This window comes from Streptomyces sp. NPDC090022, assembly GCF_044748145.1.
Taxonomy (GTDB): domain Bacteria; phylum Actinomycetota; class Actinomycetes; order Streptomycetales; family Streptomycetaceae; genus Streptomyces.
Genome location: NZ_JBIVFN010000010.1, coordinates 1 through 57671 on the forward strand (window position 1 = coordinate 1; position 57671 = coordinate 57671).

The following is a 57671-nucleotide window of genomic DNA, read 5'->3' on the forward strand; positions in this document are numbered from 1 at the left end:
ACGCGAGGGAGAGGGGTTCGTCCGGCGGGGGGCGGTGTGCCCCGGCCGCCTCGGCGACAACACCAGTTAGCCAGGCCGCCGAAGCCCTGGCAACGAAGCCTCCTACGAAGCGCCATCGCAGAACGGGACCGGGGCCCCGGGGTGGGCGGCGAGCGGATCCGTGCAGGTGGGGGCGGCCTGCGGCGTGGTGAAATCGAACGGTTCATGACTACTACCCCGGTTCGTGTGTGACCTGGGCCCTATGGGGCGGCTCACCTCCAGGGCCCCCGAATCTCACCGAACGTCACCGTTCGTACCCGCGGATGCGCGAAATCCGAGCGGGACACCTCCCGGGTGGACGAGAATGCCCGGCATGACGACGTGAAGAGCAGCCGCCAGGTGGCAGCCCTGGCGCAGGACAGTGACCTGGGAGACCGTTCCCGACGGGGACCGGTGGCGCTGCGCTGCGTGCGGAACGCCTGTGCGTTCGTACCAGCACCGGTTCCATCCGCCCGAGTCCCCCCTGTACGAGCGGTGCCTCGCACTCGCGTGGTGCTCGGCGTGCCGATCTACCGCGCGAACACGGTGCACGTCCCCCGGCAGCGGGCCCTCGTCGACGCCCTCGCTCCGCTTCCGGACGACCAGCGGGAGCGGATCGCCCGTTCCGAGACACGGCTGGTCGACTACCTGGACCGCCGCGCCCGGAAAGGCCGGGAGGACGGCGACCAGTCGCGCTTCCTCAGCTCGTAGCGGTCGTCGTCGTCCCGGTCGCCGATGAAATGGAACAGCTCCAGGCGTGCGGCCGTACCGGACACGCTCCACTCCGGCAGCGCGCACCCCGCCACCTCGACGGCCACCCGCTGGCTCCAGGTGGTTCGGCCGGCCGTGAAGGTCCAGGTGCCCGGGCCCGAGCAGCTGCGCCGTACGGCGCTGGAGCCGCCGCCGGGCCAGAACTCGTCGATGCCCTCCGCGATCACCCGGCCGTCCGTGTCGAAGGTCAGATAGCCGCCCCGGCCGTCGGACCACACCCCCACCACGGCCGCCGCGGTGATCGCGGGCGGCCGGTACCTGGGGACGATGTCCGTCCACAGCGCGAAGACGCCCAGGAGACCGGCCCCCACCACGAACGCCGTGCCGCGCGTCGCCACCAGGCCGGTCAGTCCCTCCCGGCGCAGTCGGCCGACCAGGGCGGCCACGGAGAGGACGGCCGTGGCGACGGCCCAGGTCACCTGCACGGTGGACGTGGTCCAGCCGCCTTCCCGCGCCGCCCACGCGAGGGGTGCGAGCACCACCCCGACCAGTAGCGGCACCGCCGCCCACAGGTCCCGGCCGCCGGTCAGGCGGCCGAGGAGGTCGCCGAGCGCGACGGCCGGGAGCACCACCAGCAGGGACAGCAGCGCCGCCACGAGCGCGAGCACCCCCGAGAGGGACACGAACGCCGCTGCTGCCTGGAGGTAGTCGTCGATGTGCAGCGGCTCCCGGGTCACGGCGACGAGTACGCCGCCCACCAGCGTGAGCGTCGCCTCCAGGCACAGGACCAGCGTCGAGACCACCAGCAGCCGACCGTAGGAACGCTTCGCGTCCACGGGCACTCCCCCTCCCGGCGCGCCGTGCGCGGTGACCATGCGGTCAGCGCACGGCCATACTGCCAGTTGCCCTGAACGTGTTCAATAATCTTTGAGTCGGGGCGGCGGCGCCGATGCGCTCGTCACGGCCGTGCGCTCGGGCGCCGGTCGGCCATGAGCGCCTCGGCGTACCAGCGGCGGTGGACGAAGGGCTCCACGGACAGGACCGCGGCGCCCGCGACCGCGCCGACCAGCAGGGAGCCCGCACCGCCGCACACGAACGCGCCGACGCAGGCGATACCCACGGCGACCGGCCGCAGGAGGGTCAGCGGGCCCAGGCCCACCACCATGGCGAGGGTGCTGGCCCGGAAGGGCAGGACGAAGTACGCCGCGAGCGAGAGCAGGACCGCGGCGGCGTACAGCGCCAGCGGTGCGAGGTAGCCGATCGCACCGTCGGCCAGGACGGCGTACGTGCGGGCCGGGTCGGCGGCGGCCAGCAGGACGCCGGCGGCGGTCAGCGCGGGGGCGAGCAGGAGGACGGCGCCGACGGCCAGGCCCCGCGCCGACGCCCGGGCGACGGCGCGGTGCTTGCGGATCCGGGCGTCGCGCCCGGCGTAGGCCCGGAATCCGCTGAACGCCGCGTCGACGAGGCCGAGCAGACCCAGCGCGAGCGCGAGGAGGACCGGGTTCACCGCGCGGTCCCGGCGAACTGCTCCGGCCCCACCAGACGCCGGGCGGCGCGGTCGCCCATGGCTCGGCGTAGCGGCGCCTCCAGATGGGGGCGGATGCCCAGGATGGGGCGCAAGGTGGTGCAGAAAGGATTCGCCAGACCCCGGGGTTCGTACAGCAGGGGCCGGATGCCCGGGACGGTCGCGGCGCGCAGGAGCGTCTCGTCGGTGTGGGCGCGCAGGGCGGAGGAGACTCCGTCGTGGCGGCCGAGGGGGTGGCGCATCCGGGCCCGGTGGAAGATCCAGGCGCCGACGGGGGCGATCCGGTTGGCGGCGATGTCGAAGTGACAGAAGGCGAGGGCGGGCGAGGCGGCCTGGGCGCGGAAGAACTCGGTGAGGGCGGGGCCGCGGAAGTGGTGCAGGACGCCCGTGGAGATGTAGACGGTGGCGGCTTCCGGCAGGTCGAAGGCGTTGCCGTGGACGAAACGGCAGTCGAGTTCCTCCGCGCGGGCCAGCCGTTCGGCCTCGCCGACCAGTGCCGCGTCGAGGTCGACGCCGACGAGTTCGACGCCGGGGCCGAGGGCGCGGGTGGCCGCCAGCCAGCGGACGAGGTAGCCGAGGCCGGAGCCGATGTCGACCAGGCGCAGCGGCTCCGCGGACCGGCCGTCCCCGGCGGTCGCGCGGACCGCGGCGAGGAGGGGGCTGAGCACGTGGACGAGGCGCTCGCCGAGGCGCAGTTCCTCGCTGAGCCGCTGCAGCTCGGTGTGGACGCCGATCATCAGACGGTCGACGGCGTACGGGTCGAGCACGCCGTCGCTGTCGGCGGGCAGCGTCGCGACGATACGGGCGGCGCGCGGATCGCCCGCCTCACGGAGCCGGCGGATCACGTCGTCCCGGCGGACCGGCAGCCGCGCTCCGTCGACCGGGTCCGTGGCGGTGATCAGGTCGGATATCTCGAGATGAGGCACGGTCGCACACCCTAACCGCAGCCGGTCGGGCACGCCGACACGCGAGACGCCCCACCGGCCGTCGGCGCGGCGGGCGTGGTGCTGGGTCCTGCGGCGTTGCGGGGGCTCAGCCGTGGGCCGCCACCGCCGCCGGCAGGAAGGTCCAGCCGTCGAGTCTCGTTTCCCGTCGCCCGCCGGTTCCCATCCGTGGGCCAGTGCCGAGTCGAGCAGGAACCGTACGGTGCCCGGTTCGTGCAGGTTCAGGGCGCCGGTGCCGGCCGCGCCCACTTCTCCGGATCCCGCGGTGAAGCCCGCGACGTACCGGCCGGGGCCTTCGTCGAAGACGAGGCGGAGCACTCCGCCGGTGCCCGGCGGATGGGCGTGCAGGCTGAGGGTCCGGCGGCAGCCGCCATCCGCCGGCACGCGGTGACCGTGGCGGACCGTCCATATGTAGGTGCGCCCGTCGGCCACGAGCCGGCGGGGCTGCTTCGAAGAGCGGGGTACGGGCCGAGCGTACTCCGGTCGGGACGCGGCGGGCCGGCGGCCACGTCCCGTCCCCGGCCTGCCGGACCGCCGCCGGCCGGTCCTCAGCCCGCCTTCAGACGGCGTCCGATCTCCTCGGTCATCCGGCGTTGGAGGTCGGCCAGTTGCTCGTTGGTGTAGCCGGTCAGATCACCCGGATCTCCTGTCCGCCGCGGACACGTCGAACGCGCAGCGTTCCTTGCTGCGGCTCTCGCCGCCGAGCGGGACGTCCTGTACGAGGCCGACCTCGTACCCGGTCAGCCAGCCGCGCCGCTCGACCAGGGTGGCGAAGCGGTCCGTGTCGGGGAGGTAGGTGATGTCGGCGATCTCACCGGTGACATCGCCCAGGTGCGGGGCGGCCTGGGACTTGCCGACCACGTAGGGCGACCGGGCCGCCAGACCGGGAACGGGTTCGGTCACGATCCGGGCGGTGGCCATGTAGGCGCGGTCCTGGAGGTACGAGCCGTACACCAGCCAGCCGATGGTGAGGCCCAGCCCGACTGCGGCGCCCAGGCATCCGAGCGCGATGGCCGCGTTCCCGGTGCCGGCGTCGCGCCCCGCGCGCCGCCGCAGCCCTGCCACCACCAGCCAGGCCGCCGCGGTGACCGCGACGGCCAGCACGGGCAGGGCGAACCAGGCGAAGAGCTTGCGCAACTCCCAGACGACGATCGTGGTGACGTACGAGGCGTACCACAGGACGAACCCCGCCACCGCTGCCACCAGCACGCCGATCACCACGCGCAGTGTCCGCCCCATCGACGCCCCCGTCCCGCTGCTCACGTCAGCCAGCCTGGCTCGATTCTGTACGGCGGACCGGCGCGTGTCAGCAATTCGGCCGAGTCGGGGGGTTCCTGGGCGGCCGCGGGGTTTCCCGGGGTTTCCCGGGGTTTCCCGTCCCGATGGGCGACACGGGCCTCCTGGACACCAGGGGGCGTCGCGGCCCACTGTCGAAGGGCGGGCCGCGACCGGGCGGCGGGGTGCACGGGGGAGACGCCGCCCGCCACGAGCCGGTGGCCCGCGCACATCCCCATCGGGCTCCTTTCCGGAGCCACTGTCAAGGAGGAACCATGTCCGCACGTACGAAGATCACGCTGGGTGTCGCCGCTGCCGCGCTCACGATGGGGCTGACGACCGTGGCCGGGCCCGCCGCCGCGGTCCAGGCGGCGCCCGGTGCCCCCGCCGCCGAATGCGGCGTGCGCTCCGACGGCAAGCTCTATTGCGGCAACCGGGCCGGGGCCAAGGGCTATGAGCACCGCCGCTACAACTCCGCGGTGCGCGGACCGCTGAACACCAGCTTCAGCTGGTTCCAGTGCTGGGGCCGGGGCGACAACCACGCCGGCGGCAACAACGTCTGGTACTGGACGCAGCTGGACAACGGCCAGTGGGGCAACGTCCCGGCCGTGGACGTCCACACGTCGGTGGACCCCGCGCCGGGCCTGCGCGAGTGCTGATCCACCGGGCCGGATGACGGGCGGGCCGCCTCCACCCCCGAGGGGAGGCGGTCCGCCCGCGCGTGCGGGGTGGGGCTCAGGTCAGCACTCGTCGCCCCACGACGTGTAGTTCACCGTTCCCGCGCCGTAGAGGACGTGGGCGTTGGAGTCCGGCGGGTAGTGCAGGCAACCGGTCGACCACTGGCTGTCGTTCCAGGTGTAGCGCCAGTAGATGTGGTCCGCGCCGGCCCAGGCGGTGCCGTTGTTGATGATCGAGGCACCGTTGGGCGTGTACATGTTGGTCATCTTGCCCTTGGACTTCCAGCGCGGTGCCCCCTGGAAGTTGGTGTTGTCCCACACGCAGACGTACTCGCGCGGGCAGTCGGCCGGAGCGGCCGATGCGGTGGGTGCGGTGAGCAGGCTGATACCGAGCAGGGACGAGACCGCGGCGAGCACGACGCCGGTACAGCGGATGCGCTTCATTCGATCCTCCTGGTCGAACGCCGTGTCCGTCGTCGTGGGACACGGGTCTGTCATGCGGGGACGACGCTAACTCCGGCGGCCGGAACCCTTCGATCCCTGGAAGTGGGGGTTTCACGCCTCGATGCGGTGTGGTAGCAGACCTGAATGACCCGATCGAACTCACATGCGCCGAGCGATGCCGCGTTACGCCGTGCCCGCGCACGAATAGAGGAACTGGGCCGGGGGCTGCCGGACCCGATGACGCTGTTCGCCCGGCTGAACGACGTCCTTCCCGCGGTGACGGGGGCGGACGGCGTGTGCGGGCTGACGCTCGATCCGGCAACGCTCCTGCACACCGGGGGATTTCACGACAAGGGGGTCCCGCACACCCATCTGCCCCGGCTGCTGGAGATCGAGCACGGTGAGGCGGACGTCAACCAGTTCCCGGACCTCGCGCGGGGCGACCGGATCGCGGCCGGTCTGTGGCGGGAAACCGGCGACCGGCCGCTGCGCAGCACCCGTTACCGCGATGTCTACCGGCCGGCCGGGATGGGCGACGAGGTCCGCGTGCTTCTGTGCGGCGGCCGGACCGTGTGGGGGGCGCTGGTCCTGCACCGCGGCGGCGACCGGCCTGCGTTCAGCGACGCCGAGATCGCGGCCGTGTCGTCTCTCGCGCCGCTGATCGCCCCGGCGCTGCGTCGCGCGTACCTCCGCCACGACGTCATCACCGCCGCGACCCCGGATCCGGCCGCGTCCCCGGATCCGGCCGCGTCCCCGGGTCCGGCCGCGTCCCCGGGTCCGGCCGCACCCGGCCTGCTGACCTTCGACCCCGACGGCGAGCTCGACGGAGTGACCGCGACGGGGCACCGATGGCTCGACGAGCTGGGCGGCACCGCGTCCGGGGCGGGCGGGCCGGTGGGCCGGCTCCCTCAACCGGTCCTGCACGCGCGCAGCAAGGCCCGCGCGACGGGCGAGTCCACCGCGCGGGTGCGCGGCCGGACCGGGCAGTGGCTGTCTCTCACCGCCACCCGCATGGACACGGCGGGGCGGACGGCGGTCGTCGTCCAGCCCAGCCGCCCCGAGCACGTCGTCGGGATCATGATGGAGGCCTACGGCCTCACGGCCCGGGAACAGCACATCGCCGCCCTGGTCGTCTACGGCCGGTCCGACTCCGAGATCGCCAACGATCTCGGGATTTCCCCCCACACCGTCAGGGACCATCTGAAGAAGGTGTTCGACAAGACCGGGACGAACAGCCGTGGCCGGCTCCTGCAGCTCCTGTACTTCCGGCACTACCGGCCCGACGTCGAGCGCGGCCGGGGCATGGGCTCGCGCGGCTGGTTGACGACGGCGCCGTGATCCCGGCGGTGCGCGGGGTACGTGAAAGCCGCCGGTGGCGGTCTGGCATGCTGGCCGCGTGCAGCCGCCCTCGACCGTGACCCCCGAGGCGCCCGCCGTCGTGGGCGACCCGCTCCTGACCCAGGAGTGGCTCGACCTCACCTTCATCCACTGGGCCGTGGACCCGGACGTCGTGGCTCCGCTGCTGCCGGCCGGGACGGTGCCCGACACGCACGAGGGGGTCACGTACGTCGGGCTCGTGGCGTTCCGGATGCACCGGGTCGGGTGGCTCCGGCTGCCCGGGATACGGTACTTGGGCTCGTTCCCGGAGACCAACGTGCGCCTGTACTCGGTCGACGCGCAGGGGCGGCGCGGTGTCGTCTTCCGGTCGATGGACGCCTCGCGGCTGATCCCGGTCGTGATGGGACGGGTCGGCTTCCGGCTGCCGTACCTGTGGTCGCGGATGAGCGTCCGTACCGAGGGCGACATCGTCGAGTACGCCAGCTCCCGCCGCTGGCCCGGACCGCGCGGGGCGCACAGCCGCATCACGGTGGCCAGGGGCGAGCGGATCGAGGAGCCCACCGAGCTGGAGCACTTCCTCACCGCCCGGTGGGGCATGCACAACGCCTTCTTCGGCGGGGCGGCGTACCTCCCGAACGATCATCCGCGCTGGCCGCTGTACCGCGCGGAGCTGCTCACGTGCGAGGAGGACCTGCTGGCCAGCGCCGGTCTTCCGACGCCGCGCGAGGCCCCGGTCAGTGTCCTGTACTCGCCCGGAGTCCCGGTGCGGCTCGGCCGCCCGTCCCTCACCTCGGCCTCCGCCGACCCCACCACCGTCCCCCACCCGCGCCCGCGTCCCCAGCTCTGAGGTCTCTCCGGCAGAGGGGGAAGGGCCTACCCGGCGGCGAGTTCGGCGTTCGCCCTGGCGGTGACGTGGGCGAGGGCGCGGCCGGCTATCTCTCGCTCGGCCTCGGGCAGGTCACCGTACAGCCGCTCGGTGAGCCCGGCCACCGCGTCCGTGAGCGCTCGGTGTATCCGCTCCCCCTGGTCGGTGAGGGATGAACCGGCGCTGTCGAGCAGCCCCGCGTCGACGAGTTCGTCCAGGAGGGCGGCTGCCGCTGAGGTGCCGATCTGCAGTGTCGTCGTCATGCGGTCGACGGCTCCGGCGCGGTCGAGTCCGTCCGCGACGGCCTTGAGCGCCACGGACTGGTGGAAGGTCAGGCCCGAGGCGGCGAGGAGCCGGTCCCGCACGGCAGCGATCGCGTGGTACGTGATACCGATCAACTGGCCGTTCAGGAGGGGGGCGGTGGCGGTCATGGGTGCATCTCCCTGTGGTGCGGCGTGGTGGAGCTCCGACCATCAACCGGAGAACTCTCCGGTTGACCTGACGCAAGACTAAACGGAGAGCTCTCCGATTCGCAAGGGGTAACCGGAGACGTCTCCGGTACGTCCGCTAGGCTGCTCCGCATGACCGCCCCCACCGAGCGCGCCGACGCCGCCCGCAACCGCCTCCGCATCCTCGACGCCGCCCGGCGGCTGCTCGCCGTGGACGGCTTCGCCGAGCTGCCCCTGGACGCGGTGGCCAAGGAGGCCGGGGTGGGGGTCGGCACGGTCTACCGGCGGTTCCAGAACCGGGCGGGGCTCGTCTACGCGCTGATCGAGGACAACGAGACCCGCTTCCAGGAGGCGTTCGCGCGCCACGAGGGGGGCGCCGCGCCGGCGTACGACCGACTGCGGGCCTTTCTGCACGGCCTGGCCGAACTCGTCGACGAAAACCGGGAGTTGCTGCTCCTCGCGGAGTCGAGCGCGCCGGCGGGGCGCTATCACAGCGCCCCGTTCCGCCGGCACCACGAGCAGATCACCGGCATGGTCGCCGAACTCGCCCCCGGTGCCGACGCCGCCTACCTGGCGGACCTGCTCCTCATGGCGTACACGCCCGGCCTGTTCGCCTTCCAGCGCACCGAGCGCGGCTGGGACCTCGACCGCATCAAGGCCGGCCTGGACACGGTGATCGCCGGCATCGCGGCCGCCGAAGGGGTGGCGCGCTGAGGGGGTCCCGGCCTGTGGGGGCTACGCGCGCTCCGTGAGGCGGCCGGTCATCACCAGGTCGCCGTCCGGGGTGCGCCGCGCCAGGACGCCGGTACGGAAGTACCCGTCGTCGCTGAAGGAGCCCGTATCGGGGACGGGCGCCCGGTAGTAGCCGCGCAGCGTGTACGGGCCGCGGACGAGGAGTTCGCCGCGCTCCCCCTCGGGCACGTCCTCGCCGCCCGGACCGACGATGCGGATCTCGTCGTCGGGCGAGAGCGGACGGCCATGGGTGCTCAGCTCCGACGCGTCCGGACCGACGGGCGCAGTGAGCGTCACCAGCCCCTCGGCCATGCCGACGTCCTGCTGGAGGCGGCAGCCCCACGTGGCGCCGATCCGTGCGGCCGTCACCCGGTCCGGGGGCGCGCCGCCCAGCTGTACCAGGCGCAGACTGCTCATGTCGGCGCGGACCGCGGGGAACGCGTCGAGCCAGAGCCCGGCGGTGGCCGGCTCCAGGGAGGTGAGGGTGACCCGCTCCCGCTCGACGAGGGCGAGGTGTGCGGCGGCTCCCGGAGCATCCGGGAGGACGACGGTGCCGCCCACCGAGAGGGTGCCGACGGCACCGGGGCGGCCGACGGCGAAGGGGGACTCGGCGGACGGCCCGACCAGGTACACGTCGTCCTCGGTGAGCGACACCGCAGCGGCGGCGGCCCGCGCCTGGTACGCGTAGTCGTTGTGGGTGCGTGGCACGAGCAGCGGCCGCTCGGCCGTGGTCGCGCCGGAGAGCAGGAAGAGGGCCACCTCGTCGGCGCTCTGCGCGAGGGCCGGCTCGGGCGCGGCGTCGATGGTGCCCAGCGGGGAGTACTGGCAGCCGGCCGGATCGGTCGTCAGACCGCCGTACGGGGGAGGGCGCGCCGGGCTCCTCGAAGGTGAAGACCCGGCGCAGGAAGGGCCAGCGGGCCCGCGATGTCCGCGGCCATCGCCGTGTGGTCGAAGCCCTCGTGCGTCGAGGGAGCGACGTACCCGACGGCCTGGGTGAGCCGTACGATCTCCGGCACCTCGGCGGCGCGGTGGGGCGCGAGCGGGCAGAGCACGGGATGCGCGCCGGCGCGCATGAGAGCCCCTCACCAGGAGGAACGGCCGGGGCGCTCAGGCGAACTGCCGCCCCAGGAAGTCCAGCATCGGCCCCGCCGCGACGCTCCAGTACGCCCAGCCGTGGCCGCCCGGCGCCAGCACCACCTCGGCGTCCACGCCGCGGGCCGCGAACGCGGACCGCAGGTCCGCCGTCCCCAGCAGGTGGTGGAAGTCCTCCGTGCCGCAGCCGAGGTGGTAGCGGGTGCGCCGGAGCCGGCCGGGCGGGGTGCGCCGGACGATGCGGGCCAGGTTGTACTCCTGGGCGCGGTCCGTCAGCCGGGCGGATCCGGCCAGGTTCCGGCCGAAGGCGTGGCCGAAGAAGCGGTTCCACTCCGGCATCGGCATCAAGCGGTAGCCCTCGTCGGTGAAGTGGGCCGTGCTCAGGCCGGCGGCGGCACCGAACACGCCCTGGTACCGCAGGGCGTACATCAGCGCGCCGTAACCGCCCATGGAGAGCCCGGCGACGGCGCGCCGCTCCGGCCGGCCGCCCAGCCCGTGGGCCCGTTCGACGGCCGGCACGAACTCCTCGATGAACATGTCCTCGTAGCGCAGGAGGCCGCCTGCGGACCCGATGCCTCCGGTGGCCTCCGTGGGACCGGTGGCATCGGTGGCGCCCAGGTCGTTGATGTAGAAGGTCTCGTCCGCCCCGCCGCCCGGTCTGCCGGGGTCGCGCCGGGCGTCCGGCATGACGAGGGCGCACGGCGGGATCCGGCCCGCCGTGATGGTGCGTTCCAGGGTCGCCACGATGCCGCCCTTGACGGCCCAGTCGGTGTGTTTCCCGCTCGCCCCGTGCAGCAGGAAGAGGACCGGGATCCCGCCGTCCGCCCCGCCGCGGCCGTCGGGTGCGGAATCCACCCCCGCGGGCAGGTAGAGGCTGTACGGGACCTCCCGCCCGAGCAGCCGGCTGTGCACGGTCAGGTCGGTGCGCAGTGAGCCGGCGCCGGGGACGGAGGCGGACGGGGAGGGGGACGGAGCGGGCGGGGCGGCGGACGGTGCCGGTCCCGCCGCTCCGGGGCGGGCCCCGCCCCGGAGCAGGAGGGCCGCGGACACGGCCGCGAGGGATCCGCCCGCACCGGCCGCGAGCAGGGAGCGACGCGCGGGAAGGTTCACCACGCCACCCATGACACGGCCCGCCTCCCCGGCAGGCAAGCGACCACGCCGCGCGGCTGCGCGCCGTGACGCGACGGGTGACGCCGTACCGTCCGGGTGGCGGCTCCGCGGGGACAGCGCGCCGGGTGCGGCGTAGGCTCGTCCGCAGGAGGCCCATGGCACTTCGTGTACGTCGCGGGGCCCGACGGGACCGCGGGAGGACGTATGACCGCGGGAGGACGTATGACCGCGGGAGGACGTATGACCGCGGGAGGACGTATGACTGCGCTCGGCGACCTGATCGGGATCGACGACAGGACCGTGCTGGTCCTCGGGCAGGAGCTGGACGTCGCGCACGGCCGGCCGGACGTCGCCAACGCCCTCGTGCACCGGGCCGGAGAGACCCTCGTCCTCGTCGACACGGGCGTCACCACGGCCTTCCGGGCGGCGCTGCGGGAGGCCGCGGGCCGTGTCGGGCCCTGGTCCCGGGTCCTGCTGCTGACCACGCACGGCCACCCCGACCACGTCGCCAACAACGACCTGGCCGACGCGCTGGACGTACCGGCCGAGCACTACGTCCCCGCGCCCGACGTCGGCCAGATGTGCGACCCGCTGTCGTACTGGGTACGCTCCTTGGCCCGCATCGCCGGGGTGACGCCGCTGCCGGCGCCCGAGCGGGCCGCCGCCGCACTGACGGCGCTCTTCCGGCCGATGCGCCCGTTCGGGGCGACGACCCGCGCCTACGAGGAGCGGCCGCTGGAGCGGATCCGGATCGGCTCCACCCGGTTCACCGGCTGGAGCTTCGCCGGCGGTGCGGTCCGTGTGCTACGCAGCCAGGGCCACTGCGCAGGGCATGTGATCGTGCACCTGCGGGACTGCGGCGTCCTTCACCTGTCCGACGAGGGCAACGGGGCGTGCGGCGCCATGGCCGACGCCGACCAGCTCAAGATCCAGACCGTGCTCGGCTCCGTCGCCCGCCTCTTCGAGGAGGGGGAAGCGGCGGTCCTGACGGACGGACACACCTTCGCCGTGCGGCGCGGCGCCGAGGTGGCGCCGTACCTGGACGGGCTGTTGGATCAGGCGGTCGCCCTGCAGGAGGCGGCACTCGGCCTGACCGCGGCCGGCGGAGGGATCCGGCCGAGCGCCTTCGCCTCCCGGTACGGGGAGGCCTTCGCCGGTCTGGGAGGCGGCGGCGCCAATCCGAACCCGATGTTCACCGCCATGATGGCCGTCAACCAGCTCCGCGAACTGGGCCTGCGCCCGGAGTCCGGCGGCGCCGACGCGCCCTGGTCCCGGCCGGCGTTGCAGTACCCAGACCCCGGCCCCGACGCCGACCCCGAGGCGGACGCGCCGCGCCCCGGATCCGACGGGTGACCCTCCCCGCGGCGGCGCTCAGGCGCGCCGCACCCCGTCGAACATGCCCGGGACGAGGTCGCTCCAGCCGAGGTCGCGGCGGACCTTGCGCAGGTACCGCTTGAAGGTCGTGGCGTCGACGTATCCCTGATGGCGGGCGGTGTCGACGAACCTGATGCCCCCGCCGAGGTCGGGGCGGTCCCGGCGCACGCGGCGCCGGAACGCCTCCGCCCGGGCCGGGGCCCTGCGCTGGTCGTCGAGGTGCTGGGCGATGAGGTTGCCGACGTGGTCGAACAGCGTGTAGGCGCTGGAGTTGGTCTCGAAGCAGCCGAGGCCGAAGAGGTTCGGCCGGGTCCGGCTGAACGCGGTGAGGTAGAGGTCGGGGCGGCCCGCCGGGACGACAGCCGGGTACGGCAGCCCCGCAGGCTTGACCGGGACGCGTCACGGGAGTTCACTCCCCTCACACGCAGGTCTGGACCAGCATGCGAATCGAGGCCCCATGCCCACCCCCACACGCGGCCGCGCCTTACGACGGGTGGCGCTCGTCACCGCCTGCCTGACCCTCGCCCTCGGCTGGGGACCGGCCACCTCCGCCGCCCCGCAGACCACCCGGACCGCAGCGGCCCATGCCGCCGACCAGGTCACCGGGGCGACCGGTTCCCACGGCGTCGGCGCCGTCACCTTCGAGGACTCCTTCGACGGTCCGGCCGGAGCCGCCGTCGATCCCGGCAGATGGCAGATCGAGACCGGCGACAACGTCAACAACCACGAACGCCAGTGGTACACCCCCGGCGCGTCCAACGCCGCGCTCGACGGTCAGGGCAACCTGGTCATCACCGCCCGCCGCGAGAACCCCGGCAACTACCAGTGCTGGTACGGCCGGTGCGAGTACACCTCCGCCCGCCTCAACACCGCCGGCCGGTTCACCCAGACGTACGGGCACGTCGAGGCCCGTATGAAGGTCCCGCGCGGGCAGGGCATGTGGCCCGCCTTCTGGATGCTCGGCCATGACATCGGCCAGGTCGGCTGGCCGGCCAGCGGCGAGATCGACGTGATGGAGAACGTCGGCTACGAGCCGTCGACCGTCCACGGCACCCTCCACGGACCGGGGTACTCCGGCGGCGGCGGTATCGGCGCCGCGTACACCCTGTCCGGCGGACGCGCCTTCGCCGACGACTTCCACACCTTCGCCGTGGACTGGTCGCCGGGCTCGGTCACCTGGTCGGTGGACGGACAGGTCTACCAGCGCCGGACCCCCGCCGACCTCGGCGGCCGCACCTGGGTGTTCGACAAGCCGTTCTTCCTGATCCTCAACCTCGCGGTGGGCGGAGACTGGCCGGGCAACCCGGACGGCACGACGCCGTTCCCGAACCAGCTGGTGGTCGACCACGTACGGGTCAGCACCTCGGACGGCGGCGGGGGCGGGCGCACCGGGACCTTCGTCGGCCTGGCCGGCAAGTGCCTGGACGTGGCGGGCTCGCAGACCGCCAACGGCACCCAGGTGCAGCTCTACACCTGCAACGGCACCGGCGCCCAGCGGTGGACCCTGCCGGGCGACGGCACCGTGCGGGCCCTCGGCAAGTGCCTGGACGTCGACGCGGCCGCGACCGAACCCGGTGCCAAGGTCCAGCTGTGGGACTGCAACGGGACCGGCGCACAGCGGTTCGACCACAACGGCACCACCCGCGACCTGGTGAACGTCCCGGCCGACAAGTGCGTCGACGTGCGGGAACAGAACCCGGCCGACGCGACCCCGGTCCAGACCTGGTGGTGCAGCGGCAACCCGAACCAGAAGTGGACCTTCACCGGCTGACCGGCCCCGCCGTGCCCCGAGAAGAAGATGAAGAAGCCCCCGCGCCCGGACCGCGGCGCGGGGGCTTTACGAACCGTCCCGTCCTACGAGGCCGCCGCCCGGAACGCCGCCGTCAGCCGCCCCACGGCTCCCGTCAGGTCCCCGGTGAGCAGCAGGTGGTCCGCCTCGGCGAACGGCTTGGCCGTACCTTGCGTGAACCGCCCGCCGATCCGGTGGGCCACGATCGACCGGGCCCGGTCCGCCACCGCGCGCCCCGCCTCCGAGTCGGCCCCGGCGGTCCGTTCGACCACCTCCGCGGCGACCGCGAGGGCCCGCAGCGCCGGCTCGCCGCCCTGGGGTGCCGCACCGAGCGTGGTCAGCCCCCAGCCGTACGGGAACTGGGGATCGTACGCCGCGTCCCCGACGTTGATCGGGAGCTGGGCCTGCGACCTGGGCCAGGTCACCGGCAGCCGGCCGGTGAACGCCCGCTTGCCGTAGAGGACGTCGGCGACGCCGTCGCCCTCGGTACCCGGCAGCCACGACGCGACCAGGGCCGTCATCCCCGCCAGCCGGTCGCCGATCAGCTGCGGCCGCCCGGACACGACGAGCACCGCGCACCGCATCGCCGCGCACACCCGGTCCACCGCCGCCTTGTCGGCCGCGGACAGCTCCAGGTCGTGGCCGTTGCCGACGTCCCCGACGCCCTCCGCGTACGGGGTCTCGCCGACCACCACCACGCCCACGTCGTGCCCGGCCGTCGGTGCGGAGGCGTCCTTCGAGTACGTCACCGCGTCCGGCGAGGCGGCGGCCTTGCGCATGCCCTCGAGGATCGTCGTCCCCTGGGTGATCCTCCCGGACGAGCCCTGCCAGCTGACGGTCCAGCCGCCGGCCTGGTTGCCGAGGTCGTCCGCGTTGGAGCCGGCGACGTACACCTTCTGCGCGGGCTTCAGCGGCAGCAGCCCGCCCTCGTTCTTCAGCAGGACCTGCGACTTCGCCGCCGCCTCGCGGGCCACCGCCCGGTGCCCGGCGGAGCCCACCCGGCCGAGTCCGGACCGGTCGGCGTACGGCTTCTCGAAGAGCCCGAGCCGGAACTTCTGCGTCAGGATCCGTGCCACGGCGTCGTCGATCCGCGCCGCCGGGATCCGGCCCGCGGCCGCCTCGCCGACCAGCGTGCGGTGGAAGTCCTGGTACACGGTCGGCACCATGATCATGTCCAGGCCGGCGTTCACCGAGGTCCGCACGTCGCTCGCGTAGTCGCCGGGGATCTGGTCGATGGCCTGCCAGTCGCTGACGACGAAGCCCTCGAAGCCCATCCGGTCCTTGAGCACGCCGTTGATCAGCTCGGCGTGGGCGTGCATCTTGACCGGGCCGGCGTCGTCGCCGGGGAAGTCCACCGAGGAGTACGACGGCATGACCGTCCCCACCCCGCGCTCGACAGCCTCCCGGAACGGCGCCAGGTGCACCGCCTCCAGCTCCTGCCGGGACACCCGGGTGACGCCCTGGTCGATGGTGTACGAGCCGGTGGTGGAGGAGCCGTACGCGGTGCCGCCGTCGCCCACGTAGTGCTTGGCCGTGGCCAGCACCTTGTCGGCGCGGTCCAGGTCGCGTCCGTCCGGCGCGCCCTGCATACCGCGGATCACCGTCTCCATGGCGGTGACCAGCGCGGGGTCCTCGCCGAAGGCTTCGTAGGAGCGGCCCCAGCGCTCGTCGCGGGTCACGCACAGACACGGCGCGAAGTCCCAGGGCACGCCCGTCGCGCGGACCTCGGCGGCGGTCACCGCGCCCGTCCGCTCGGCCAGCCCCGGGTCGCGGGAGGCGCCCAGGCCGATGTTGTGCGGCATGATCGTGGAGCCGACGACGTTGTTGTGGCCGTGCACGGCGTCGACGCCGTAGATCAGCGGGATCTGCAGCCGGGCCGCCCGGGTGCGCAGCTGGTAGCCGTCCACCATGTCCGCCCACGCCGCGGGGGTGTTGGGGTTGGGCACGGAGCCGCCGCCGGACAGCAGCGATCCCAGCCCGTACGCCGCGATGTCGCCCGGGGCCTTGAGGGCGTTGCGCTCGGCCTGCGTCATCTGGCCGGCCTTCTCCTGCGGGGTCATGCGGGCGAGGAGGTCGGCGACCCGCTGGTGCACCGGCAGTTTCGCGTCGAGGTACGGGAGTCCGTGCGCGTCGATGACGACGAGCGGGTCCTCAGCGGGCGGCCGGGCACCGGTCACGGTCAGCTTCACCGGCACGGTCTCGGCGGTCTCGCCGTCGCGGTCCCCGGCGGTGGTGACGGCGATGGTGCGGGAGGTGCCGGAGGGGGTGCCGGCCGGGAAGGTGAGCGTGCCGCTCACCGGCCGGTAGTCGGCGCCGGGTGTCGCGGTGCCGCCCTCGGTGGTGTACGCGACGGTCACCGGCTCGGTGAGCGGTCCGGAGCCGGTCGTGGCCACGGAGACGCGTACGTCGGCGGAGCCGCCTTCCTTCACAGGGTGAACGGTCGTGTCGGTGACGACCTTGGTCTGGACGACCGGGTCGGCGGCGCCGTACACCTCCACTCCGTCGATCATGAACTCGCCGGCCCGCCCGACCGGGAAGGTGAAGGCGTAGCCCCACATCCCGGTCAGGCCGAGCACCTGGTCGATGCCGCCGACCGGCTGGTAGTCGGTGCGGTACTCGAACCGCGAGAACGGGATCTCGACGAGGTGCCAGCCCTGCCAGTCGTCGGTGAAGGAGGTCGTCCACAGCTCGGACGCCTCGCCGTTGGCCCCGCCGTCCTTGAGCTCGAAGTGCACGCGCGGGCCCGAACCGGGCGGCAGCGGCGCGGTGTTCTGGCCGTACCACCAGAAGCGGATGCCGCCCCGGGCGCTCCAGTCGTGGGCGGGCCGGTCGAAGGCGAAGTCATGGCTGAAGCCGCCCCAGCCGCTGATGTCGTACGCGCCGTGCAGCACCTTCGTGCCCTCGGGGGCGTCGGCGCGCTCCCGCAGCTCCAGGCGCGGCTGGTCGTCCGCGTCGCTGCCCCAGGTGAAGATGCCCTCGGCGGGCGGTCCGGCGAAGGGGATCTCGCCCTCGAAGCGGTCGACCGCCGTCGGGGGCGGCGGTTCCCCGGGGGCGGCCGTGGCCCGGGCCTGGGCGAGCGGCAGGAGTCCGGCGAGCACACCGGCCGCGGCCAGCAGGGCGGTTCTGAGCCGGCGCCGGGCCGGTGTCACACGTGCTGTGTTCACGAGGTGCCTCCGAGGTCTATACCACGGGACAGGACATCGCGTGAGTCAACTGAACCGCCCCGTCACCGTCAAGACTTCACGGCACGACTGGCTGAATGCCGCCGTCGAGGGGGGCGTGGGGCAGGCTGCGTTCGACTCCTGAAGCCGTCCGGGGAGGCCGGCCCCGGCGCCGTCCGCCGGCCCGGGCGACGATGCCGCCGGTCGGCCCGGGGTCATCCGCATCGCACTCGCCGCCGTCCTGACGGCCGCGCTCGCGCAGGGGTCGTGGCACTGGTTCGCGCCGTACGTCCGCTGACACTCCTCGCGGTGGTCTTCTCCTTCTACCGGCTGCCGAGGTGGACTCCCGGCGCGCGTTCCGCGTACGCGCGCAATCTCACCGCGTACGCGCTGGTCGTCGGCCTGTGCGTGGCGATCACGCTGGCTCCGATGCTGCAGCGCTGGGCGTGGCTGTTCCCGATGCCGGGCATTTGGGCCGGCTGTCCCGCGCCGGGCAGGTACGAGAGCCTGCGCGCGGAGGCGGCGCTGGGAGACGTGGCCGGCCACGACCCCGCCGCGCCGGCCCGCGCGCAGGAGGCCCGGAGCCAGGAGGCGATCGCCGACTGCCTGTCGGCCACCACGACCCTGTGGCTGCCGCTGTACGCGGCCGGGGCGGCGGTGGCGGTGGCCGTGATCGCGTGGTCAGTCGACCGGGCCCGGGCGACGAACGGGGCCCCTGGGGTCTCCTGACCCCGTGTCGGCTCCTCGGACGACGGGCGGATTCCCGTCCTCATGGGGTGTCAGGGTGGTCCATGGGCGCGGAGGCGGACGGTCTCGGCCCGCGCACACGCACACGCACACGCGTACGTAAGCATGGACACGCACACGCACCCGCACGCCACCCCGAACGGAGCAGCCCGATGAGCCGTACCTTCCAGGTCACGTTCGACGCCCGGGACCCGTGGGCACTGTCGTCCTTCTGGCGCGACGCCCTCGGCTACGTCCACCCCGGCCCGCCCGGGGTCGACCTGCCCGAAGGCGCCGACCCGCTGGCCGCGTGGGACGACTTCCTCGCGCGGGTCGGCGTACCGGAGGAGGAGCGCCGTACGAAATCGGCCATCGAGGATCCGGACGGGCAGGGCCCGCGGCTGTTCTTCCAGCAGGTGCCGGAGGGCAAGACCGCCAAGAACCGCGTGCATCTGGACGTCCGCGCGGCTCCCGGGCTGCGGGGTGAGGAGCGGATGGCGGCACTCGAGGCCGAGTGCGAACGGCTCGTCGGGCTGGGCGCGAAGCGGCTGCGCCGCGACGAGCCCGCTCCCCCGCTGAGCGAGGGCTTCATCGTGATGGCCGACCCCGAGGGCAACGAGTTCTGCCTGGACTGACGCGTGCCGCCGTCCGTCATGCGGAGGGGCGTACCCGCCCCTGCCGCCGCTGTTCGGGGAGGCGGAAGCCGTGGAAGAGGTCGTCCATGCCGCGCAGGGCCAGGCGGTCGGGGATGGCGCGGACCGCGAGGTCGCGGGCGGCCGCGGCGAGCGGGTTGCGGACGGCGCCACCCAGACGGCCGACCCGGCGGGCCCGGGCGCGCACCGCGTCGGTGCGGTCGCGGCGGGCGGCGGTGTACGCCGCGAGGGCGGCCGGCACGCCGTCCGAGTCGGCCGCGCCGTACGAGTCGGCCGCGCCGTCAGTGGTGTCGCCGCCGTCGGCGCCGTCTCCGGCGGGAAGCAGGTGGGCGAGGACCGCCGCGTCCTCGATGGCCTGGCAGCCGCCCTGGCCGAGGTTGGGGGCCATGGCGTGGGCGGCGTCACCCAGCCAGACGATCCGGCCGTGGTGGAGGCGGGGCAGCGGGGCCGCCAGGTCGTAGAGGTCGTTCTGGAGGACGTCGGCGGGGTCGAGACGGCGGACGCGCTCCAGAAGGGCCGGGATCGGGTCGTGCCAGGCACCGAAGCGGTCGCTCAGTTCGGCGCGCGGATCGGCGGACCGGGTGCCCGCCGGGACGACCGCGGTGGCGTAGAGGTAGAGCCGGCCGTCGGAGAGCGGGGTCACGCCGAACCGCTCGCCCCTCCCCCAGGTCTCGCTCATGGCCTGGATCCGCAGGTCCGGGGCCTCCACGAGGGCCCGCCAGGCGGTCTCGCCGATGTAGTGCAGGCCGGGGTGGCCGGGGAAGTACGCGCGGCGCAGCGGGCTGTTGATGCCGTCGGCGGCCACGACCAGATCGGCGGACAGCTCCGGGCCGGCTTCCGTGATGACGACCGGTCGGTCCGCGGCTTCGTCGACGGCGGTCACGGTGGTGCCGTAGCGCAGGGTCCCTGGTGGGAGGGCCGCGGCCAGCGCGGCGGTGAAGGCCGGGCGCGGGACGGCGATCGGCGCGATGCCGTAACGGGCCGCCATGTCCGCGGTGGGGGTCCGTACGAGCCACCGGCCGTCGGTTCGCCGCAGGCCCATCGCCGCGGGTACGGCGCTGCCGACGGCGCGTGCGGCGTCGACGCCGATCACGTCGAGCGCGCGCAGGGCATTGGGGGCGAGGCCGATACCGGCGCCGGTGACCGGGGGTTCGGGGGCGCGCTCGCAGACGGTGACGTGCCAGCCGCGGCGGTGCAGTGCGACGGCCGCCGTGAGACCGCCGATTCCGGCCCCGGCGACCACCGCGTGACGTCTCGGCATGGAACACCTCTCCGATCGGTTCGGGCCTCCGGAACCTGCGCAGGACCCTCACTCTAGGACAGCCGTACGAGGACGGATCCGGCGAGGTACGGAGGCGGCCGGACACGTACGCGTACGCGGCCGGACACGTCCGGCCGGAGGTGCCCACCGGGCGCGTCGCCACCACCCTGGGGGTAACCGGACGTCTCCCCCGGTGGGAGGCGGGGTCACCCCCTGGTGGTACGGGGCGGTCAGCTCCTGGTGGGCCGACACGGACGGTGGCCCGCGGCTACCTTGTCGCCCACCCGGCACCGCCCACGACGGAGGACCGCCCCATGCAGACCCGTTCGGCCGATCACCCTCGCAGGCGCGTGGCATGGGGGATATCCCTGGTCCTGATCTCGGTCACGACGCTCCTCGCGAGCGCGCCCGGGGCCGCCACCGCGGCCGCCCCCGCCGCCGTCACCCCGGTTCCGGTTCCGGTGCTGTCCTGGGGTCCCTGCGACGGCGCGGGCGCCGATGCCCCGCAGGACGGCTTCGAGTGCGCGACCGCCCGGGTTCCCCTGGACCACCGCCGGCCCACCGGACGCACGCTCGACCTCGCGGTCACCCGGCGGCCCGCGGCCGACCGGTCGCACCGTACCGGTGTCCTGGTGCTGCACCCCGGCGGACCCGGAAATTCGGGGGTCGACTTCGCCCGCAACAGTTACGCCGCACTCCCCGCCTCCCTCCGCGACGCCTTCGACGTCGTCGGGTACGACATGCGCGGTGTGGCGCGCAGCGGGCAGGTGGAGTGCTGGAACGACACGGAGTTCGCCGCGGCCGTCGACGCGGCGCGCGGCGCGCCCGGCCCCGATGCCCCGCACACGGCGATCCGGCAGGGCCTCGACTTCGCCACCGCCTGCCGGGAACGCGCCGCGGACCTCGTGCCGTTCATCGGCACCGGGTCGAACGCCAAGGACCTCGACCTGCTGCGCCGGGCGCTCGGCGAGGAGACGCTCTCCTTCTACGGCCGTTCCTTCGGAGCGTACGTCGGCACCGTGTACGCCGCGCAGTTCCCCCGGCGCGTGCGCGCCATGGTGCTGGACGGGGCGTACGATCCGCGGCGCTACGCCGATGTGCCGTACGCGTACGACGCCCCGCAGTTCGTCGCGCTGGACGCGGCGGTCGGCCGGTTCCTGGACTGGTGCGCGGAGAACGCCTCCGCCTGCGGATTCGGCGAGGGCCGGCCGCGGCAGGCGTTCGAGGAACTGAAGCGGGCGCTGGACTCCCACCCCGTCGTCACGCCGAGCGGACGCCCGGCCACCGGTTACACCCTCGCCTATCGCCTCATGTTCAACATCAACGCGGGCCGGGTGATCTGGCCCTACCTGGGGCAGGCCCTGCGGGCGGCCCAGGCGCGCCAGATGTCGTTCCTGCTGTCGCCGCCCTCACCGGGGTCCTTCGACTTCCTCAACGTCAATCTGGCCGTGGAGTGCGCCGACCGCGTCTACCCGCGCAGCCGTCCGCTCCTGAGCGCGGCGGTCAGGGCCGAGGCCGCGGCCGCCCCGCTGCTGGGACCCGCGATCGGGTTCGGGCCGCCGAGCTACGACCACAACCACGCGCCCGCCTGCGCGCAGTGGGCGGTGGAGCGGCCGAGCCGCTACGAGGGCTCCTACCGGGCGGCCGGCTCCGCCCCGATCCTGGTCCTGGGGACGACCGGGGACCCGGACACCCCGTACCAGGACGCCGTGGCCCTCGCCGGGACGCTGGACAACGGGCGTCTGCTGACGTTCGCCGGTGAGGGGCACACCGCCTACAACCGGAGCGCGTGCGTCAGCGCCCTGGTGACGGACTACCTCGCCGGCCTGTCCCTGCCGGCGCGCGGCACGGTCTGCGCGGACGAGGCGCCCCCGGAGGGCATCGGCCGCCGCCTGTCGTCCCTGGAGGTGGACGAGACGCGCGATGTGATCCCCGCCCTCCGCTGAACCGCCGGTGCCCTCGCCCGCGGCCCCGAACTGCCGCCCGGCGAGGGCACCGTCGCGTTCCGGCCCGGTCAGCTCCAGGTGTGCTGACCGCCGATCAGCAGCACGTGCTCCAGTACGTCCTCCAGGGGGTCGTCGATCTGCCCGGTGTTGATCAGGGCGACGGTGGGCCCGTTGTGCGCGTCACGGTGGTACTCGTCGGCGACGGCGGTCCCGGCGGCGGCGACGGCGGTGAGAACGGCGGCCGCACCGGCCGCACAAGCGGTAGTAATGATCTTCCTCATGCCCCGCCCAACGAGCCCGTCCGGCACGGGACACGGGACCCGGGACCCGGACCGGGACCGGGACCGTGACCGGCACCGGCACCGGCACCGGCACCGCTCGCCTTTCCGGAGAGCCACCGGTGCAGGGCGGGGCCGCCCGCCGCGATCGACACGGTCAGGGCGACCGCCGTGATCACGCTCGGCTCGGAGAGCCACAGGCCGAGGACACCGTCCAGGACCAGGGCGGCGACGACCAGCAGGATCTTCGCCAGCAGCAGGCCGGCGTGCAGGCGGTGGTCGGCGGGCCGGCCGAGGCGGACGCGCCGGCGGTGGACGAGGGTCATGGCCGCTCCGGCGCACACGACGAGCGCGACCAGGCGCAGCGCGTGCTCCCAGGCGGGGGTGTCCGAGCCGAGGACCCAGACGGCACCCATGACGATGCCCGCGACTGCGTACACGGCCGGGCGGGGGTGTCCCTGTGCCCGCGCGTCCCTGATGCGGCTACCCGGCATGGCTGCCTCCCGGCTCCCGTGGGTCACACGAAACACAAACAACTTGCACTTCGAGTGTCATAACTTTGGGCGCGGTCGTCAAGGGGGAGCCCGTCCCGGGCGGAGCGTCCCCTGCCGGTGACCGGGTGTGGCGTCGCCGGCATGATCGATCGGATACGGGGATCGTTCCCCGGCCACGAGGTGAACCTCGTCCTCGGGGAGGGGGACGGCTGGACGTGGGCCGTGCACGAGATGGTGACCGCCGAGACGGATTTCGCGCCGGTCGACTGTCACCGGCTCGGCCCGGAGGGGGTCGAGCCGGTGGTGCTCGTGACGGAACCGTGCAGCGCGAAGGCCCGTCCGCCGGAGTTCCGGTACGTCCGCGCTGCTCACACCGTCCTCCGCTTCGGCGTCGACGACCTACAGCAGCGGGTGGGACAGGACCCGGAGCACCTCTCCCCCGCGCTCCTGGCCGCCGGCCTCATCGGCCCCGACGCGTACGGCGAGGCGGCGGACGAGGACGACGGCCACACCTGCTACGACCACCGCGCGGACGACCGCGCCCGGCTGCTGCGCGTGATCACGGACTTCTTCGGCCTCCCCGCGCTGCCGCCCTCCTTCCCGCCGGAGGCGACGGCCCGGTGACCGCCCCCTCGCTCTCCGCGGACGCGTCGGGGGTTTCCGTACGGGCAATCGGTCGTTGGGGGAGGAAAGAGGAGGTTTCCCATGCCGACGGAGCAACCCGCACAGCAGCCCACGGCCGAGCTCGACGCCCGGTACAGCTCCGCGCTCAACCCCCGGCCCGGCGCCGCGGACGTCGTCGCGACCGAGTGGGCCGAGGCCCTGCGACAGCTGCAGGCTGCCGAGATCTTCTGGTTGTCCACGGTGCGGCCCGACGGGCGGCTGCACGTCACTCCGGTGATCGCCGCCTGGCAGGACGGGGTGCTGTACTTCTCGACCGGCCCGACGGAGCAGAAGGCGAAGAACCTCGCCCATGACGCCCACTGCGCACTGACGACCGGCGGGAACGCGCTGACCGAGGGGCTCGACCTCGTGGTGGAGGGCACGGCGGAGCAGGTCGCCGATCCGGCGCGGCTGGAGGAGGTGATCACGGCCTATGAGGCGAAGTACGGGGCGCACATCACCTCGCCCGAGGGCACCTTCCACGGCATCGGGGACGCGTTCCGCAAGGGCGACGCGGTGGTGTTCGCGGTGGCTCCGGGCACGGCGTACGGCTTCGGCCGCGACGACGGCGTCTACACGCACACGCGCTGGACGTTCTGACGACGCCCCGCACCCGGTGGACCGGATGGAGCACGAGCGGATGCCGACCCACCGGGCCGGGACTACGGTCCGCTGGTATGACGCGCAGATCAGCCGGCCCTGAGCCCGGCGGCGGGTCCGGTCCCACCCGGCGCGCCCTCCTCGCCGCCGGCGCGGGGGCGGGGGCGGCGCTCGCCGCGGGCTGCGCGCCCGCGGGCGCGCCCGGGGCGCCGGCGCCCACGCGGACGCCGGGCGGCGCCACCTCGCCCGCCCCGGCCGCGGCCGGCCCCACCCCCGGCGTGATGACCCTCTTCAAGGACCCCGGGTACAACTTCAGCGGCCTCCTCGCGCTCGGCGCCTCGGGCGCCGGGGCCGCCGAGGTCGGCGAGGTCCTCACCGCCGTGAACGCGATCAACACGGCCGGCCTGTCCGCACAGGCGTACGTCGAGACGTTCCGGAGGCTCGGCGACCAGTTGCTGAAGGCGCCCCCGGGCGCGCCCCCGGACGATCGGACGAAGCAGTTCCGGGCCCTGCGGGCCGCGCAGTACTACGGCCAGGCCCTGTTCTTCGTCCTCGGCTCCGACGACCCGGGCAGCGAGGAACGGCTGTACCGGGCGGGCCGCGGCGCCTGGGACACCTTCTGCGGCCTGTGCGAGCCGGCCCCGGTCGAGGCCGCGGTCCCGTACGGCACGACGCCGTTGCCGGTGTGGTTCTTCCGCCCCGACACGTCGGACACCCCCCGCCCCACGGTGATCCTGACCAACGGCAGCGACGGCCAGAACGTCGACATGTGGACGTACGGCGTCCCCGCCGCGCTCGATCGCGGCTGGAACGCCCTCGTCTACGACGGCCCCGGGCAGGGACAGCTGCTCTTCGTCGACCGGGTGGTGTTCACGCCCACCTGGGAGAAGGTGGTCGGTCCCCTGATCGACTGGCTCTCGGCCCGCCCCGACGTGGACACCGCCAGGATCGCCCTGACCGGCCTCAGCATGGCGGGGGACCTCGCGCCGCGGGCGGCGGCGTTCGAGCACCGGATCGCCGCCCTGGTGGCCATGCCGGGCTGCGTCGAGCCGTGGCTGGGCTTCCCGCCCGAGATCCGGCGGATCCTCACGCCCGACAAGGAACAGACGAACACCATCTGGAACGAGGAGGTCGTTCCCGAACTGCCCCCGGACGCGGCCGCCGTGATGAAGAAGCGGTTCGAGCCCTTCTCCATCCCGGCCATGCTCGAAGCGCGCCAGGGCAGGCTGTTCACGGACTTCTACACCCCCGCCACCCGTATCCGCGCGCTGACGATCACCTCCGTCGTCGACCGCATCAAGGCGCCCACCCTGGTCCTGGACTACGACGACGAGCAGTTCTACCCGGGCCAGCCGCGCCGGCTGTACGACCGGCTCACCTCGCCGAAGGACTACGTGAAACTGACGGCGGCCCAGGGCGCCCAGCTCCACTGCTCCCCCATGGCCCCGCAACTGCACTGCGAGGTCGTCTTCGACTGGCTCCAGGCCACGCTCGCGGGCCGCTGAGCCGTGGCGTCGCCGGGACCCGGCGCACCGGGCCGTGTCGGCCGTGATCCGGCCGTGGCGCACGGCACAGTGGAGGCATGAACGCGGACAACAGGAACATTCTGGCCCGGGGGCGCGTCGCGACCCGGCTGCCGGCGCAGGACCTGGACCGGGCGCGGCGCTTCTACGCCGAGAAGCTCGGCCTGGAGCCCGTCGACGAACGGCCCGGCGGGCTGCTGTACCGCTGCGGCGACACGGAGTTCGCCCTGTTCACGTCGACGGGTTCGTCGCCCGGCACCTTCACGCAGATGGGCTGGGTCGTCGACGACATCGACACGCTCGTGGCGCAGCTCCGGGAGCGCGGGGTGACGTTCGAGGACGTCGACGTGCCCGGGATCCGGACGGATGGCGGGATCGCCGAGATCCACGGGCACTATCCGAGCAAGGGCGCCCGCGGGGAGCGGGCCGCCTGGTTCCGCGACAGTGAGGGCAACCTGCTGGGCGTCGGCGAGCCGGTCGTCTGAGGAGCGGCGACCCTACGACGGTCCGGCCGGCGGATCAGGGGCGGGTGGGCCCTGATCCGCCGGGGGTGAAGGTCACCGGGAGGGACAGGGGGCCGCGCAGGCCGCCGGGGCGCCAGTGGAGGTCCTGCGGCGGTACGGCGAGGGCCAGGCCGGGGAGGCGGGCGAGGGCGGTGCCGATGGCGATCTGGCCCTCCAGGCGGGCCAGCGGCGCGCCCAGGCAGTAGTGGATGCCGTGCCCGAAGGCGAGGTGGGCGTTGTCCTCGCGGGTGATGTCCAGGCGGTCGGGGTCGGTGAACCGCGCGGGGTCGCGGTCGGCGATGGCCGAGGCGATCAGGACCGTCGCGCCGCGCGGTACGGTCACGCCCGCGATCTCGACGTCCTCGCGGGCGAACCGGGCGATGCCGGGGCTGACCGGGCCGTCGTAGCGGAGGAGCTCCTCGATCGCGCCCGGCAGCAGTCCGGGCTCGGAGCGCAGCAGCTCGAGCTGGTCGGGGTGGGCGAGCAGCGTGGCGACGCCGCCGCCGATGAGGTTGACGGTGGTGATGTAGCCGGCGGCCAGCAGCAGGAAGACCATGGCGATCAGCTCGTCCTCGGTCAGGCGCTGGTCCTCGTCGCGGGCGGCGATGAGGCCGCTGAGGAGGTCGTCGCCCGGATCCGTCCGCTTGGCCCGGATGAGCTCGGTGACGTAGCCGCGCATGTGCTGCCAGGCCTCGTTGACCACGGCGGGGTCCGGTGGCTCGGCGCCCCGCATGATCATGCGGTCGGTCCAGTGCTGGAAGTCGTGGCGGTCGTCGACCGGTACCCCGAGCAGCTCGCTGATCACCGTGACCGGGAGCGGCAGGGCGAATTCGGCGACGAGGTCGGCGCGGCCGGCCGGGACGATCGCGTCCAGCAGCCCGTCGGTGATGGCCTGGACCCGCGGCCGCATCTCGGCCACGCGGCGGGCGGTGAACGCCTTCGATACCAGGCGGCGCAGCCGGGTGTGGTCGGGCGGGTCGCTGCGCAGCATGTTGCTCAGCATCGACTCGCGCTCCGTCTCGGGCAGCTGTCGCAGCAGCCGGGTGTCGGAGGCGTCGCGGACGTCGCTGCTGAGGCGGGCGTCGGAGAGGGCCGCGAGTCCGTCCTCGTAGCGGGTGACGATCCAGGCGTCCAGGCCGCCCGCGATGACGGCGCGGCGCACGGGGCCGTCCTCGCGCAGTTGCCGGTACAGGGGGAACGGGTCCGCGACGAAGGCGGGGTCGGCGTAGGGCAGGAGGACCGGCCGCTCACTCATACGTCCCAGTATCCCCGGCTGTCCCGCTCGCGCGCCGTGCGACGCGGCGCGCGAGACGGATTCAGCGCGCGGCGGGTACCTCGGCGCGGACGGCGCGCATGACCCGCTCGAGGGTCTCCTCGCGCTCGCCGGCCGGGGCCGCGTAGCCGATGGAGCCGCGGGCGGCCGCCTCGCCGAGCGTGCGGGTCATCACCCAGGCGGCGAGGTACTGCGAGGCCAGGCAGCCGCCGGCCGTGGCGATGTTGCCCTCGGCGTGGAAGGGGGCGTCCAGGGCGGTGACGCCGAAGTCCTCGACGAACGGCCGGCTCGTCAGGTCCGCGCACGCCGGCCGGCCGTCCAGCAGCCCGAGCCGTGCGAGGACCAGGGCACCGGAGCACTGCGAGCCGATCAGCTGCCGCGCGGGGTCCAGGGGCAGCTGGGCGAGCAGCCGGTCGTCGGCGATCACGTCTCGGGTCCGCACCCCGCTGCCGATCAGGACGACGTCGGCGTCGGGGATGGACTCCAGGGGCCGCTGCCCCCGCACCTCGACGCCGTTCATCGAGGTCACCACGGGTGTGGGGGTGGTGATGAACGCCTCCAGGCCGTCCTTGCGGCAGCGGTTGATCAGCGCCGGGGCGATGAAGCTGTCGAGCTCGTTGAATCCGTCGAAGGTGACCACGGCTACCTGCATCGGGGAACTCCTCGTTCGCGGCGTCGGACGCCCCGTCTCGCACCCGGTTCAGCGCAGGTCGCGGCGCATCAGGACTCTGGGGTGGCCCGCGAGGACCGAGGTGGTGTCGGCGGCGTGGACGAAGCCGGCGCGCTCGAAGTTCTTCCGGAGTCCGGCGTACGCCATGGTCATGTCGACCTTGGCGTCCCCGTTGTCCAGGGGGTAGGCCTCGATCGCCGGTGCGCCGTGGGCGCGGGCGAACTCGACCGCGCCGCTGATGAGGGCGTGCGAGATGCCCTGCTTGCGGTGGCCGGGGCGGACGCGGACGCACCACAGCGACCAGACCGGCAGGTCGTCGACGTGCGGGATCTTCCGGCTGCGCGCGAAGGAGGTGTCCGCGCGCGGCGCCACGGCGGCCCAGCCGACCGGTTCGTCCCCGTCGTAGGCGATCACGCCCGGCGGGATCGGCCGATGGCACAGCTCCTCGACGTGACTGCCGCGGGCCGGTCCGCGCAGCTCGTTGTTGAGCGCGGACGGGATCCGGTGGCTCAGGCACCAGCAGACGTTGGCGCCCGGCGACTTCGGGCCGAGCAGCGCGCGGACGTCCTCGAACTCCGTGGCGGGGCGTACCTCTATGGTCATACGACCACACTCGCACGGCGCACCGCGGTGCGGCCCGGTCAGGTCCGGGGTGCCCGGCCCTTGGGCTGGCCGGGCGCGGGGGCGTCGACGAGGGGCGGGACGGGCAGCTCGGCCGGGTCGTCCGGGGTGAGGGGCACGGTCGTGCCGTGGTGGACCACGGTCAGGGGCGCTCCGGCGAGGAGGGTGTAGCGGGTGGTCGTCGCGCCGATGTCGACGCGGAGCCTGCGGTCGGTGACGCGGATCGTGAAGGCCAGCCGGGTCAGGGCGGGCGGCAGGCGCGGGGCGAACCGTACCGGTGCCTCCGCCCGGGCGCCGTGCGGGCCCGGCGCGGCGGCGACGGCATAGTGGCGGCGTACCCCTCCCAGGCCCGCGACCAGGGCGATCCACGTGCCCGCGAGGGAGGCCATGTGGAGACCGTCGCGGGTGTTGTGCTCCAGGTCGTCCAGGTCCATCAGCGCCGCCTCGCGGATGTAGGCCCAGGCGAGGCCGAGGTGGCCGGTCTCGGCGGCGAGCACGGCCTGGCAGCAGGCGGAGAGCGAGGAGTCGCGGACGGTCAGCGGCTCGTAGTAGGCGAAGTTGCGGGCCTTCTCCTCGGCGGTGAACTCGTCCGGGCAGGCCAGCATGGCGAGGACCAGGTCGGCCTGCTTGACGACCTGCTTGCGGTAGAGGTCGAAGTACGGGAAGTGCAGCAGCAGGGGGTATTGGTCCTCGGTGGTGCCCTCGAAGTCCCAGGGCGCCTGGTCGGTGAAGCCGGCGGCCTGCTCGTGCACCTGGAGCCGGTCGTTGTACGGCAGGACGATGCGGGCGGCGGTCTCCCGCCAGTCCGCCGCCTCCGCCCCGTCGGCGTCGAGCTCGCGCGCCCGGTCGGGATAGCACTCGACCACGTCGGCCGCGGCGAGGAGGTTCTTGCGGGCCATGACGTTGGTGTAGAGGTTGTCGCGGGCGATGGCGCTGTACTCGTCGGGGCCGGTGACCCCGTCGATGTGGAAGGCGCCGTCCGCGTCGAAGTGGCCGAGAGAGCGCCACAGCCGGGCGGTGTGCACCAGGAGCTCGAGTCCGGCGCCGCGGTGGAACGCGTGGTCGCCGGTGGTGGCCACGTACCGCTCGGCGGCCGCGGCGATGTCGGCGTTGACGTGGAACGCGACGGTGCCGGCGGGCCAGTACGCCGAGCATTCGGCGCCGTTGATCGTGCGCCAGGGGAAGGCCGCGCCCTTCAGGCCGAGTTGGCGGGCCCGCTCCAGTGCGCTGGGGAGCGTGGCCCGGCGCCATTCCAGGACGGGGGCGACGGTGTGGGGCGCGGTGTGGGTGAGGACGGGCAGGACGAAGGACTCGGTGTCCCAGAAGGCGTGGCCGTCGTAGCCGGTGCCCGTGAGGCCCTTGGCCGCCAGGGCGCGCAGCTCGGCCCGGGCGGCTGCCTGGAAGAGGTGGAAGAGGGCGAAGCGCACCGCCTGCTGGACCTGTTCGTCGCCCTCCACCTCGACGTCGGCGTCGTTCCAGAAGTCGTCCAGGCAGGCGCGCTGGGCCTCCAGCAGCCCGTCCCAGCCTGTGCTGCGGGCCGCGGCGAGCCCGCCCTCCACCTGGTCGCGCAGGGCCGGCAGGGTGCGTTCCGCCGACCAGCCGTAGGTGACGAACTTGACCAGGTTGAGCCGCTGGCCGGGTGCCAGGGTGGCGGTGACGGTCAGGCGGGCGACGTCGGGTTCGCTCTCCGCCGCGTAGGTGGTGCCGGCGGGGCCGTCGATGAAGTGGTCGGCTGCCACGGCGACGCGCTGGCGGCTCCGGGCGGTGCAGTGGACCAGACGCAGCCGGGTGCCGTGCGCGTAGTGCTCCTCGGGGCGCAGCGGGCGGTCGATGGCGGCGGCCACGCGGGGATCGCCCGAGACACCGGGGAGCTGTTCGCCCGCGACGAGCTCGGACTGCACGGCGATGGTGGCCGGTCCGTCGACGGCTTCGACCGTGTAGGCGATCGCTGCGACCGCGCGCTGGGCGAGGGAGACCAGTCGCTGGGAGGTCAGACGGACGGTCCGGCCCGACGGCGTGGTCCACTGCGCGGTCCGGCCGAGGACGCCGGTACGGAAGTCCAGGACGCGTTCGTGGGAGCGGAGTTCGCCGTAGCGCAGGTCGAAGGGGTGGTCGTCGACGAGCAGCCGGATGACCTTGCCGTCGGTGATGTTGATGGTCGTCTGGCCGGCCTCCGGGTAGCCGTAGCCGGCCTCGGCGTAGGGCAGGGGGTGGGTTTCGTGGACGCCGTTGAGATAGGCGCCCGGCAGCCCGCCCGGTTCGCCCTCGTCGAGATTGCCGCGCCAGCCGAGGTGGCCGTTGGACAGGGCGAAGACGGACTCGCTCTGGGCGAGGACGTCCAGGTCGAGGCTGGTTTCCCGCAGCTGCCAGGGCTCGGTGGCGAAGCTCGCGTGTGTGATCATCCGCGGTCCAGGAGGTCGGAGAGGTCGGTGACGACGACGTCGGCGCCGTGCTCGCGCAGTTCGGCGGCCTGCCCGGTGCGGTCGACGCCGACCACGAAGCCGAAGCCGCCGGCCCGGCCGGCCGCGACGCCGGCCAGCGCGTCCTCGAACACGGCGGCCTCCCCGGGAGGTACGCCGAGGAGCCGGGCGGCGGCCAGGTAGCTGTCGGGGGCGGGCTTGCCGCGCAGCCCCTGCTCGGTGACCGTGATGCCGTCGACCCGCTCCTCGAAGAGATCCTCGATGCCGGCCCCGGCCAGCACGTCGCGGCAGTTGGTGCTGGCGGAGACGACGGCGCGGTGCAGACCCGCGTCGCGGGCGGCGCGCACGAAGGCCACCGAGCCCTCGTACGCCTCCACGCCCTGGTCGTGGATGACGCGGAGCATCAGGTCGTTCTTGCGAGTGCCCAGCCCGTGGACCGTCTCCAGGTCGGGGCCGTCCTCGCCGGTGCCCTCGGGCAGGGTGATCCCGCGGGCGGCGAGGAAGGTGCGCACGCCGTCCTCGCGCGGCCGGCCGTCGACGTACTCGTCGTAGTCGCGCACGGGGTCGAAGGGGACGAACGCGCTGCCCTCGCGGTCGGCGCGCCGACGCAGGTAGTCGTCGAACATCTGCCGCCACGCGGCGGCGTGGACCTTGGCGGTCCGGGTGAGCACGCCGTCGAGGTCGAAGAGGCAGGTGGTGACGTGGTCGGGAAGTCCCAGCATGCCGGCAAGGCTAGGAGCCGGTGGGGGCCGGTGCGGACCGCGGCGCCGGTCGGCGGCGCGCGGTCCCCCGTGGGGCTGAGGGGGCGTGTCGTTCGGAGCAACGCGCGCGCCGCCGGTCCTCGGTGGCCGCCCGCGGCCTTCGGCGTCCTGGCCCGGGCCCGGGACCGGGACCGGTCAGCGTCCGGGCCCGCCGGCGGCGCGGTGGAGCGCGCGGGCCCGGTCCAGGTCGAGTGACCCGTCCTCGGGCACGGGCAGGAAGTACTCCCGCTGCCAGGCCTGGGCCCGCTCGGCCTGGCGGTTGGGGGCGGCCGCCCAGGGCGGGTAGACGCGGAAGGCCCGCTTGCCGCCGGTTCCGTCGGCGGAGAGGACGCCGTGCCGGCGCAGGGCGTCCTTGGTCAGGACGAACTGGCCGAAGTGGCCCCGGTCGCGGCTGCTGATGACGAACAGGTCGACGGGGTCCGTGACGTCGAAGGGCCGGATCGGCCCGGCCTCGGACCGCTGCCAGACGGTGACGAACTGGCCGGCCTTGGTGGGTGTCGTCCGCGCCGCGCGGAACCGGACGGCGAGGCCGTCGAGGGTGAACGCGTGGGCGGCGTACTCGGCGCTCTCGGGCTCGGGCACCGGCCGGGAGCAGGTGAACCCGCAGGGGTCGTACACGAGCGCCTTCGCGGCGGCGAGGTCGGCGTGGACGGGAGCGCCCGGTGACCACGGGACGGAAGGGACATCGATATCGGACGGGTGTTCGTGCTGCGTCGCCATCCGTCCACCCTGCCACAGGCCGCGGCGGGGCGGCCGCACGCGCCGGACGGGCCCGGCGGGCGGGCGCGGGCAGGCGTCCCACGGTGGAAGGACGAGCACGCGGGAGGCGACAGGGATCGCAGGATGCGCCGCGCCCTCCTGGCCGCGCCGTGCGCGGGCCTCGATCGCGCTCTCACTCTTCAGCGAGGCCACCTGGCTCACGGGCTGGGACCCCCGGCAGACGGTGTACCTGAGCGCGGGCAAGGCCACGCCGGTCGTGGTGGACGCGAGCGGGCACGGGGACGGGTTCGTGAGGACGCAGAGCGTGCCGTGCGTACCGGGACCCCAGCCGCCGGGCAGAACGGGCGCAGTGACGCCGGCGGCCGGCCACGGTCGCGATCAGCGGACGGATTCGGCCGGGGGGCGCTCGCGCAGGGCGCCGTAGGCGATGAAGTAGGCCGGGACGCGGTTCAGCCAGCGGGAGTCGGTGACCAGTTCGGTCAGGCGTTTGGCGCGCCGCGGGTTGCCGAACGCGGTGCGGCCGGCCAGCAGGGGTTCGATCACCTGGGCGTGGGCCAGCCGCTGCAGGCGCTGGGTGAGCACGGTGGTGGGCCAGCGGCGGTGCTGGACGCGGCGTACGTCGCGCAGGCCGACCGTGCCCGCGCGCAGCGGGCCGACGAGGTAGCGGGCGGCGGCCACCGCGTCCTGGACCGCGAGGTTGATGCCGATGCCGAAGACCGGTGACATGGCGTGGGCGGCGTCGCCGATGCACAGCAGCCCCGGGCGGTGCCAGTGACGCAGCCGGTCGAGCCGTACGTCGAGCAGTTTGACGTCGTCCCAGGAGGTGAGGGCGTGGGTGCGGTCGCCGAGCCAGGGGGCGGCGGCCGCGAACTGGGCCATGAAGTGGTCCAGGCCCTCGGCGCGGCGGGCGGCGTCGGATCCCTTGGGGATCAGGCCCGCGCACTGCCAGTAGTCGCCGCGGTCGATGAGCGCGCTGAAGAACCGCTCCCCCAGGGCCCCCACGAGCCCGCTGGGGTCGTCCTCGTGGCGCGGCAGCCGGAACCACCAGGCGTCCATGGGGCAGGGGAAGGATTCCAGGCCGAGTTCGGGCAGGGTCCTGGCGAAGGATCCGCGGCCGTCGCAGGCCACGGTGAGGGTGGCCCGGAGCTCGCCGGTGGCGCCGTCCGCGGTGCGGTAGCGCACGCCCGTGACCCGTCCGCGGTTCATGAGGAAGGAGGTCGCCTCGGTGTCCATGCGCAGGTGGAAGCCGGGCTCGCGGCGGCCCTCGTCGGCGAGCAGGTCGAGCAGGTCCCACTGGGGCACCATGGCGATGTAGTTGTACTTGCCGTGCAGCGCCCCGATGTTCCCGACGGTGACCAGGGACCGGTCCTGGCCGATGGGCAGCTGCACCGAGGTGACCCGTCGCTGCGGCAGCCGGGCGAAGCGTTCGGCGAGGCCGATGTCGTCCAGCAGCGACAGCGTGGAGGGGTGGACGGTGTCGCCGCGGAAGTCGCGCAGGAAGTCGCCGTGTTTCTCCAGCACGGTCACGTCCACCCCGGCCCGGGCCAGCAGCAGGGCGAGCACCATTCCGGCGGGCCCGCCCCCCACCACACACGCGGTCGTTCGCTCCTCCACGGCAGACCATTCCCTTCGCGGGCATCGGGCGCGCCCCTTTCAGGACGTATACCGCACCGGGGCGGGCCGGGACCGTAGCCGCCGTGACGCGTCGCGTCCGAGCGGCCGTTCCAGGCCGCCGGCTCGCCCGCCTCACGGCCGGTTCAGGCCGCCGGTCTGCCCGCCTCGCGGCCGTCGACGTACGTCGCCACCACCTCGATGGCGCCGATCCGCGAGACGTCCACGCGTCGCGGGTCGTCGCCGAGGACGACGAGGTCGGCGCGCTTGCCCGGGGTGAGGGTGCCCGCGCTGTCCTCCCAGTGGCAGGCGTACGCGCCGGCGACGGTGTACGCGTGCAGGGCCTCGTCGACGGTGATGCGCTCGTCCGGGCCGATCAGCCGGCCGGACTCGGAGGCGCGCTCGGCCATGAACTGGACGGCGCGCAGCGGGGAGCCGTCCGCCACCGGCCGGTCGGAGCTGCCGACCAGGGTGATGCCGTGGTCGAGGAAGCCCCGGCCCCGGTAGAGCCACGGCGCCCGCCGCTCGCCCATGACGGCCGCGTAGTCGTCGCCGAAGGAGCGCAGGAAGTTGGGCTGGACGACCGCGCCGACCCTAAGCCGGGCGAAGCGCGGGAGCTGGTCGGGGCGGATCAGGCCGGCGTGCTCGATGCGGTGCCGGGCGCCGGGGCGGGGCCGCAGCCGCTGGGCGCGTTCCAGGGCGTCCAGGGCCAGGTCGGCCGCACGGTCGCCGATGGCGTGCACGGCGAGCTGCCAGCCCGCGAGGTGGCCGGCGACGATGGTCTCGGTGAGCACGTCGGGGTCGTCCTGCAACTGCCCGCCGTGGTCGAGTCCTTCGTACGGGGCGCTCAGGGCGGCGGTGCGGGCCATCATGCCGCCGTCGGTGTAGATCTTGAGGGCGCCCACGGAGAGCCAGTCGTCGCCGAAGCCGGTGCGCAGGCCGAGGTCGAGGGCCCTGGGGATGCCGTCGGCGGTGTGCGCGGTGACCAGGGAGAGCCGGTCCGCGGAGACCATGAGCTGCACGCGCAGCGGCAGCAGTCCCTTCTCCCGGGCCAGTTGGTAGGCGCCCAGTTCGACCGGGCTGTGGCCGAAGAGGGTGCCGCCGATGCCGGCCTCGGCGCAGGCCGTGACGCCCTCGGCGAGGCAGGTGCGGGCGGCGCGTCCGATCGCCTCGGCCAGCTCCTCCTGGGAGTAGGGCAGGCGCAGCGCGCGGGCGGCGCCCATGGCCCCCTCGGCGAGGAAGCCGTTGTCGTGCGGGACGTCGGCGGGGAGCCGTTCCAGGACGGCGGTGTTGACGACGCAGCCGTGCCCGGACTCGTGCAGGAGGTACAGCAGGCGGCCCTGGCCGACCCGGTCGAGTTCGGCGGCGGTCAGGTGGCGCCCCAGGGCCCGCTGGTCGTAGCCGACGATGCTCACCCAGCTGCCGGGCCCGCCGCTGCGGGCGACGGCGTCCGCGACGGCGGCGAGCACGTCATCGGTCCGGGTGAGGCCGGCGATGCTCGGGGTGTGCTGCTTGAATCCGGTCCAGGGCAGGTGGACGTGGGCGTCGATGAAGCCGGGGAGGACCGTGGCGCCCTGGAGGTCGATCACCTCGCGTGCGGGCAGGGCGGCCACGGCCTCGTCCAGGCCGACGATGCGGCCCCGCCAGATGCCGAGCTCGCGGGCGACCGGGTGGTCCGGGTCCATGGTGAGGAAACGGGCGTTGGTCAGCCTGGTGCAGAGCATCGGCGGGTTCCCTGGGGTGTCGGCCGGTGGCCTGGTGTCGGTGGTGCGTCTCCGGCGGTGACGGCGGGGCCGCCGGGGGGCCGTCAGCCGTCCATCGACCGGGCGAGGGAACGGGGGCGCAGGTCGGTCCAGTTGGCCTCGACGTAGTCCAGGCAGGCCTGGCGGGTGTTCTCGGCGAAGGCGATGCGCCAGCCGCCGGGGACCTCGGCGAAGGAGGGCCACAGGGAGTGCTGGTCCTCGTCGTTGACCAGGACGAGGAAGCGGCCTTCGGGGTCGTCGAAGGGGTTGGTGCTCACGGTCGGCGCCTCCCGGGAACGAAGTAATGAGGTTAGGCTCACCTTATCGCGGCGAGCGTAGTCCTTCGCCGTGCCGCTCACAAGGAGACCTCCATGCGTCCGAGCGAGACCGGCCCCGGTGGCGGAACCGGCGCGGAACGGCCCTTCGCCGCCTACGGGTTGCCGGGCGAGCCGGGGACCGGGGCCTTCTGGACGGCGGCAGCGGCGGCCCGGACGCCCCGGTCGGTGCCCGCCGGGAGCCAGGGCTGGCGGACCCTGTTCCTGTGGCGCGGCGAGGCCGGGGGCCCGCCGCCCGCCGTCGGCTTCGAGAGCTGGTCGGATCCGGTCCCGCTGCACCGCTGGGGGGTGACGGACTGCTGGTACGCCGAGGTCCCGATGCCCCCGCGGCTGCGCGTGACCTACCAGTTCCTGGTGGCCGGCACGGCGTACGCCGACCCGCTCAACCCGGCCGGTGCGGGCGGCGACCGCTCCCTGGCCGCGACCCCGGACGCCCCGGCCCAGCCGCACTGGCCCCTCGTCGGCCCCGCCGACGTGCTGCCCCTGCCCCGTACCAAGGTGCGCTGGGACAGCGCACGGCTGGGTGGACGGCGTACCGTGCGCATCCATCCGGCGGGCGGGGGCGGGCCGGTGGTCCTGCTGCTCGACGGGGACGACTGGCTGTACCTGCACCCGGCGACGACCGCGTTCGACGCGGCCGTGGCCGCCGGCGAGCTGCCGCCCGTCACCCTGGTCTTCCTGCCGTCCCGGGACCGCGAGGGCGAGTTCGGCTGCCGGCCCGACCTGTGGGAGGCGGTCCGGGACGAACTGCTGCCGCTGGTGGCCGCGACCGGCCTGCCCGCGGACGCCGGCCGGCTGGTGGTCGCCGGTCAGAGCCTGGGCGGCCTGAGCGCGCTGTACGCGGCGCTGGAGTTCCCCGATCTGGTCGCGCGGGTCGCCTGCCAGTCGGGGTCGTTCTGGTGGACCCCCGGCGCCCTGGAGTCACCCGATCCGCTGGGCGGCCCGGTCGGCGGCGCGATCGCCGCACGGCTGCGGGAGGGCCGCGACCTGTCCGGTCTGCGGGCCGCCTTCGACGTGGGGGAACACGAGCCGAGGATGCTCCCGCACTGCGCGCTGACCGAGACCCTGGTGGCCGGGGCCGGCGCGAGCGTGCGCGTCTCGCGCTCGGCGTCCGGCCACGACCGGGCGGGCTGGCGGCACGCCCTCCTGCGGGACGTGGCCTGGGCGCTGGGGACCGGCCGTTGAGCAACCGCCCGCGGCGACGGCGGGGCGAGCGCTGCGGCTGCGGCTACGGCTACGGCTACGGCTACGGCGCCACGGTACAGGCGGACACCGCGGTCCCGTCGCTCACGTAGTCCTTGCCGAGCACGTCGACGCAACCCTCGTGTGCGCCGGTGGAAGCGGCCTCACAGGCCATCCGGACGGCCTCCGGGGCCTCGCCGCCCTGCAGCTCCCGCTCGACCACGTCGACGCACTCCGAGACGTCGGCGTGGGCGGCGGGCACCGTGAAGGCCGCGCCGCCGAGGGCGAGGACCAGGCCGGCGAGAACGCCTGCGAAACGGGTTGACGTGCGCATGGGACGCACCTGCTCTCCGAGATCGTCACGCGGCCCGGGAACCCGAGGCGGCCGGACCCGCGTGGGAACGGCGCCGAGCGCACGCGGCCGACGGGCCGCACCAGGGCCCGGACCCCGTCCCGGACCGGCTCGGCAGGGCTTCCCCTCCATGTTCGACGCTAGAGCAGCCCGCTGCCGCCCGCACCCCCTGACGGCTGTCACCGGGCCACGGCCCGGCCGTAGTCCTCGTCGGTGGCCAGCAGGTTGCGGTGGGTGTCCTCGGCGGTGATCACGCCCTCGTCCAGGACCAGGACCCGGTCGGCGGCGTCCAGGAAGGCCGGACTGGTGGTGATGACGAGGGTGGTGCGGCCCCGGCGCAGGGCGGCGACCCGCCGCGCGATGAGCTGCTCGGTGACCGCGTCGACGGCCGTCGTCGGGTCGTGCAGGACGAGGATCTCGCGGTCGGCGGCGAGCGCGCGGGCCAGGGAGAGCCGCTGGCGCTGGCCGCCGGAGAGGTTCGCACCGCGGTCGCGCACGCCGTGGTCGAGTCCCTCGGGGTACAGGGCGACGACATCGGTGAGCAGGGACGCCTCGACGGCCTCGGGGACCGAACCGCTGGTGCCCGACGGGTCGATGTTCGTCCGCAGGGTGCCGGCGAAGATCTCCGCCTCGTACGGGTTGACCAGCAGGTACGCCCGGATCGCCGCGACGGACAGGTCGGCGAGCTCCTGCCCGCCGACGCGCACCACTCCCTCGTACGCGCCGGGCGGGACCCGCACGGCCAGCACCGCCGCCAGATCGGCCGCCGCGCGCGGCTGGTGGGCGGCGATCGCCACGAACGCGCCGGCGGGCACCTGGAACTTCAGGGCGCGCAGGGCTCCGTACCGGACGCAGTCGATCTCCAGGTCCCCGCCCGGGGCCGGACGTCCGGTCCCCGGGGCGGCCACCGCCGGTGCGGCCAGTACCAGCGCCATCCGGTCCGCCGACGCCCGCGCCATCATCACGTACTTGGGCATGTCCGAGAACATCTTCAGGGGCTCCATGATGAACTGGGCCAGCCCCACGGCCATCACCAGTTCCCCGATGGTGATCCGGCCGTCGAAGGCCAGCCATCCCGCGGTGAGGGTCACGGCCGCGGCCAGGACCGCGTTGAGGGCCATGGCGCTGCCCGCGTAGGCGCCGTTGGCGACGGCCACCGTCACCGCCTGGTGCCTCGCCTCGGTGCTGACCTTGCGGTAGGAGCGGAACGCCGCGTGGTTGCCGCCGAAGCCGTGCAGCGGGCGCAGGCCGGTGATCAGGTCGGCCACCTTCGCGCCCGCCCGTGCCACCCGGGCCTGCTGCTCGCGGGTGCTGGAGCCGATCCGCCGGGACAGGACGGACAGGACCGACAGGATCGCGACGGTTCCCGCGATCACCAGCGCGCCCAGCCTCGGGTCGGCCAGCCCCAGCGCGACCGCCGCCACCAACACGGCGACCAGCGAACTGATCAGCAGCGGCACGACCTCGATGATGTCGGCGGTCTGGTCGGCGTCCTCGGTGGCGATGGTCAGCACCTCACCGGATTTCAGATCGTGGTCCCGGGCCACCGGCTGGAGTCCGCGGTCGGCGACCTGTACGCGCCAGCGGTGCGCCTCGGTCGTGTTGGCCTTCTGCAGGATGCGCATGCCGAACCGCCACGACAGGGACACGGTCGTGATGATGACGGCCAGCGCGCCGATCGACAGGAGGAGCGCGTCGGCGCCGCGCCCGCGCATCGTGTGCTCGACGATGAGGCCGAGCGCGATGGGGAAGGCGGTCTCGCCCGCCTGGTACAGGCCCATGAGGAGGGTGCCCGCGGCCATGGCGCCGACGTTGCGGCGCAGGGCGGTGCGCAGGATGGCGGACCCGGTGCGGGGTCCCAGGGTCTCAGGCGTGGTCATCGAGGTGCCGGGCAATCGCTTCGGGGGTGCGCAGGGTGAACAGGTCACGGATGGTGATGACGGGACCGTACGCGCGCCGGAGCAGTCCGATCAGCCGTACCGCCAGCATGGAGTGTCCTCCGAGGGACACGAAGTCGCTCACCGCGCTCACCTCGTCGTCGTCCAGGTCCAGGGCTTCGGCGAAGAACGCGCACACGGCGGTCTCGGCCGGGGTCCGCGGTCCCCGCTCCCCCGCCGTGGTCAGCGCGCCCAGCGGCCGGGCCTCGGGCAGGGCCAAGGTGTCGGCCTTCCCGTTGACGGTGAGCGGGATGGCGTCGACCTCGGCGTAGTGGGTGGGGCGCAGGAAGTCCGGGAGGGCGGCGCCCACCTCGGCGGCGACCGCCGCCAGGCTCGCGCCGGCCGCCAGGACCAGGTAGGCGGCCAGCCGGTGGGCGCCGTCGACCTGCGGGTCGGGCTGGGCGACCGCGGCGGCGAACCGTACGGCCGGGTGCGCGGCGAACGCGGCCTCGACCTCGCCGGGTTCGACCCGGTGGCCGCGGATCTTGACCTGCTGGTCGGTGCGGCCGAGGTACACGAGGTTGCCGTCGGGCCGGCGGGCCACCAGGTCGCCGGTGCGGTACATCCGCGTCCCGGGGGTGCCGAACGGGCAGGCGACGAAGCGGTGCGCGGTCTGTCCGGGCTGCCCGAGGTAGCCGCGGGCGATGCCGATGCCCGCCACGTACAGCTCGCCGGGTACGCCGTCCGGCAGCGGCCGCAGCCACGGGTCCAGGACGTACACGTCGGTGTTGTCGATGGCGACGCCCACGACCGGGTCCTGGCATTCGAAGGTGCCGACGCCGAGGGTGTTGATGGTGTACTCGGTGGGCCCGTACAGGTTGTATCCGGCCGTGCCCCCGGTCTCGGCGAGGCGCTGCCAGAGGGCCGGGGTGACGGCCTCGCCGCCCAGCAGGACCAGGGGCGGCCGCCGCCGCGGGTCGTCGAGGAGGCCCTCGGCGACCAGTTGCTGGGCGTAGGTGGGGGTGACGTTGATGACGTCGACGGCGTGCGCGAGGCAGTACTCGACCAGCCGGGGGGCGTCCCGGCGCAGTTCCTCGTCGCAGATGTGCACCTCGTGGCCGTCGGCGAGCCACAGCAGCTCCTCCCACGACATGTCGAAGGCGAAGGAGACGGTGTGGGCGATGCGGAAGACGCGGTGTCCGTGGGCGGCCAGCACCGGTTCGAAGATCCTGCGCTGATGGTTGATCAGCATATTGGTGAGCCCGGCGTACTCGGTCACCACGCCCTTGGGCCGCCCGGTGGAACCGGAGGTGTAGATCGTGTAGGCGGGGTGGCGCAGGCGGTGCGGGTCGTCGGGGGCGAAGGTCCGGTACGGCTCGGCTGCGGGCAGGGGCCGGTCCAGCTCGATCAGGTCCCCGGTGAGCCGCGGCGCGACGGAACCGACGGTGAGGATCACATCGGGGCGGGCGTCCGCGACGATGGCGGCGATCCGCTCGTCGGGGTGGTCCAGTTCCAGCGGGACGTACGCGGCGCCGGTGCGCAGGACGGCGAACAGCGCCACGATCGAGTCGAGCGAGCGCGGGATGGCCAGCCCCACGGTCCGCTCGGGCCCGATGCCGCGCCCGGCGAGGACGCCGGCGACCTCGCGGCTGCGGTCGCGCAGCCGCCCGAAGGTCAGGGTGCGGCCGTGGGCGACGAGGGCGACGCGGTCGGGGTGGCGGTCCGCCGCCCGGTCGAAGCGGTCGACGACGGTGTCCGTGCCGATGCCGGTACGGCCGGCGGACCCGGGCGGGGGCGCCAGGCCCGGCAGGGCGCCGACGGGGCCGGTGGCGCGGGCGAGGTCGTCCAGGACGCGCAGGTAGTCGGCCAGGAGGCGGCGGGCGGCCGGGGTGTCGTGGTCGCGGTACTCCAGCTTGACCGTGAGCCGCTCGCCGGGGGTGACGACCCAGGTGAAGGGGTAGTGCGTGGAGTCGTCGGCCCGGACGGAGGTGATGCCGTGCCGGGCGTTCATCTCGGCGAACGCGTCGAGGTCCAGGAAGTTCTGGAGCACGAACAGGTTGTCGAACAGGGTGTCGTGGCCGCCGGCCCGCTGGATCTCGCCGAGCCCGAGGTGTTCGTGCTCCATCGCCTCCACCCGGGCCTCCTGCACGGCCGTCAGGTACGCGCGGACCGTGTCGTGGGGCCGGGGCCGCGTCCACTGGGGCACCGTGTTGAGCAGCACTCCGACGATGCCGGAGCGGCCCTCGCCCTCCCGGCCGGAGACGGTGACACCGAACACGGCGTCGGCGCGGCCCGTACGGGCGCCCAGCAGGAGACCGAAACCACCGGTCAGTACGGCGTTCAGGGTGACGCCGTGGGCCCGGGCCGCGTCCCGCAGCAGCTGCGAGCCCTCGGCGGAGAGCGTGTGCACGAGGGCCCGCGGCAGGTCGTCGACCAGGGCGGGCGCCGGCCCGGCCAGCAGCGTCGGGCCGGACAGGCCGGTCAGATGCCGCGCCCAGAAACGCTCCGCCTCGGCGGGGTCCTTGGCGTCCAGCTCCCGGGCGTGGTCCTCGAAGCCGGGCGCGGCCGGGACCGGGGGCCGCAACGTGCCCAGGGTGGCCGCCTCGTAGGCGTCGAACAGGTCCCTCAGCACGATCTCGCGGGACCAGCCGTCCCACAGCAGCAGGTGGTGGCTCAGCAGCAGGCCGTCATGGCCGTCCGGCAGATGGACGACGGTCAGCCGGATCAGCGGCGGCTCGCCGGGGTCGAACCCGGTGTCGCGGTCCCGGGCGAGCAGGGCGTCGACGTCCGCGTCCGCGGCGAGAGTGAGGGTGCGTACGCCGACCCGCCGGCCCGCCGCGAGGACCTGGACCGGATTCCCGCGCTCGTCGGTGGTGAATCCGGCGCCCACCACCGGGTGCCGGGCGATCACCCACGCCATCGCGTCGGCCAGCGCGCCGGTGTCCAGGCGCCGGTCGAAGGTGAACCAGCTCTGTGCGACGTAGCGCCCGGCCGGGCCGGCCAGCTGCGCCTGGAAGTACAGGCCCCGCTGGAGCGGGGTGACCGGCGCGGTGCGCTCGGCCGACCCGGCGGCGTCCGCGATCCGTTCCAGGGCGTCGGTCCAGTGCCCGGTGATCTCCCGGGGTACGCTCTCGGCGAGGGTGAAGGCCGCGTGCAGGCTGCCGGTGGCCGCGTCGGTCCAGGCGTTGACCTCGACGGCGTACGGGCTGTCCGGCTCGCCGCCGGTGATGCGCAGGGCCTGCGACTCCTCGCCCCGGCCGAGGTAGTTGAGCAGCACCTGGGGTTGGGCGGCCAGCAGCGGGGCCGTCTGCGGGTTGAGGTGGCGCAGCTGGCCGTACGCGGTGTGCGCGCGCTCGTCGGGCCGGCGGGCGGCGGCCTCGCGGGCCGCCGCCACGGGGTCGGTGTGCGGGGTGAGCCGTACGGGCGCGATGGCGGTGAACCAGCCGACCGTACGGGTGTAGTCGTGGTCGGGCAGCACCGGGACGCGCCCGTGCCGCTCCAGGTCGATGGCGAGATCGGTGGGCGAGGTCTGGACGTGGGTGAGGGCGGTGCGCAGGGCGCCGCACAGCAGCTCGGTGAGGTCGACGCCGAGGGCGGCGGGCGCGGTGCGCGTGACGAGGTCGCTCGCTCCGGGGCCGAGGACCACGACGGTCCCGGTGGCGGGCGCGGGCGGTGTGCCGGCGCCGGGGAGCAGCGGGGGCGCCTGGAGGGTGTCCGTCCAGTGCCCGAGGGCGTCGGTGACCGGGGCGTGGGCGGCCTGGTCGGCCAGGGCCCGCGCGTAGTCGGCGTAGGAGGTGGTCGGTGGGGGCAGGGGCCGGCCCCGCAGGGCGGTGGCCAGGTCGTCGAGGAGGACCAGCCAGGAGACGGTGTCGACGGCGAGGTGGTGCGCGGTGACCACGAGGGTGCGGTGCGCGTCCAGCCAGGTGAAGGCGATGACCTCCCCCGCCTCGGGGTCGAGCCGTCCGGCGGCCTCGTTCGCCGCCGCGGTCGGATCCGTGGCGTCCGTCGCGCCCTCCGTGCGGGTGACCGTGATCTCCCGGGCGGGTTCGGTGCTCAGGGTCCACACCCCGTGCTCGACGCGCAGTCGCAGCCGCAGCGCCGGGTGGGCGGCCACGACGGCGTTCGCGGCCCGCACGGCGTCGGCGTACCCGGTGCTCTCGGGTGCGGCGAGGGCCCTGGCCTGGGCGAACCGGGCGAGGGAGGCGCCCAGTTGCCGCTGGCGCAGGATGATCGGCGTCGGCGTGACGGGGCCGTCCTCGTGGCGGGCCGGGGCGGACCCGGGGGCGCCCGGTGTCCCTGTCGTCCCCGGTGTGCCCGGTGTGCCCGGTGTCGCCGGTGTGGTCGTCCCGAGGTGTTCGGCGAGGGCGCGCGGGGTCCGCAGCAGGAAGACGTCCCGGGGCGCGAGGGCGAGGCCGAGCGCCCTGGCCCGGTTGACCACGGTGATGGCGAGGATGCTGTCGCCGCCGGCCCGGAAGAAGTCGCTGTCCGCGGCCACGGCGGTGCCCGGCAGCGTCTCGGTGAAGATTCCTGTCAGGGCCGTGAGCGCGGAGCCCGCGGCGGGCACGGTCCCGGCCGGCCGTGCGTCGTGGCGTGCGGCGCGCTCGGTCAGGGCCGTGCGGTCCAGTTTGCCGTTGACGGTCAGCGGCAGGGCGTCGGCCGGCAGCACCCGGCCGGGCACCATGTGCGCGGGCAGCTTCCCGGACAGCAGGCCGGGGAGGTCGCCCGGCACGTGGCCCACGACGTGGGCCACCAGGTGGTCGCCGCTGTCCGCGACGGTGACGGCCGCGTCGAGCACGCCGTCGATCTCCCTGATCGCCGCCTCCACCTCCCCGGGCTCGATGCGGAACCCCTTGAGCTGCACCTGGTCGTCGGAGCGGCCCGTGAACTCCAGCTCGCCGTCGAGGGTACGGCGGGCGAGGTCGCCCGTGTGGTACATGCGGGAGCCGTCGCCGGCGAACGGGTCCGCCACGAACCGGCCCGCGGTCAGGCCCGGCCGGCCCAGGTAGCCCAGCGAGACCTGGTCGCCGGCGACGTAGATGGCACCCACCCGGCCCGGCGGCACCGGTCGCAGCCGCTCGTCGAGGAGGTGGGTGACCAGGCCGGGGAGCGGGGCTCCGATCGGGCTGACGGGGTCCCCGGCACGGAAGTCCTCGTCGGTCAGGACCCGGTGGGTGACGTGGACGGTGGTCTCGGTGATGCCGTACATGTTGACCAGATCGGGCGCGGCGGTGCCGTGCCGTTCGACCCAGCCGCGCAACCGCCCGAGGTCCAGCGCCTCGCCCCCGAAGACGATCCGGCGCAGGGCGGGCAGCGGCTCGCCGGCCCGCCGGTCGGCCTCGATGAACTGGTAGAAGGCCGAGGGGGTCTGGTTGAGCACGGTGACCGCGTGCTCGCGCACCAGACGGTGGAAGTCGACCGGGGAGCGGGTCAGGGCGTACTCCGGCACCAGGAGTTCGCCGCCGTGCGCCAGCGCGCCCCACAGCTCCCAGACCGCGAAGTCGAAGGCGTAGGAGTGGAACTGGACCCAGACGTCGTCCGGGCCGAAGTCCATCTCGTGCCAGGTGTTCGCGAGCAGGGTCACCACGCTGGAGTGCGGCACGACCACGCCCTTGGGCCGGCCGGTCGAGCCCGAGGTGTAGATGACGTACGCGGGGTCGTGCCAGCCGGCGGCGCCGGAGTCGGCGGGGGCCGGAGCGGGGGCGGGGGCGGGCACCGGCGGCTCGTCGCCCTGGACGAGCACGCGCGCCGGTACGCCCGCCCGCGCCAGCAGCCGCGTGAAGCGGTCCCGCTGCTCGCGGTCCACGAGGACGACCCGGGGGGCCGCGTCGGCCAGCACGTACTCCAGGCGTTCGTCCGGGTGGGCGAGGTCCAGCGGTACGTACGCGCCGCCCGCGCTGACGACGGCGACCAGGGCGACGACCTGTTCCAGCGAGCGCGGGACGGCGACGGCGATCCGTTCGCCCGGCCCGGCACCGGCCGCGCGCAGGGCGGCGGCCAGCGTGTTCTTCGCGTCCGCCAGTGCGCCGTAGGTCAGTGAGCGGGTCGCACCGTCGAGTGCGCACTGGGTGACGGCGGTGGCGGCCGGGTCGCGGTCCGCGGCGGCGTCGAAGAGCGCGCCGAGGGTGATCGGGGTGATGCGCGCGGGTCCCCGGGGGTCGCGGAGCGCCGGGGCGGCGGCGAGTCCGGGGACGGCGGCGTCCGGCCGGGTGAGCAGGCCGGTGAGGGTGCGGGTGAACGTCTCCAGGAGCGCGCGGGCGCCCGCCTCGCGCAGCAGCGCCCCGTCGTGGATCAGGTCGAAGCGCGGCCGGCCGTCGGGCGTGCGCTCGGCGACGAGCGTCAACGGGTAATGCGGGGCGCCCTCGTTCACGATGCCGGTGATCACCAGGGTGTCGTCGGGTCCGCGCAGGGCGGCCACGTCGGTCGCGACGTCGAAGACGACCAGGGTGTCGAACAGCGGCCCGGCCCCGGCCTGACGGCTGATGCGGGCGAGCGAGACGTGCTGGTGCGCCCGTACGGCGCTCTGGTGCGCCGCCACCGTGGCGAGCAGCTCGCGCGCCGTCGTCGCAGCGTCCCACCGGGCGCGCACGGGGATCGTGTTGATGAACAGGCCCACCATGTCCTCGATGCCGGGCACGTCCGCGTCCCGGCCGGACACCGTGGAGCCGAACACGACGTCCTGGCGGTGCAGGACGCCGCCCAGTGTCAGCGCCCAGGCGCTGTGGACGGCCACGCTCAGCGGTACGCCCGCCGCCCGGACGGCGGAGTCGATGCCGTCCGCCGGTTCCACGGCCGTGTCGGCGTACCGGTCGGAGGGCGTGTGGCCCTCGGCGACCAGCGACGGACCGGGGAGCCCGGCGAGCTGCTCGCGCCAGACCAGGTCGCTCTCGTCCTCGTCGCGTGCGGCCAGCCGGCGTACGTGGTCGGCGAAGCCGCCCAGCGGGCGGCCGGAGCCCGGCGCGTGGTACTCGGCCAGCAGTGCGCGGAGCATCGGCGGCACCGACCAGCCGTCGGCGACGAGGTGGTGCACGGTCTGGACGAGGGTCGCGCGCCCGGCGCCCGCGCGGATCAGCGTGAACCGCATCAGCGGGCCGGTGGCCAGGTCGAACCCGGCACGGCGGTCCTGCTCGGCGAGGTCGCGGATCTCCTCGTCGGTGATGCCGGGGCGGTCCAGGGTGGTGAACGGGATCCGGATGCCGCCTTCGAGCACGCAGACCACCCGGCCGTCGGCGAGCGGGGCGAACCGCGCGGCGAGGTTGGGGAAGAGGGTGAGCAGCCGGGTGGCGGCGGCCGCGAGCCGGTCGGGGTCCACCTCCCCGGCCAGGGTGAGCAGTTGCTGCTCGACGTAGGCGCCGGCGGTGTCGTCGAAGACCGAGTGGAAGTACAGGCCCTCCTGGAGCGGGGTGAGCGGCAGGACGTCCCGCAGCTCGGGGCCGTCCAGTTCGTCGACGTCGGCCTGGGTGAGCGCCGTGAGGGGGAAGTCGCTGGGCGAGTGGCCGCCCACGTCGAGCCCGGCGAGCCCGGCGAGCCCGGTCAGGGCCTCGCGGAAGGAGCCGCCGATGGCGGCGATGTCCTCGTCGGTGAACATCCCGTCGGGCCAGGAGAGGGTGGTGATCAGCTCGTAGCCGCCGGCCGGGGCGGGTTCGGCGATCGCGTTGAACTCGAGGGCGCGCGGCAGCCGCATCCTGGGGTCGCGCCGCTCGCCCAGCTGGCCGGTGGTGTGGGCGAGTTCCCAGTCGCCGGCCGCTCCCGCGTCGAAGCGGCCCAGGTAGTTGAACAGCACCTGGGGGGCGGGAGTGTCGAACGCGGCGCCGTGCAGGTAGCGCAGGGCTCCGTAGGAGAGGCCGTGGCCGGGCACCCGGGCGAGGTCCTCCTTGACCGCCTTGAGGGCGGCCGCCAGGTAGCCGGGAGCGGTGGGGTCGGTGGCGGGTCCCGGGTCCACGGTCACCGGGTGGAGGGTGGTGAACCAGCCGACGGTCCGGGAGAGTTCGGGTTCGAAGCCGGCGGTCGCCGCCACGAGGTGGCCTTCTCGGCCGTGGCCCTCCAGTTCGACGAGGGCGAACGTCTGGTCCTGGCCCAGGTCGCGGCGCCGGCGGGCGAGGGTGACGGCGAGGGCGGTCAGCAGGACGTCGTCGACGCCGGCGTGAAACCGCGCGGGGACCGCTCCCAGCAGCGCGGCGGTGACCTCGGGGCCGACCGCGACCGTCGTCAGCCGCTCCCGGGCGACGGTGTCGGCGGCGGACAGCGCCCGCCTGCCGAGCGGTGCGTCCGGGCCGGGCAGGGGGCGCCGGTAGTGGGCCCGGTCCGCGTCGAACGGCGTACGCTCCAGCAGCTGGGTCCAGCGCCGGAACGACGTGCCCACGGGCGGGAGTTCGGCCGGCTCGCCGCGGGAGACCTGCCGCCAGGCGGTGGCCAGGTCCGCCTGCAGGATCCGCCAGGACACGCCGTCGATCACCACGTGGTGGGCGACCAGGACCAGTTGCCGTGCGGCGCGGCGCCACACGGCGCGCAGCATCACGCCGCCGTCGGGGTCGAGGCCGGCGGTGGCGTGGGCGAGGCAGGCGTCGAGCGGCAGCTCGCTCTCCTGCCGGACCCGCCGGTCCCCGGCCCCGGCATCGGCCCGGCCGGCCGGGTCGGACCGGTCGGCCTCCGGGATCTCGAAGCTCCAGCGCTCGCCGCGCACCAGCCGGGCGCGCAGCATGTCGTGGCGTACGAGCACGGCGTCGAGGATCTCGTCGAGGGCGGCGGCGGTGAGGTCCGCGGGGGTGTTCAGCACCACCGACTGCACGAACCCGTCGATGGCGTCGGTGGTCTCGCCGAGCCACCGTACGATGGGCGCCCCGGCGACGGATCCGGTGGCGACGTCGTCGTGGTCCACGGGGGCGTCGCCCTGCCGGCGCGCGACCGCGGCCAGCGCGCCGAGGACGCTGTGGGTGAAGACCTGCCGTGCCGTGACGTGCAGTCCCGCGTCGCGCAGCGCGCCGATCAGGGAGATCGCCAGGATGCTGTCGCCGCCGAGCTGGAAGAAGTCCTGGTCGACGCCGGCCCGCTCGAGCCGCAGGACGGCCGCGGCGGCCGCGCAGACCAGGCGTTCGTTCTCGGTGGCGGGCGCGGTGAGCGGGCCCGTGTCGCCGCGGTCGGGTTCCGGCAGCGCGCCGCGGTCGAGCTTGCCGTTCGCGGTGAGCGGGAACTCCCCCAGCACCACGATGTGGGCGGGCACCATGTAGGCGACCAGGTGCCCGGCGGCCCAGTCCTTGACGTCCTGGGCCCGCAGGTCCTCGCTCCCGGCGGCCGGGATCACGTACCCCACCAGGTAGGTGCCGCCGGCGGTGTTCGTGCGGGCCACGACGCAGGTGTGCCGTACGCCGGGGTGCTCGGCGAGGCCGGCCTCGACGTCCTCGGTCTCCAGCCGCATGCCGCGGATCTTGACCTGGTTGTCGGCGCGGCCGAGGAAGTCCAGGGAGCCGTCGGGGGCGAACCGGGCGAGGTCTCCGGTGCGGTAGAGCCGGGAGCCGTCCGCGGCGAAGGGGTTGGCGACGAACCGGGAGGCCGTCAGGCCCGGTGCGCCGGCGTAGCCGCGGCCCAGGAGGAAGCCGCCCACGTACAGCTCGCCGCCGGCCCCGACCGGGACCGGGCGCAGCTCGCCGTCCAGCACGTACAGCTGGGTGTTGGGGTTGGCGCGGCCGATCGAGGTCGACAGCCGTTCGGCGGCGCCCCGGTAGACGACGTGCGAGACGCCGATGGTCGTCTCGGCCGGGCCGTAGCCGTGGTAGAGGGGTATGCCGAGGCGGGTGCGGAACCGCTCGTACAGCTCCGGGGTCAGCACTTCGCCGCCGCACCACACGTGGCGCAGGCTGTCGAGGCGGCCGGAGTCGCCGGCGATCTCCAGGAGCACGTCCAGCATGGACGACACCAGGTAGGTGAAGGTGACGCGCTGTTCGGCGATGACGCTCAGCAGATGGTGCGGGTCGCGTTCGCCGCAGGGCCGCAGGACCACCAGGCGGCCGCCGGTCACCAGCGGCAGGAAGACCTCGTTGATGGAGATGTCGAAGGAGAGCGGCGCCTTGAACAGTGCGGCGTCGTCGGGCCCGAAGCCGAGGATCTCGCGGGACTGCCACAGCAGGCGCTCGCTGATGGCCTCGTGGCGGATCATCGCACCCTTGGGCCGGCCGGTCGATCCGGACGTGAAGATGACGTAGGCCAGGGCGGCGCCGGGGACGGTGACGGTGGTCCCGCCGGGGCGGTCGTCGTAGCGCCAGTCGCCGAGGTCGACGGGTAAGGCGTCCGGTTCGCCCGGGTGGTGTGCCCCGGTACGGGCCAGTTGGAGGACGACGCCGGCGTCCTCGATGACGACGGCCCGGCGGGCCGCCGGCCACTGCGGGTCGAGCGGCACGAACGCGGCGCCCGCCTGGAGGACGGCGAGGAGGGCGATCACCATGTCGGCGGAGCGGGGCAGGGAGATGCCGACGACCTGTTCGGCGGTGATGCCGCGGGCGATCAGGTGGTGGGCGAGCCGGCTGGAGAGGTCGGCGGCCTGGGCGTACGTCAGGGACCGGTGTTCGTCGGTGATCGCGACGGCGTCCGGCCGGGTGCGGGCCTGTTCACGGAACAGCTCCACGACGGTGGGGCGGTCGCGGTCCGCCGCGGTGTCGTTCCAGCGGGCCAGGGTCTCGATCCTGGCCGCGACGCCGGAGGGGCCGATGGTGCCGAGCGGCCGGTCCGGGAAGTCGGCGAGGTCGTCCAGGGCCAGCTGTGCGGCGGCCGCCGCGACGCCGTCCGGGACGGTGATGCTGCGGCCGTCCGCGCCCACGTCCCAGCCGGCCGGTGGGGCGGCGCCCTTCTCGGCCCGGCCGAGGACGTCGGTGAACGGGGTGGCGGGAGTGAGTTCCGTGCCGTCCGCGAGGACGTCGGGGGTGCCGGCGGCGCCGTGGCGGCCGGCCCAGTAGGCCAGCCCGATCGAGCAGGCCACGGCGATGGTCCGGTCGGCGTAGTCACCGGCTCTGCGGCGTACACCGGCCAGACGTGGGGGAGAAAGCCGCACGATGCGCGTGGTCGGTTCGGTCATCGAAGACTCAACGCCCTTTCACATTCGGCCGGTTGTTCCGCCCCGCGGCTCCGGGGTGGGTGGGCTGGCTTCCCCCGCGCCAGGCCCGCCAGAGGCGGGCGTATCCGCCGCCCAGGGCCACCAGTTCCTCGTGCGTGCCGTGTTCCACGACGCGTCCCGCGTCGAGTACGGCGATCCGGTCGGCCGCCATGGCCTGGGTGAGCCGGTGCGCCACGAACAGCGTGGTCCGGCCCGCGCACGCGGCGAGTACGGCCCGTTCCAGTTCCGCCGCGCCTTCGCTGCCCGCCTCCGCCGTCGACTCGTCGAGCACCACCACGGGGGTGCGGCCGAGCACCAGCCGGGCCAGCGCGATCTGGGCGACCTTGGTGGCCTCCAGGCGTTCGCCGCCCTCGCCGACGGGGGTCCGCAGCCCGTCGGGCAGCGCGTCCACCCACGCGCCGGCGCCGACGGTGTGCAGCGCGGCCGTCAGTTCGGCGTCGGTCGCCTCCGGCGCCGCCAGTCTGAGGTCGTCGGCGAGCGGGCCGGAGAACACGTGCGTCTCCTGGGTCAGGATGCTCACCAGTGTGCGGGCCCCGGCCTCGTCCAGGCCGGCGAGGTCGGTGGACCCGACGTGCACCGACCCGGTCTGCGGGGTGCCGATGCCGGCGATCAGTGCGGCCAGGGTCGATTTCCCGGCGCCCGTCGCCCCGACCAGCGCGAGCGAACCGCCGGCCGGGATGGTCAGGTCGACGTCGCGCAGCACGGGTTCGTCGGTGCCGGGGTAGCGGAACGTCAGCCCTCGTACCGTCACCGGGTACGCCGCGGCGGGGGCCGGCGTGACGGCCCGGTCGCCCACCAGCCGGTCCTCGGCCCGCTCCCCGAGCACGCCGACCAGCCGGGTCAGGCTCGCGCCGGACTTCTGCGCCTCGTCGAAGGTGAACATGATGGCGCCCAGCGGGGTGAACAGCCGGTGGAACAGCAGCGGGGCCGCCGACACCTCGCCCAGGCTCGCGGCGTCGGCCTCCAGCAGGGCGTACCCCACCACGATGATCAGGACCAGCCCGATGAACTCGGCGCGGTTCTCCCGGCCGACGAACCGGCCGAAGAGCCGGAACACCTCGATGCCGAGCTCGCGCACCCGCCACGACTCGTCGGTGACCTTCGCCCGGACGGCCTCTTCGAGGCGGTAGGCCCGGACGGTGTCGATCCCGTTGAGCCCGCTGATCAGTGCCTGCGCCCGGTCGGCCTGGACCACGCGCTGCCTGCGGTAGAGCGGGGCGGAGCGGGGCAGGTACCAGCGCAGGGCCAGGGCGTACGCGGGCAGCGCGCCGGCGCCCGCGAGGCCGAGGCGCCAGTCCAGGCCGAACATGCCGAGCGTGGCGATGACGACCAGGACGCCGGCGGAGAACACGGTGGGAACGGCCGTACGGATGCCCCGGGAGAGCACGGCGACGTCGTCGCCGACCCGGGAGAGCACGTCTCCCCGGCCGACCTGCTCGATCCGGGCGCTCGGCATTCCGAGCACCGCCCGTACGGCGCCTTCGCGCAGCTTCGCGAGCAGGTCCGCGCCGAGCCGCCCGACCAGGTAGGCGGACAGGGCGGTGGCCGCCGCGCCGAGCAGCGCGGCGGCCACCATCAGGGCCCCTGTCGTGACCAGGACCGAGCGCGGTCCGCCCGCGACGACCGCGTCGACGACCCGGCCGAGCAGGAGCAGCGGGAGGACCTGGAGCGCCGCCCCGGCCACGGTCGTCACGACGGTGGCCGAGGTCAGCCACGGCGCCTCGCGCACGTGCGCCACCACCCAGCGGGTGGCCTCGCGTCCCGTCGTGGTGCGCAGGGACGACGGGGCGGGGCGCGTGTCGGTGGCGCTCACGCTCAGCCGGCCGACTTCACGAGCTCGTCGATCGCGTACGGCAGGGAGAGCAGGGTGCCCTGGGACATGGCCGCGCCGATCGCCGGGCCCTCCGCGTCCAGCAGGTAGGACACCTTGCCGTTCTTGACGGCGGCCAGGTTGGCGAACAGTTCGGACTTCTTCAGCGCCTCGGTGTCGGCCTTGTCGTTGATGACGAAGATGCGGTCGACGTCGATCAGGTCCATGCGCTCGGGGGAGAGCGTGGTGTAGAACTTGCCGCCCGCGATCTTGTCGATCTCGGTCTGGTACGTGAAGCCGATGCCCGTCACCAGGCGCCCGCGGACGTCGGTGGAGGTGAACGGGGCCGCCGCGTCCTTGTACCAGGAGAGCGCGACGGCCTTCTGGCCGGCGAAGGCGGGGTGCGCCTTCCTGGCCGCGTCGAGCTTGTCCTGGATGCCCTTGACCAGTTCGGTGCCCTTGGCCTCCTGGCCGAGCGCCTTGGCGATGTGGACGGCGTTGTCCTGCCACGGGGCGCTGAAGGGTTCCTTCTCGGCCCTGGTGCGGCCCACCGTCGGCGCGATCTTGGACAGCTTGTCGTAGCCTGCCTGGTCGATCTCGGAGTACACCGCGACGATCAGGTCCGGGCGCAGGGCGGCGATCTTCTCGTAGTTCGGGCCGGCGTCGCCGTTGGTCATGATGACCTCGGGCCGGGTGTCGCCCCACTTGTCCTTCACCCAGGGCCACTGGGTGTTGATGTCGGGCGACGTGCCCGGCGGACTGGGGTACTGGTCGACCATGCCGACGGGCTTGATGCCGAACGCCAGGATCGCCTGGTCGTCGGTGTAGCCCACGGAGACGACGCGCTGGGGCGCCTTGGTGACCTTCGTGGACCCGAACGCGTGCTCCACGGTGACCGGGAAGGTGCCGGTCGCGGCGGCCGGGGCGTTGTCGCTCTTCTCGTCGGCCGGGTCCGCCGAGCCGGATCCGCAGCCGGCGAGGAGGCCGGCCCCGAGGGTCGTGGCGGCCAGGGCCGCCGCGATCCGTCGCCAGGGTTTCGTCCGTACGGCGACGACGGGTCGTACAGGTCGAACCGTTCGATGGAGAAGCAGCATCCGCAATCCCTTGCTTTCGTGCCATCCATTGCAGTCCCGCCCGAGGGCAGCCAAACCCTACCGCGACAACTTAGGCGAGCCTAGCCTTACTTGTGGCGTATCTTTGTCCGACTGCCCCCGCTCGGCCCCGGCCCGGTTCGGTCGTACGTGCATACGGCCGATGGGCACGACGAGCGGCCGCCCGCCGACCGGATCGTCGATCACCTCGGCCCGCAGACCGAACGCCTCGTGCAGCAGCTCGGCGGTGACGACCTCGCACGGGTGGCCCTGGGCCAGGATCGACCCCGCACGCATCACGATCAGGTGGTCGCTGTAACGCGTCGCCAGATTGAGGTCGTGCAGCACCATCACCACGGTGCACCCCGACTCGTGCAGGTCGTCCACCAGGTCGAGCACGTCGACGGCGTGCGCCAGGTCCAGGTAGGTGGTCGGCTCGTCCAGCAGCAGCAGGTCGGTGCCCTGGGCCAGCGTCATCGAGATCCACACGCGCTGGCGCTGGCCGCCGGAGAGCGCGTCGACCGGCCGGTCGGCGAGGTCCGACACCCCGGTCATGGCCAGCGCCCGCGCCACGACGTCGGCGTCGTCCGAGGACCACTGCCGCAGCCAGCTCTGGTGCGGATGGCGGCCCCGGGCGACCAGGTCGGCCACCGTGAGCCCGTCCGGCGCGACCGGCGCCTGCGGCAGCAGGCCGAGCTTCTTCGCCACGTCCCGGGTCCTGAGCCTGCCGATGTCCTCGCCGTCCAGGACGACCGTCCCGCTGGTCGGCCTCAGCAGCCGCGACAGGGTCCGCAGCAGCGTCGACTTCCCGCAACCGTTGGGGCCGATGACGGTGGTGATCACCCCGGGCGGGATCGCCACGTGGAGGTCGTCGATGACGCTCCGGCCGCCGTACCCGACCGTGACGCCCCGGGCGGCCAGCCGTGCGGTGTCCGCAACCCCGGCCGCGGTCCCGGAGATGTGCTGAGTGGCCACAGGTCCCCCTTGTTCATCGTGCTTGCCGGACAACGCGTCGGCCGGAACGCCGGTCAACGCAGGTTCGCCCGTACCAGGAGGTGGACGAGGAAGGGGCCGCCGATCGCGGCGGTGACCACGCCGACGGGCAGCGTGACCGGCAACGCCGTGCGCGCGAGCAGGTCCGCGCCGGTCAGCAGGACGGCGCCCACCAGGCCGGAGGCCACCACCGGCGGTGTCGGACACCTGACCAGACGCATCGCCACCTGCGGGGCCACCAGGGCGACGAACGGGACCGGACCGGCCGCGCTCACCGCCACGCCGGCCAGCAGGACCGCGCACAGGAGCAGCACCGCGCGCACGGCCGCGTACCGCACGCCCAGCCCCGCGGCCACGTCGTCGCCCAGGTGCATCGGTTTGAACGGGAAGGCGGCGCCCGCCACGACGACGACGAGGACGGCCGTGCACCACAGCGCCACCCGCACCTCGTCCCACGACCGGTTGTCCAGGGACCCGATGAGCCACGCCTGGGCCCGGGCCACGTCCCTGATGTCGGCCTGGACCAGCAGCCAGGTGGCGAGGGCCTCCATGACGGCGCTCACCGAGATGCCGATGAGGATCAGCCGGAAGCCGTCGATGCCGCGCCGCCACGCCAGGAAGTACACCAGCAGACCGGTGCCCAGGCCGCCCGCGAGCGCCGCCCCGGACAGGCCCACGGCCCCCGCGATCGCCGCCGTCGTCCCGCCCGACACCGTCACCAGGAGGACCGCGGCGGCGCCGGCGCCGCCGGTGATGCCCAGGATGTCCGGGCTGGCCAGCGGATTGCGGGCCACCGACTGGGTGATCGCCCCGGACACGCCGAGCGCGACGCCGACGACGAGCCCGGCCAGGGCCCGCGGCATCCGCAGGTCCATGATGACGAACGCGTCGACCTGCTCGCCCCGCCCCAGGAACGCGGCGATCACCCGGGGCAGGCCGATGGGGAAGTCCCCGACGCCGATGGACAGGCAGAACACCAGGAAGGCGGCCGCGGCCAGCAGCAGCGTGACGCACACCTGCCACGGCCGCCAGACGAACGACACGCGCCCGAGCCGCACGCCCGGCGCCACCACCGCCTTCACCTCGGCCCCGGTCACGCGTTCTTGAACTTTCCGCGCCACACCAGCACCGCGAAGAACGGCGCCCCCAGCAGCGCGACCACCACGCCGGCGTCCAGCTCGCCCGGCCGCACCAGCAACCGGCCCGCGATGTCGCAGACCAGCAGCACGATCGCGCCGAGCAGACCGGCGTACGGCACCAGCCAGCGGTAGTCCGGCCCGGTCAGGTACCGGGCCACGTGGGCCACCATGAGGCCGAGGAACGCGATGGGGCCGCAGGCCGCCGTCGCCGCTCCCGCGAGCAGGGTGACGGCGACGATGCCGACGGTCCGGCTCAGCGCGAGGTTCACGCCCAGCCCCCGTGCCACGTCCTCACCGAGGTTGAGCAGGTTGAGGGCGGGCAGCGTGGTCAGGGCCAGCACCAGGCCGACGGCGATGAACGCGGCCACCGGCCCGATGACGGCGAACCCGACGCCCGCCACGGAGCCGGCGTTCCACAGGCGCAGCGCGTGCAGGGACGCCCGGTCCGACAGCGCGACCGCCGTGGTCATCGCTGCGAGGAACACCGCGACCCCCTGCCCGGCCAGGGCGAGCGTCAACGGGTTGCCCGCTCCCCGGCCGATGCTGGCCAGCCCGAACACGACGACGCCGGCGAGGGCCGCGCCCAGGAAGGCGAACCAGACGTAGCCGAGCGGGTCGGCGAACCCGAAGACCGCGATCACGGTCACCACCGCGAACGAGGCGCCCGAGTTCACCCCGAGCAGGCCCGTGTCGGCGATCGGGTTGCGCGTGTACCCCTGGATCAGGGCGCCCGCGACGCCCAGGGCCACCCCCGCCACGACCGCGAGCACCGTCCGCGGCACCCGTACGGTGCGCACGATGAGCCTGATCTCGGTGAGGTGCCGGTCGGGGTCCGGCGGCGCCGCCAGCCCGTGCCACACCTCGGCCGGGCTCAGGGCGCGCGCGCCGACGGCCAGCGACACCACCGCGACGCCCAGCAGGATCGCCAGGAGCACCACTGAACCCACAACTCGCCGCTGGCGAAGCCCAGTTGATTTCTCGGTGAGGGGCCGCTCGACTGCAATCGCGCCCATGTCGCTGTACGTTACCCTTCGTTGCCCCGCGGGATGCGCGGTCGACCACACCTCACTGGCGCGCTGTTCCGCCCCGCCCCGTCGGCGACCGTGCGGACCTCGTCGGAGCCGGACTTGCGGCCCCGGTCGAGGACCGAATCCAGGATCTCGCCGACCCGGACGGCGGTGTTGGAGAGCAGGGACGAGGTGATGCCGTGCGTGTGCTCGGTGCCGCCCTGTACGTAGATGCCGCAGCGCAGTTCGGGCTCGGTGGCGACGCGGTAGTCGCGCTCGACGCGCAACCGGCCCTCGGCGTCGGTGAGGCAGCGGTCGGCGACCTCGCCGAGGAGGGCGAGCGGGTCGGCGGGTCGGTAGCCGGTGGCGAAGACCACGACGTCCGCGTCCAGGACGGTCTCCTCACGGGTGACCAGGGACTGCACCGTGGCGCGGACCCCGCCGGCCGTCTGCGTGACGCCGGTCAGCCGGGAGACGTTGAGGAAGCGCAGCCGTTCGGTGCCCAGGACCCTCTCCTGGTACATCTGCCGGTACAGGTCGTCGATCAGGTCGATGTCCACCACCGAGTAGTTGGTGTTGCGGTGGTAGTCCATCAGCCGGCGTTTGACGTCCTCGGGCGCGGCGAAGAAGTCGTCCACCGCCTCCGGGTCGAAGATCCGGTTGGCGAAGCCGCTGTCGTCGGCGGGGCTGTACCCGTACCGGGAGAAGACCGCGCAGATCTCGGCCCCGGGAAAGCGCCGGTGCAGGTAGGCGACGTTCTCGGCGGCGCTCTGCCCGGCGCCCACGACGATGAACCGGGAGGGTGCGCTGCCCTC

The 57671-nt window shown here is 74.1% G+C and carries 47 protein-coding genes (1 of these 47 running past the window's edge); 15 read left to right on the top strand and 32 right to left on the bottom strand.

Features of this window, described 5'->3' with window-relative positions:
* Positions 1-540 precede the first annotated feature (540 nt).
* Entirely contained in the window at positions 541-729 is a 189-nt protein-coding gene (locus ACIPXB_RS19315) for a hypothetical protein (RefSeq protein ID WP_401451272.1), read from the top strand.
* Here the strand turns inward: ACIPXB_RS19315 and ACIPXB_RS19320 are convergent.
* The 4 genes from ACIPXB_RS19320 to ACIPXB_RS19335 all read right to left on the bottom strand — a co-directional run bounded on the left by ACIPXB_RS19320 (position 663) and on the right by ACIPXB_RS19335 (position 4461).
* Positions 663-1565 (bottom strand): hypothetical protein, encoded by a 903-nt coding sequence (locus tag ACIPXB_RS19320; RefSeq protein ID WP_401451275.1) that lies wholly within the window; start codon positions 1563-1565, stop codon positions 663-665. The genes ACIPXB_RS19315 and ACIPXB_RS19320 overlap by 67 nt on opposite strands.
* Before the next feature lie 122 nt (positions 1566-1687).
* Positions 1688-2236 carry a hypothetical protein gene (locus tag ACIPXB_RS19325; protein WP_401451277.1) on the bottom strand — a complete coding sequence of 183 codons (549 nt, stop codon included), beginning with the start codon at positions 2234-2236 and terminating at the stop codon, positions 1688-1690.
* The gene (locus ACIPXB_RS19330; protein ID WP_401451280.1) at positions 2233-3180 is read right to left on the bottom strand and encodes a class I SAM-dependent methyltransferase; all 948 of its coding nucleotides are present in this window, start codon (positions 3178-3180) and stop codon (positions 2233-2235) included. The genes ACIPXB_RS19325 and ACIPXB_RS19330 overlap by 4 nt, the downstream gene beginning before the upstream one ends.
* Positions 3181-3831: 651 nt before the next feature.
* Positions 3832-4461 carry a hypothetical protein gene (locus ACIPXB_RS19335; RefSeq protein ID WP_401451282.1) on the bottom strand — a complete coding sequence of 210 codons (630 nt, stop codon included), beginning with the start codon at positions 4459-4461 and terminating at the stop codon, positions 3832-3834.
* A gap of 287 nt (positions 4462-4748) precedes the next feature.
* On the opposite strand from ACIPXB_RS19335, the gene ACIPXB_RS19340 reads away from it, so the two are divergent.
* The gene (locus ACIPXB_RS19340; RefSeq protein WP_401451284.1) at positions 4749-5132 is read left to right on the top strand and encodes a hypothetical protein; all 384 of its coding nucleotides are present in this window, start codon (positions 4749-4751) and stop codon (positions 5130-5132) included.
* Positions 5133-5213: 81 nt separating this feature from the next.
* Here ACIPXB_RS19340 and ACIPXB_RS19345 read toward each other — a convergent pair whose 3' ends face one another.
* On the bottom strand, positions 5214-5594 hold the full coding sequence (locus ACIPXB_RS19345) for a peptidase inhibitor family I36 protein (RefSeq protein ID WP_401451287.1): 381 nt from the start codon (positions 5592-5594) through the stop codon (positions 5214-5216).
* A gap of 144 nt (positions 5595-5738) precedes the next feature.
* Here ACIPXB_RS19345 and ACIPXB_RS19350 point away from each other — a divergent pair, with 144 nt between their 5' ends.
* A complete protein-coding gene (locus ACIPXB_RS19350) occupies positions 5739-6932 on the top strand; it encodes a LuxR C-terminal-related transcriptional regulator (RefSeq protein ID WP_401451289.1) in 1194 nt (397 codons plus the stop codon).
* Between the two features lie 58 nt (positions 6933-6990).
* A complete protein-coding gene (locus ACIPXB_RS19355; RefSeq protein WP_401451291.1) occupies positions 6991-7779 on the top strand; it encodes a YqjF family protein in 789 nt (262 codons plus the stop codon).
* A 26-nt stretch (positions 7780-7805) separates the two neighbouring features.
* On the opposite strand, the gene ACIPXB_RS19360 is transcribed toward ACIPXB_RS19355, so the two are convergent.
* A complete protein-coding gene (locus ACIPXB_RS19360) occupies positions 7806-8228 on the bottom strand; it encodes a hypothetical protein (protein WP_401451293.1) in 423 nt (140 codons plus the stop codon).
* Between the two features lie 150 nt (positions 8229-8378).
* Here ACIPXB_RS19360 and ACIPXB_RS19365 point away from each other — a divergent pair, with 150 nt between their 5' ends.
* Complete coding sequence (locus ACIPXB_RS19365) at positions 8379-8960, top strand: TetR/AcrR family transcriptional regulator (RefSeq protein WP_401451295.1); 582 nt, start codon at positions 8379-8381, stop codon at positions 8958-8960.
* 21 nt (positions 8961-8981) lie between these two features.
* Here ACIPXB_RS19365 and ACIPXB_RS19370 read toward each other — a convergent pair whose 3' ends face one another.
* The 3 genes from ACIPXB_RS19370 to ACIPXB_RS19380 all read right to left on the bottom strand — a co-directional run bounded on the left by ACIPXB_RS19370 (position 8982) and on the right by ACIPXB_RS19380 (position 11183).
* Complete coding sequence (locus ACIPXB_RS19370) at positions 8982-9737, bottom strand: AMP-binding protein (protein ID WP_401451298.1); 756 nt, start codon at positions 9735-9737, stop codon at positions 8982-8984.
* A gap of 86 nt (positions 9738-9823) precedes the next feature.
* Entirely contained in the window at positions 9824-10051 is a 228-nt protein-coding gene (locus ACIPXB_RS19375) for a hypothetical protein (protein WP_401451301.1), read from the bottom strand.
* Between the two features lie 34 nt (positions 10052-10085).
* Entirely contained in the window at positions 10086-11183 is a 1098-nt protein-coding gene (locus tag ACIPXB_RS19380; protein ID WP_401451304.1) for an alpha/beta hydrolase, read from the bottom strand.
* Positions 11184-11438: 255 nt separating this feature from the next.
* Between ACIPXB_RS19380 and ACIPXB_RS19385 the strand changes: the two genes are divergently transcribed.
* Positions 11439-12533, top strand: a complete 1095-nt coding sequence (locus ACIPXB_RS19385) for an MBL fold metallo-hydrolase (RefSeq protein WP_401451306.1) — start codon at positions 11439-11441, stop codon at positions 12531-12533.
* Positions 12534-12551: 18 nt separating this feature from the next.
* Here ACIPXB_RS19385 and ACIPXB_RS19390 read toward each other — a convergent pair whose 3' ends face one another.
* The gene (locus tag ACIPXB_RS19390) at positions 12552-12722 is read right to left on the bottom strand and encodes a hypothetical protein (protein WP_401451309.1); all 171 of its coding nucleotides are present in this window, start codon (positions 12720-12722) and stop codon (positions 12552-12554) included.
* A gap of 289 nt (positions 12723-13011) precedes the next feature.
* Here ACIPXB_RS19390 and ACIPXB_RS19395 point away from each other — a divergent pair, with 289 nt between their 5' ends.
* Positions 13012-14325: a ricin-type beta-trefoil lectin domain protein gene (locus tag ACIPXB_RS19395; protein ID WP_401451310.1), complete on the top strand. Its 1314-nt coding sequence runs from the start codon at positions 13012-13014 to the stop codon at positions 14323-14325.
* An 83-nt stretch (positions 14326-14408) separates the two neighbouring features.
* Here ACIPXB_RS19395 and ACIPXB_RS19400 read toward each other — a convergent pair whose 3' ends face one another.
* On the bottom strand, positions 14409-17507 hold the full coding sequence (locus ACIPXB_RS19400) for a glycoside hydrolase family 3 protein (protein ID WP_401451313.1): 3099 nt from the start codon (positions 17505-17507) through the stop codon (positions 14409-14411).
* Positions 17508-17771: 264 nt separating this feature from the next.
* Between ACIPXB_RS19400 and ACIPXB_RS19405 the strand changes: the two genes are divergently transcribed.
* Together ACIPXB_RS19405 and ACIPXB_RS19410 are read left to right on the top strand one after the other, a co-directional pair.
* A complete protein-coding gene (locus ACIPXB_RS19405) occupies positions 17772-18233 on the top strand; it encodes a hypothetical protein (protein WP_401451315.1) in 462 nt (153 codons plus the stop codon).
* Between the two features lie 170 nt (positions 18234-18403).
* Entirely contained in the window at positions 18404-18865 is a 462-nt protein-coding gene (locus ACIPXB_RS19410; RefSeq protein ID WP_401451318.1) for a VOC family protein, read from the top strand.
* A 16-nt stretch (positions 18866-18881) separates the two neighbouring features.
* Here ACIPXB_RS19410 and ACIPXB_RS19415 read toward each other — a convergent pair whose 3' ends face one another.
* Positions 18882-20144, bottom strand: a complete 1263-nt coding sequence (locus tag ACIPXB_RS19415) for an FAD-dependent monooxygenase (RefSeq protein WP_401451321.1) — start codon at positions 20142-20144, stop codon at positions 18882-18884.
* Positions 20145-20494: 350 nt separating this feature from the next.
* Between ACIPXB_RS19415 and ACIPXB_RS19420 the strand changes: the two genes are divergently transcribed.
* On the top strand, positions 20495-22090 hold the full coding sequence (locus ACIPXB_RS19420) for an alpha/beta hydrolase (protein WP_401451323.1): 1596 nt from the start codon (positions 20495-20497) through the stop codon (positions 22088-22090).
* Between the two features lie 68 nt (positions 22091-22158).
* Here ACIPXB_RS19420 and ACIPXB_RS19425 read toward each other — a convergent pair whose 3' ends face one another.
* Together ACIPXB_RS19425 and ACIPXB_RS19430 are read right to left on the bottom strand one after the other, a co-directional pair.
* A complete protein-coding gene (locus ACIPXB_RS19425) occupies positions 22159-22371 on the bottom strand; it encodes a hypothetical protein (RefSeq protein WP_401451325.1) in 213 nt (70 codons plus the stop codon).
* Positions 22368-22808 carry a hypothetical protein gene (locus ACIPXB_RS19430; RefSeq protein ID WP_401451327.1) on the bottom strand — a complete coding sequence of 147 codons (441 nt, stop codon included), beginning with the start codon at positions 22806-22808 and terminating at the stop codon, positions 22368-22370. The genes ACIPXB_RS19425 and ACIPXB_RS19430 overlap by 4 nt, the downstream gene beginning before the upstream one ends.
* A gap of 195 nt (positions 22809-23003) precedes the next feature.
* Here ACIPXB_RS19430 and ACIPXB_RS19435 point away from each other — a divergent pair, with 195 nt between their 5' ends.
* The 4 genes from ACIPXB_RS19435 to ACIPXB_RS19450 all read left to right on the top strand — a co-directional run bounded on the left by ACIPXB_RS19435 (position 23004) and on the right by ACIPXB_RS19450 (position 26133).
* The gene (locus tag ACIPXB_RS19435; RefSeq protein ID WP_401451329.1) at positions 23004-23486 is read left to right on the top strand and encodes a hypothetical protein; all 483 of its coding nucleotides are present in this window, start codon (positions 23004-23006) and stop codon (positions 23484-23486) included.
* A gap of 81 nt (positions 23487-23567) precedes the next feature.
* Positions 23568-24125, top strand: coding sequence for a pyridoxamine 5'-phosphate oxidase family protein (locus tag ACIPXB_RS19440; RefSeq protein ID WP_401451331.1), 558 nt, complete (start codon positions 23568-23570; stop codon positions 24123-24125).
* Positions 24126-24202: 77 nt separating this feature from the next.
* Entirely contained in the window at positions 24203-25630 is a 1428-nt protein-coding gene (locus tag ACIPXB_RS19445; RefSeq protein WP_401451333.1) for an alpha/beta hydrolase family protein, read from the top strand.
* 77 nt (positions 25631-25707) lie between these two features.
* On the top strand, positions 25708-26133 hold the full coding sequence (locus ACIPXB_RS19450; RefSeq protein ID WP_401451336.1) for a VOC family protein: 426 nt from the start codon (positions 25708-25710) through the stop codon (positions 26131-26133).
* A 34-nt stretch (positions 26134-26167) separates the two neighbouring features.
* On the opposite strand, the gene ACIPXB_RS19455 is transcribed toward ACIPXB_RS19450, so the two are convergent.
* From ACIPXB_RS19455 to ACIPXB_RS19495, 9 genes are all read right to left on the bottom strand, one after another.
* Positions 26168-27406 (bottom strand): cytochrome P450, encoded by a 1239-nt coding sequence (locus ACIPXB_RS19455; protein ID WP_401451339.1) that lies wholly within the window; start codon positions 27404-27406, stop codon positions 26168-26170.
* Positions 27407-27467: 61 nt separating this feature from the next.
* On the bottom strand, positions 27468-28076 hold the full coding sequence (locus ACIPXB_RS19460) for a DJ-1/PfpI family protein (protein WP_401451342.1): 609 nt from the start codon (positions 28074-28076) through the stop codon (positions 27468-27470).
* A gap of 48 nt (positions 28077-28124) precedes the next feature.
* Positions 28125-28697 (bottom strand): GNAT family N-acetyltransferase, encoded by a 573-nt coding sequence (locus ACIPXB_RS19465; protein ID WP_401451345.1) that lies wholly within the window; start codon positions 28695-28697, stop codon positions 28125-28127.
* A 38-nt stretch (positions 28698-28735) separates the two neighbouring features.
* Entirely contained in the window at positions 28736-31117 is a 2382-nt protein-coding gene (locus ACIPXB_RS19470) for a glycoside hydrolase family 65 protein (protein ID WP_401451347.1), read from the bottom strand.
* Positions 31114-31857 carry a beta-phosphoglucomutase family hydrolase gene (locus tag ACIPXB_RS19475; RefSeq protein ID WP_401451349.1) on the bottom strand — a complete coding sequence of 248 codons (744 nt, stop codon included), beginning with the start codon at positions 31855-31857 and terminating at the stop codon, positions 31114-31116. The genes ACIPXB_RS19470 and ACIPXB_RS19475 overlap by 4 nt, the downstream gene beginning before the upstream one ends.
* Before the next feature lie 174 nt (positions 31858-32031).
* Positions 32032-32616, bottom strand: a complete 585-nt coding sequence (locus ACIPXB_RS19480) for a MepB family protein (protein ID WP_401451351.1) — start codon at positions 32614-32616, stop codon at positions 32032-32034.
* A gap of 378 nt (positions 32617-32994) precedes the next feature.
* On the bottom strand, positions 32995-34182 hold the full coding sequence (locus ACIPXB_RS19485; RefSeq protein ID WP_401451741.1) for an FAD-dependent oxidoreductase: 1188 nt from the start codon (positions 34180-34182) through the stop codon (positions 32995-32997).
* Positions 34183-34373: 191 nt separating this feature from the next.
* The gene (locus ACIPXB_RS19490) at positions 34374-35951 is read right to left on the bottom strand and encodes an amidohydrolase (RefSeq protein WP_401451353.1); all 1578 of its coding nucleotides are present in this window, start codon (positions 35949-35951) and stop codon (positions 34374-34376) included.
* Between the two features lie 83 nt (positions 35952-36034).
* Positions 36035-36247 carry an MbtH family protein gene (locus tag ACIPXB_RS19495; protein ID WP_401451356.1) on the bottom strand — a complete coding sequence of 71 codons (213 nt, stop codon included), beginning with the start codon at positions 36245-36247 and terminating at the stop codon, positions 36035-36037.
* Positions 36248-36340: 93 nt separating this feature from the next.
* On the opposite strand from ACIPXB_RS19495, the gene ACIPXB_RS19500 reads away from it, so the two are divergent.
* Positions 36341-37489: an alpha/beta hydrolase-fold protein gene (locus ACIPXB_RS19500; RefSeq protein WP_401451358.1), complete on the top strand. Its 1149-nt coding sequence runs from the start codon at positions 36341-36343 to the stop codon at positions 37487-37489.
* A gap of 61 nt (positions 37490-37550) precedes the next feature.
* On the opposite strand, the gene ACIPXB_RS19505 is transcribed toward ACIPXB_RS19500, so the two are convergent.
* The 9 genes from ACIPXB_RS19505 to ACIPXB_RS19545 all read right to left on the bottom strand — a co-directional run.
* On the bottom strand, positions 37551-37820 hold the full coding sequence (locus ACIPXB_RS19505) for a hypothetical protein (protein ID WP_401451360.1): 270 nt from the start codon (positions 37818-37820) through the stop codon (positions 37551-37553).
* 197 nt (positions 37821-38017) lie between these two features.
* On the bottom strand, positions 38018-39718 hold the full coding sequence (locus tag ACIPXB_RS19510) for an ABC transporter ATP-binding protein (protein ID WP_401451362.1): 1701 nt from the start codon (positions 39716-39718) through the stop codon (positions 38018-38020).
* Positions 39705-50777: an amino acid adenylation domain-containing protein gene (locus tag ACIPXB_RS19515; RefSeq protein ID WP_401451364.1), complete on the bottom strand. Its 11073-nt coding sequence runs from the start codon at positions 50775-50777 to the stop codon at positions 39705-39707. The genes ACIPXB_RS19510 and ACIPXB_RS19515 overlap by 14 nt, the downstream gene beginning before the upstream one ends.
* Positions 50778-50784: 7 nt before the next feature.
* Complete coding sequence (locus tag ACIPXB_RS19520; RefSeq protein ID WP_401451366.1) at positions 50785-52629, bottom strand: ABC transporter ATP-binding protein; 1845 nt, start codon at positions 52627-52629, stop codon at positions 50785-50787.
* Between the two features lie 2 nt (positions 52630-52631).
* Positions 52632-53717 carry an iron-siderophore ABC transporter substrate-binding protein gene (locus ACIPXB_RS19525; RefSeq protein ID WP_401451743.1) on the bottom strand — a complete coding sequence of 362 codons (1086 nt, stop codon included), beginning with the start codon at positions 53715-53717 and terminating at the stop codon, positions 52632-52634.
* A 60-nt stretch (positions 53718-53777) separates the two neighbouring features.
* Positions 53778-54692: an ABC transporter ATP-binding protein gene (locus ACIPXB_RS19530; protein WP_401451368.1), complete on the bottom strand. Its 915-nt coding sequence runs from the start codon at positions 54690-54692 to the stop codon at positions 53778-53780.
* Between the two features lie 53 nt (positions 54693-54745).
* Positions 54746-55807 carry a FecCD family ABC transporter permease gene (locus ACIPXB_RS19535; protein ID WP_401451370.1) on the bottom strand — a complete coding sequence of 354 codons (1062 nt, stop codon included), beginning with the start codon at positions 55805-55807 and terminating at the stop codon, positions 54746-54748.
* Positions 55804-56862, bottom strand: coding sequence for a FecCD family ABC transporter permease (locus ACIPXB_RS19540; protein ID WP_401451372.1), 1059 nt, complete (start codon positions 56860-56862; stop codon positions 55804-55806). The genes ACIPXB_RS19535 and ACIPXB_RS19540 overlap by 4 nt, the downstream gene beginning before the upstream one ends.
* A gap of 11 nt (positions 56863-56873) precedes the next feature.
* Positions 56874-57671, bottom strand: partial view of a lysine N(6)-hydroxylase/L-ornithine N(5)-oxygenase family protein gene (locus ACIPXB_RS19545; RefSeq protein WP_401451374.1) — the 3' portion only. It continues 603 nt past the right edge of the window; only the last 798 of its 1401 coding nucleotides appear in the window; the start codon falls outside the window, past its right edge; it ends in the stop codon at positions 56874-56876.

What these genes read in the sequence shown, in the direction of transcription:
- ACIPXB_RS19340 (WP_401451284.1), top strand. Translation starts at nt 4,749, where the DNA reads ATGTCCGCACGTACGAAGATCACGCTGGGTGTCGCCGCTGCCGCGCTC.
- ACIPXB_RS19480 (WP_401451351.1), bottom strand. Translation starts at nt 32,616, where the DNA reads ATGGCGACGCAGCACGAACACCCGTCCGATATCGATGTCCCTTCCGTC.
- ACIPXB_RS19540 (WP_401451372.1), bottom strand. Translation starts at nt 56,862, where the DNA reads ATGGGCGCGATTGCAGTCGAGCGGCCCCTCACCGAGAAATCAACTGGG.
- ACIPXB_RS19350 (WP_401451289.1), top strand. Translation starts at nt 5,739, where the DNA reads ATGACCCGATCGAACTCACATGCGCCGAGCGATGCCGCGTTACGCCGT.
- ACIPXB_RS19515 (WP_401451364.1), bottom strand. Translation starts at nt 50,777, where the DNA reads ATGACCGAACCGACCACGCGCATCGTGCGGCTTTCTCCCCCACGTCTG.
- ACIPXB_RS19385 (WP_401451306.1), top strand. Translation starts at nt 11,439, where the DNA reads ATGACTGCGCTCGGCGACCTGATCGGGATCGACGACAGGACCGTGCTG.
- ACIPXB_RS19465 (WP_401451345.1), bottom strand. Translation starts at nt 28,697, where the DNA reads ATGACCATAGAGGTACGCCCCGCCACGGAGTTCGAGGACGTCCGCGCG.
- ACIPXB_RS19345 (WP_401451287.1), bottom strand. Translation starts at nt 5,594, where the DNA reads ATGAAGCGCATCCGCTGTACCGGCGTCGTGCTCGCCGCGGTCTCGTCC.
- ACIPXB_RS19365 (WP_401451295.1), top strand. Translation starts at nt 8,379, where the DNA reads ATGACCGCCCCCACCGAGCGCGCCGACGCCGCCCGCAACCGCCTCCGC.
- ACIPXB_RS19485 (WP_401451741.1), bottom strand. Translation starts at nt 34,182, where the DNA reads ATGGTGCTCGCCCTGCTGCTGGCCCGGGCCGGGGTGGACGTGACCGTG.
- ACIPXB_RS19395 (WP_401451310.1), top strand. Translation starts at nt 13,012, where the DNA reads ATGCCCACCCCCACACGCGGCCGCGCCTTACGACGGGTGGCGCTCGTC.
- ACIPXB_RS19450 (WP_401451336.1), top strand. Translation starts at nt 25,708, where the DNA reads ATGAACGCGGACAACAGGAACATTCTGGCCCGGGGGCGCGTCGCGACC.
- ACIPXB_RS19490 (WP_401451353.1), bottom strand. Translation starts at nt 35,951, where the DNA reads ATGCTCTGCACCAGGCTGACCAACGCCCGTTTCCTCACCATGGACCCG.
- ACIPXB_RS19415 (WP_401451321.1), bottom strand. Translation starts at nt 20,144, where the DNA reads ATGCCGAGACGTCACGCGGTGGTCGCCGGGGCCGGAATCGGCGGTCTC.
- ACIPXB_RS19410 (WP_401451318.1), top strand. Translation starts at nt 18,404, where the DNA reads ATGAGCCGTACCTTCCAGGTCACGTTCGACGCCCGGGACCCGTGGGCA.
- ACIPXB_RS19475 (WP_401451349.1), bottom strand. Translation starts at nt 31,857, where the DNA reads ATGCTGGGACTTCCCGACCACGTCACCACCTGCCTCTTCGACCTCGAC.
- ACIPXB_RS19360 (WP_401451293.1), bottom strand. Translation starts at nt 8,228, where the DNA reads ATGACCGCCACCGCCCCCCTCCTGAACGGCCAGTTGATCGGTATCACG.
- ACIPXB_RS19435 (WP_401451329.1), top strand. Translation starts at nt 23,004, where the DNA reads ATGATCGATCGGATACGGGGATCGTTCCCCGGCCACGAGGTGAACCTC.
- ACIPXB_RS19470 (WP_401451347.1), bottom strand. Translation starts at nt 31,117, where the DNA reads ATGATCACACACGCGAGCTTCGCCACCGAGCCCTGGCAGCTGCGGGAA.
- ACIPXB_RS19460 (WP_401451342.1), bottom strand. Translation starts at nt 28,076, where the DNA reads ATGCAGGTAGCCGTGGTCACCTTCGACGGATTCAACGAGCTCGACAGC.
- ACIPXB_RS19505 (WP_401451360.1), bottom strand. Translation starts at nt 37,820, where the DNA reads ATGCGCACGTCAACCCGTTTCGCAGGCGTTCTCGCCGGCCTGGTCCTC.
- ACIPXB_RS19455 (WP_401451339.1), bottom strand. Translation starts at nt 27,406, where the DNA reads ATGAGTGAGCGGCCGGTCCTCCTGCCCTACGCCGACCCCGCCTTCGTC.
- ACIPXB_RS19440 (WP_401451331.1), top strand. Translation starts at nt 23,568, where the DNA reads ATGCCGACGGAGCAACCCGCACAGCAGCCCACGGCCGAGCTCGACGCC.
- ACIPXB_RS19375 (WP_401451301.1), bottom strand. Translation starts at nt 10,051, where the DNA reads ATGCGCGCCGGCGCGCATCCCGTGCTCTGCCCGCTCGCGCCCCACCGC.
- ACIPXB_RS19425 (WP_401451325.1), bottom strand. Translation starts at nt 22,371, where the DNA reads ATGAGGAAGATCATTACTACCGCTTGTGCGGCCGGTGCGGCCGCCGTT.
- ACIPXB_RS19510 (WP_401451362.1), bottom strand. Translation starts at nt 39,718, where the DNA reads ATGACCACGCCTGAGACCCTGGGACCCCGCACCGGGTCCGCCATCCTG.
- ACIPXB_RS19500 (WP_401451358.1), top strand. Translation starts at nt 36,341, where the DNA reads ATGCGTCCGAGCGAGACCGGCCCCGGTGGCGGAACCGGCGCGGAACGG.
- ACIPXB_RS19445 (WP_401451333.1), top strand. Translation starts at nt 24,203, where the DNA reads ATGACGCGCAGATCAGCCGGCCCTGAGCCCGGCGGCGGGTCCGGTCCC.